We start from the raw sequence: 57,671 nt of genomic DNA on the forward strand, positions 1-57,671 counted from the left end.
TGCTGCACTCGTTGACGTTATAATGGACAAAGCGGGTCAAAAAGGCACTGGTTTATGGACTGCTGTTAGTGCTCTGCAAGTTGGCAGTCCTGCGCAAACAATTACGCAGGCAGTTTTTGCAAGAAGCTTATCTTCCTTTAAAAAAGAACGTGTCATCGCTAGCCAAAAGCTGTCCGGTCCTGACCCATCAATGACACATGTTGAGGCGAAAGAAACCGTTATAAAACAGTTGCATGACGCACTTTATTGTTCCAAAATATGTGCATACGCACAAGGCTTCCAGTTAATGAATATTGCTGCTAAAGAGCACGGTTGGAAATTAGACTTTGCTGAAATTGCTAAAATTTGGCGTGCAGGCTGCATCATACGTGCCGTTTTCTTACAATCTATTAGTAAAGCCTATGAAAATGACGAGCACTTAGAAAACTTATTGTTGGATCCGTTCTTTATTGAACAAATTAATAAATATCAAACAAATTGGCGCAGAGCGATCGCATCAGCAAGCATTGCAGGTATTCCTTGCCCCGCGATGTCTTCGGCTTTAAGTTATTACGATTCATATCGCTGCGAAGTATTGCCAGCTAACTTATTACAAGGACAACGTGACTTTTTTGGTGCTCACACTTTTTCACGTAATGATAAGCCAGAAAACAAAAAATATCACATTGAATGGAATACTCATGATAGAGCTCAAGTTACTGTTAAATAGTAACAAGTCGAAGATAAGTGGCAAATATAACTGAAATCGTATGCAAAAATTGTGAAGCGCATTTAGGTCATGTATTCGATGATGGTCCTAAGCTAAATGGACAGCAATATTGCGCAAATTCAATTGCTTTGTGCCTTGAAAATCAAGCAGATTACGTGAAATCAATTTAATTACACTTTTTTTGATGTAAGTTTGTTACATCTGAAGGTTTTGAATTGATTTGCTCTTTCTCAAGGTGTTTATTCTTCTTTGAGTGTGTTCAAATTCAACAATAGTGATTTGTAAACAGAGCGTTAGAATTATATTCACATAACTAATAGTACATTTGTAGCCTACTTTAATTTAATTTGTACTCGTTTTTGTTAGTTTGAAAACCCCATATCTCATTAATCCGATGAATCCCATTGGTTGTTTGTAGACAAATTACAAACATAAACACGTTGTTCCCGATAAATACTAAAAAAGTGAAATTTATCAACAATTTGGCATAAGCTAATGGATTGCATAGAATGCGCGCACGCAAGTCGAGCATTGCCGTTTATAACGTGCGATATTGGACAATTAAGAGCAACACTTACATTATGTTTAGAGGGCACTTTGCATGAATCAGCAGTTCGAACAGGAATTATTATCTAGTTGGCAAGAAAGACAAGAATTTGCGGAAAAAATGTTACCAATTATTGGTCGTCTTTACCGCAATCATTGTGTGGAAATTACAGTATATGGGCGCACATTGCTTAATGCTAGCGCCATTGACGTAATTAAGGCACACCGAACGGTAAGGCGTCATGAGGGCGAAAAACTGCGATTAAGAGAAAGTTGGCCTGTACTCGAAGCTGTTAGCAAAATGCAACTGGCTCCAGTTGAAATTGATATAGGTAAACTCGCGTTTGATTTCTATTATGCTGATAAAACGGGTACAGCGAATGATGGGAAAAATAGAACAAATTTACAGGCTTATCTAAATGAAGAGCTAAAAGAGGTTCATAACGCCGCCGATAATCATCCAACTACGGACGTGGTTTTATACGGATTTGGTCGTATTGGACGCTTATTAGCAAGACTCTTAATTGAGCGCCAGGGTAAAAATAATAAACTCAGACTACGTGCCATTGTCGTCCGTGGCGGCAGAGAAGGCGATTTAGAAAAGCGCGCGAGTTTGTTGCGTCGTGACTCGGTGCATGGCCTTTTCAATGGCAGTATTACGATAGATGAAGAGCGTAAAGCAATTAAAGCCAACGGCTCTTATATTCAAGTTATTTATGCGGATAGTCCTGATGAAATTGATTACACGCAGTACGGTATCGATAATGCGATCATTGTCGACAATACAGGGATGTGGCGAGATGAAGAAGGCTTGGGTTTGCATCTGAAGTCAACGGGTGCTGCTAAAGTATTGTTAACAGCACCGGGTAAGGGCGACATAAAGAATATCGTGCATGGCGTTAATCATGATGATATTTTGACTACAGACAAAATATTATCGGCAGCCAGTTGCACCACAAATGCAATCACCCCTGTTTTAAAGGCATTAGACGAGAAATACGGTATTGAAAATGGACATGTTGAAACGGTGCATTCATTTACCAATGATCAGAATTTGATCGATAACTACCACAAAGCGGATAGACGCGGGCGCAGTGCTTCATTAAATATGGTGATCACTGAAACAGGCGCAGCGAAAGCGGTTGCCAAAGCTTATCCGCAACTTGCCGGTAAGTTAACAGGTAACGCGATACGGGTTCCAACGCCGAATGTATCCTTAGCGATTTTAAACTTGAACTTAAAATCAGTAACGGATAAGGAAAGTATCAACAACTATCTGCAAAACGTCAGTTTATTCTCTGATTTACAACACCAGATCGACTTTACTGCATCAAAGGAAATAGTATCAACTGATTTGGTAGGCACCAGAGCTGCCAGTGTGGTTGATTCGCAAGCGACTATTGTCGCCGACAACCGTGCTACTTTATACATATGGTACGACAACGAGTTTGGCTATAGCTGTCAGGTTATGCGAGTGGTAAGAGACATGGCTGGGTTAAGGTATCCATTGGTCCCAAAAGTTAATATAATAGGGGCTTAATTCAAGTACGCTGAGATTTTTGATAAGGTTGCCGTATCTGCTCAGACATGGCAACTAGTCACACTGTCAAACGGTTATAAACTGCAACGACACTTGGAATAAATGTGGACATAAAATCGTTTTTTAAAAAATGCGCGTGGACTCGAGATATCCTCATCGTTGGACTCATCATTGCTGGCGTGATGGCCTATCAAAATCGCAACCTTTTAGAGGACAATGGTTCTATTCAAATTGCTGCTCAAAACTTTGTGCAACTAAATGGTGATATGTATTCTCTTGCGCCGAGTAACAAAAAAACCCTGATCTATTTTTTTGCGCCTTGGTGTAACGTTTGTAAGATGAGTATTGGAAATTTAGATGTTGTAGATACCAATGAATATAATGTAGTTAGAGTTGCCTTGGATTATCAGTCGGTAGAAGAAATAAAAGCTTTTGCGAACGACGCAGGCGTGCAGGGGATCGTTTTACTTGGTGGTGAGCCTCACAAGAAACGCTTTAATATAAGCGGATATCCTACCTATTACATATTAAATGAAAATTTACAGGTTATTAAACATGATATGGGCTACAGCACATCCTTAGGTTTGAAATTGAGAACTGTAACTCTATAAATATATAAATTAGTGAGTTTTCGATATAATATTCGACTAATGAGTTAATAAAAAGCAAGAAAAGCGCTTTACTGTATTACCGAATAAAATTGCCTATGGTAAAGTAAGAAAAAAGTAGGAATTCAGCCTAAAAATGATAATAACGAGCCAATTCGATAGCGGTAACATTCGAGTTATCCAAGCAACAGATCCGCAAAATATAAAATTGGCCATAAATCCTGATAACGGTTCAGCATTCTACCAGTGGTTTCACTTTAAATTACAGTCAAGCAGATTTGTTGAGCATAAAATTGTCATTACTGACTTAGAAAAATCTGCTTATCCTGATGGATGGCCGGGTTATCAGGCAGTTGCGTCTTACGATCGTGAAGAGTGGTTTAGAGTCGATACTGAATTCGATGGGAATAACCTAACTTTCGATTTTGTGCCTGAATATAACTCAGTTTACTTTGCGTATTTCACTCCCTACAGCTATGAGCGTCATCAAGATTTTATTTCAGCTGCACAAATGTCATTTGATTGTGAACTGAGGCATATCGGCTTTACGCTAGATAATCGTGACATGTCTTTGCTGGTAATTGGGAAGGAAGCTGAAGGTAAAAATAAAATTTGGGTGACGGCAAGACAACACCCTGGCGAGTCTATGGCTGAATGGCTAGTCGAAGGCGTGGTGCGTCGTTTATTGGATAAAGATGATGGTGTGGCGAAGCAGTTACTCGAAAACAACGTCTTTTACGTGATACCTAATATGAATCCCGATGGCTCTGCACGCGGTCACTTACGTACCAATGCTATTGGTACTAATTTGAATAGAGAGTGGCGGCAGCCTAGCGCCGAGAAAAGTCCGGAAGTCTTATACACATTGCAAGCCATGGATAAGTATGGCGTTGATATGTTTTTAGATATTCATGGCGACGAATCATTAGCCTATAACTTTGTTGCAGGATGCGAAGGTAATCCAAACTACAATGCGCGTTTAGAAGCGCTAGAAAACGGCTTCAAAGAAGCATTAATGCTGGCAACTCCTGAATTTCAAGATGTGTACGGATATGATAAGGATGCCCCTGGCACAGGCAATATAGCGATTGCTGCGAATGCAGTTGGGCATCGTTACGACTGCCTTTCATACACGCTTGAAATGCCGTTTAAAGACAATAATAATTTACCAGATACCACCTATGGATGGTCTGCACCACGCTGTCAGCAGTTAGGTGAAGATTTATTAATTGCAGTGCGGGCGGTAAGTAGCAAGTTACGCTAGTTCGCTAAGCTCGACGCTATACGATAAGATTTATAAAGACGTTTGACCGAGTCGCTAACAAATTATGCTAGTGTTATTAGCGCTTAAACAAAATTAACCGTAAAAATAAAAATAAGAATAAGAGGATGTAATTTTGGAAGGATTATTAGGTTTTTTTAATTTGCTCGATGGTTTTTTGGGAAGCGCTTTTTGGTTTCCTTATGCGCTTTTGGGTGTAGGTGCATTTTTTACTATTTATCTTAAGTTTCCGCAAATAAGATTTTTCAAGCACGCTTGGTTAGTCGTTACTGGAAAATATGATAAAGCCGATGAACCTGGCGATACATCGCATTTTAGAGCGTTAACGACTGCACTCTCTGGCACCGTTGGTACGGGTAATATTAGTGGTGTTGCCTTTGCTATTTTTCTTGGTGGCCCGGCTGCATTGTTTTGGATGTGGGCAACTGCATTTTTAGGAATGACAACTAAATTTGTAGAAGTAACATTGTCGCATAAATACCGTGTTAAAACTGAAGATGGCACAATGGCGGGTGGTCCAATGTATTACATGGACCGCAGACTAAACATGAAATGGTTAGCAGTTGCCTTTGCCATTGCTACGGTCATCAGTTCTTTCGGTACGGGCAACTTGCCACAAAGCAACGGTATTGCAACCAGCATGGAATCAACATTTGGTTTCTCACCCGTGGTTGTTGGTGGTATCTTATCTATTTTGCTTGGCCTCGTCATTCTAGGCGGTATCACACGCATTGCCGCAGTGACTAGTAGAATTGTACCGATAATGGCACTCATTTATATTATCGGTGCTTTTGCGGTTATCTTCGCTAACATCGAAAATGTAGGTCCGGCTTTTGCGTCAGTAATCGGCGATGCGTTCACGGGCTCTGCTGCTGCTGGTGGCTTTTTAGGTGCAACACTAGCGTATGCATTTAACCGTGGTGTTAACAGAGGTTTGTTTAGTAACGAAGCGGGTCAAGGTTCAGCGCCTATTGCTCACGCGGCGGCTAAAACTAAGGAACCGGTCTCGGAAGGTATGGTATCTATCCTAGAACCTTTTATCGATACGATCATTATTTGTACCCTCACGGGCTTGGTTATTCTGTCCTCTGGGGTCTGGAAAGAGAAGCATCAAAATATATTTGATCGCTCGGATATGACTTTTATGGCGGGTCAATATGACGAGTCTAATAGTGAAGATACCAATAAACTTTTCTTGCACTTAAATAATGAGGAAGGCGACGAAGTCACTAATTTCACCGGTGAGATTGAGGTTGTAAAGGGTACTGCTACAACAGGTGGTTTCACTTTAATGAACAGTCGTTCATTTGCAGAAAACGTAACTTATAGTGTTGGAGAAACAGAGTTCCCGTTTACTGGTACACTCAAAGTTGATGACGGCGCATTGGTTAAATCGAGTATTATTGTAGAAGGTAAATCACTTGTTCACTCTGCTAATCTCACTGCGATTGCGTTCACGCGCGGTTACTTTGGTGAATTTGGCAAATATATTGTTTCTATTGGTTTATTATTGTTTGCATTTTCAACGGCAATTGCTTGGTCGTATTATGGTGACAGAGCGATGACTTATTTGCTTGGCCCACGTTCAGTTATGCCATATCGTGTTATTTACTGCGCTGGTTTTTTCTGGGCCGCTATTTCAGATACGACCTTGGTTTGGGCGCTGTCTGCAGTCGCTATTGTGGTTATGACATTGCCAAACTTGTTCGGTATTATGATGCTGCGAAAAGAAATGAAAGATTCGATGAACGAATACTGGGAAAAATATAAAAAATAAAATGTGAGATAATATTGAATGAAAAGGTTATTCGAATGGTCGATTAACCTTTTTTTACGTAAAGATAACTGAAACTAGTCCTTGGGATCAAATTTAAACGGAGACACGTATGGCTATTACAGCATGCCCATCTTGTTCAAAACCTATTTCTGACAAAGCAAAGTCATGCAGTCACTGTGGGTTCAATATTGGCAGCGCAACAGCAGAAGATATAGAAAGAAAAGCTAAGTTTGCACACTATCAAGCGATGCAAAAATTACAAAATCAATCAATGCTTGCCATTTTGATGTTTATCACCGGTTTCGGTTTTATCTACTGGGGCGGCTCTGCCCCTGGTGAAATACAGTACAACCTCTCAATCGGCACGTCCGTTTTGGGTTTTATTTGGTATGCCGTAAATCGTGTTAGGCTGGTAATGGCAAAAAGGAAATAAACGTGGATATTCAGCAACTGATTCAGGCGATGACACCGCAAATTTATGAAAACTTGCGTACTGCTGTTGAAATTGGTAAATGGCCAGACGGCAATCCGTTAACCGAAGAGCAAAAAGGTAACTCATTGCGAGCGGTATTAATGTATCAGGCGACAGTGGAGCAGTCGGAGCAGCACATGACCATTGGCAGAAATGGAGAGGTAGTGCAAAAAAGTCGCTCGCAACTCAAAAAAGAATTCGATAAAGCACTCGGTAAAGACGAGACACACGATACTACACAAGAATCTGCTGAGCAAAGCAGTACTCATGACCTAAATACGATTGCGCGGTTTAAACAAGATGATATTTGATCGATTCTTTAAAGCAAAACACCTAAATTCAGATCCTCAAGTGCGCTTGGCAGCGATTGCGACTTTGTCAGTAGACAAGCCTGCAGACAAGCAAGTACTGCACGAACTTGCATTTAACGATAGTCAGGCAAGCGTGAGCTTAGCTGCCTTAGACAAGCTGAATTCATTCCCATTATGGCTGAAATCATCGGAAACAGCCGATAATGTAAGAGTAAAAAAACAAGCTCACGAAAGAGTATTGACTGAGGTTAATAATCCTAATTCAACGCTACTCAGTCAAGCTGACTTCGCTTCATTTGTGGTTGAGTCTAAAAATACTGTGTTACTTGAACAAATGTTGTTCAGCAACCAACGCTTACAAAGCAATAACGTATTAGCATTAGCGGTGTTGTTGAAAGTAAACAAACAAAATATCACTCGCCTATATTTTAAAGATCACGCTAACCAAGCTCAGCAGCAGGTCATTGTGACTCGTGCAGAGGATCTTAATGAATTGAGTAAAATGCTCAAATTCGCCAGCAACGATGTTGTGATAAGCGCCATTGATGCCAAAATAGAGCACTTGAGAGAGTTAGCTGCATTGCCGATTAAACTAAAGCAAGAGTCTACATTAGTCATTTCTAAACTGCTTGCGTTGAAAGATAGCGGGGATTACGAACGAATATACGACAATAAGCAGCAACTTTGCCAAGAGTTTGAGCAATACAAAGCACAGTTTAATGTGCTAGATGAGGAAACTGCGCTGTTGCTGGCAGAAAAGTATTTACGTGTAAATGAGTCAGTTGAGAAACGCTTAGCAGCATTGAAAGAAGACTGGAAAAGTGCTAACGAACTCAAGCTTACAACGAATGCATTATCTGAAATAGATGAGCGCTTTAAACAGGTAAAGGAGCAAATAGATGCTATTTTGGAGTCAATTGATGACCCTAGCTTACTTGCTCAATCTAAATTACTTAGCAATGCCTTAGTTGATGTTAGTTTGGATATTGACGATGCTAAAAAACGACCGCAAACAGTGGCACATAAGCGCACGATTAAGTCATTGTCGGGTAGTATAGAAACGTATCAAGGCTTTTTAAACCAACTGCCGAATGCGCGCGAAACGCGTGACAATGCTAAGGCGTTGCTTGCGCAACTACAAGCAGTGCCTGAATCGTTAACAAGCGATGAGTTAGCCGTTGTATTGAAACAGCTTAAAACTGAATGGAAGCAATTAATCACATCGGCTTCACTTCCTCTTCCTGATCTTATTTTAGGCAATTGGCGCGAGACCGAGAAAAAACACCAGAGTAAAGTTTCTGCTGTTCAGGAGGAACTTAAACAGCAAGAAAAAAAGACTTTAGGTAAGCTCAAAACTGTTCAGAGAATGGTTAACCAAGGCAGCTTCAAACCTGCGTTGGCTACCTTTAAATATGCGCAGAAAATGTATGAAGCTTTGCCTGAAAAAAGCCAAAAAGGACTTTCAAAGTTATATGCAGAATTGGGTGAAAAAGCGACTGAGTTACAAGAACTTCAGGCGTTTATTGCGGGTCCAAGAAAGCCGGCTTTGTTAGACGCAGTTAATGCGTTGGCAGCCCAACAAAATCTTGAGAGTATTGCCGACAGAGTCCAGAGCGTAAAACTGTTTAGAGCACAATGGAATGAACTTGGGAAATTAGGAACAGATGAAGATGATGCACTGAATACGGTGTTCGATGAAGCCATAGAAAAAGCGTTTTTACCCTGCAGAGAATACTATGGCGAGCAGGACAAACTTCGTGCTGATAATGCGCAATTAGCAAAAACAATCATTGATGAATTAATCGCTCTGCATACGCATGAAAATACGGCGACATTAGGACGCGCTCTGAGCGCCATGAATAAAAAATGGCGTGCGCTGGGCAATCTCGAGCAAGGGGACCGCCGTAAGTTACAAAAAGCCTACTTAAGTGCGCTAAAACCAACTCAATTGCGCCTAGACACCCTGTATTCTGAAAACCTCCAGCTAAAGCAGGTTTTGTTGAAAAAGGTGCAGCAGCTTAGTGACATTGATGATGTTAGCAGTGCGGCTGAGTTAGCAAAGCAATATCAGCAACAATGGAAAGAGATTGGTTTTTCTGGCAAACAGACGGATGATGGACTGTGGTTAGCATTTCGCAAAGCCAATGACATCGTTTTTGCAAAGGTTAATCAGAAAAGAGATGCCGATGCTACCGGTCTAGCGCAAGTAAAAACTGAATTTCATGAGCTAGCCGGCACCCTAACTGAGCAACTCAGTGCGGCGAGTGAAATAAAAGATTTGTCTGACTTCGACGCTAATGTAAATGTATTAAGCCAAAAGCTTCGAGATATCCCAAGTCGACAGGCAAAAACAGAGCAACACAAGCTGGATACAATTTTACAGCAGCATCAAGTGAAGCAAGTTGAGATAGAACAGCACAAAAATTCAGCTCAGTGGCAAGCTTTATTTGATGCTTTGGCAGCTTGGACAGACGCATCTTTGCCAGAAAATTTAGCTGACTTACCCAACAAGTACCAACAGTTGATTAAATCGTCGGCACAGAATAAAGGCGATAGCAAACGCAAAGAATTAACTATTCAAGCTGAGATTATTGCTGATTTACCGAGTAACAAAGCGGATGATGCCGAGCGCAGAAACCTTCAGTTACAGCTTATGGCATCGAGACTTGAGGGTACTGACGTACCGATTATCGCTGAATTACTGGCTGCTTGGATCGGTTGCGGGCCTTTGGAAAAAACTGACCAGGCATTGTTAAAACGATTAAAAAAAGTCATTTTGGCATAAGGCGTTATCCATGCGTAAGCATATCTATGTAGCCTATACAGGTGGAACGATTGGCATGAAGCCCTCAAAAAATGGGTTTGTGCCTGCTGCGGGTTATCTGAGTAAAACATTGCTTAATATGCCAGAGTTTCACCGTAGTGAAATGCCTGCCTTTACTATTCACGAATATGACCATCTGATTGACTCAAGCGATATGTCGCCGTCTGACTGGCAGTTTATTGCTGATGATATTGCACAGCATTATGCTGACTACGATGGTTTTATCATATTACATGGCACAGACACCATGGCTTACACATCATCTGCGCTCTCATTTATGCTTGAGGATCTAAGTAAACCGGTTATCGTGACAGGGTCTCAAATACCATTAGCCGAATTGAGATCGGATGGGCAAACTAATTTATTAAATGCGCTTTACATTGCGGCTAATTACCCCATTCCAGAAGTGACCTTATTCTTTAATAATAAGCTCTATCGTGGTAATCGGGTGCGCAAAGTAGATGCTGATGGCTTTGATGCTTTTGATTCGCCCAACTTTCCTGCATTGTTGGAGGCGGGGATTAATATCGAGGTCAATCACGACGTTGTTAGTGTGTTTGATAGCGGTATTGAAGACGGTCAAAACCAAGAAAGTAGCTCCTTGTCAGAGCAAAATGCGTCAAAATCGCAACTGCCTGACAGCTTGAAAATAAGCCCAATAACACCTCAACCCATTGGTTTAATTAGTTTGTATCCGGGGATTTCAGCCGATGTGGTTAAGAATATTATTCAGCAACCGGTTAATGCGCTTATTCTATTGAGTTACGGTGTGGGCAATGCTCCGCAAAACAAAGGATTATTAGCGCAACTGGTTCAAGCCCAAGAGAACGGTGTGATTGTGGTTAACTGCACACAGTGTTTCAGAGGTACAGTCAACATGACTGGCTATGCGAATGGTCATTTATTGCAAGATACGGGGTTAATTTCTGGCGGTGATATGACGCCCGAGGCGACGTTAGCAAAACTGCATTATCTATTAAGTAAACCTGAATTGAGTACACAGCAGCGTAAGGGCTTGATGACTCGTAACCTTCGCGGCGAGCTAACTCTTCGCTAGGCCGTTTCTGGAGGCGCTCAAAGGCTGTCTAACGCTCCCATTACATCATTAATTAAGTCGTCGTGTCGCTCACACCCTACACTGAATCTAATAACGCCTTGCGCTATTTTGTCCGTTCCCCAGCGTGCACGGCGTTCAGCCATGCTATGCACGCCACCAAAACTAGTGGCTACATAAACGAGTTGGCATGCAGCGAGGAATTTATCCGCCGCATCTTTACTTTCTAGTTCAAAACTAATAATGAAACCGAACAGTTGCTGTTGTTGTTTAGCGATAGCATGTGACGGGTCCGAGGCGAGTCCTGGAAAACGAACTGAAATAACCTTATCGTGATTGTTCAATTCATGTGCTAACAGCATCGCAGTGTCACACATGCGCTGTAATCTAACATCTAAGGTGGATAGGCTTCTGTGTACAAGCCAAGTTTCCATTGGCCCAGGAATATTACCTGACGCTTTACGCCAATCTCTGATTTTGTCATTAGTTGACTTATCTATGGTTGAGACATGACCAAATACTACATCGCTGTGCCCGTTAACCGCTTTGGTGTCTGCGCTCATGGAAATATCGGCACCCAGGGCCAATGGCTGCTGTCCTAAGAATGTTAGCGTGGTGTTGTCGATAGCCAAAAGACCACCATGTTTGTGTATTTTGGTTGCTGCTTTGTGTATATCAAAAGTGTCGAGCATCGGATTGCTCGGCGTTTCTAACAATGCTAGGGTGATTCCTTCAAAATCAAAACTGTCAATATCTTGGGTTGCAATTGTCTTTAGTTTTATGCCAAATCTAATTAAATATTGTTCGGTATAGTAACGCACCGGCGCATAGCCATCGCTGGGTAATAATACGGTATCACCAGGGTTTAAAAGGCTGGTTAATATTGCGCTAGCTGCTGACATTCCAGAGGGAAATATAACCGTGTCACCGCCTTCTAATTCGGCTAAGCCGGACTCAAGACTGGTCCAAGTTGGCTGACCAAAACGCCCATATTGATAAACTTGTGAGTCGATATCACCTGATAGGTGGAACGTGCTCGCAAACTCGGGGCCACGGCGAAAAGCATTTCCGTTCTTTGCTTCAGGGGCTCCTGCGTTAATACTTAGGGAGGCGAGGGAAGGTTTGCGAGTCATGGGTTCTTCTCAGTAATTAATGTAGTAAACCAATGTGATACCGCGACGCAAGGCGAATGCAAGCCATTTGCTCGCGGTCGGTATTGGCGGCTTTATTTGCGGCTTTTTGTTAGCTGTCTTGTAATTTTACGGCAAGATAATTGGCTATCTCTAGCATACCAAATTGGCCCACTATTTTTTCTGCATCAGCATTGTAATTTGTATTGGTGTTGACATCATAAGCATAGCTAATGCCATTTGAGTCTTGTATTGCCTCAATAGCCGCAATCTGAATGTTATTATCTTTTAGGAATCTTTCATAGCTGTCAATAAACGCTGGGCGATAATTTTCAAGGATCTCAAACTGCGCTTTTACTGATGTCTTGACATCATCGCTAGGACAAAACATATCTTCAATAGAACATGCGTCAGCAGGGCATAACTCAAACCCTTGGGATGTATCAACCTTAACGCCATATAAAAATTTACCTGCAATAAACTCATGCCTTATGATAAACGGTTGTGGTGACTCAATGTATTGCTGAATAAGAGTGATACCGTCAACTGGCGGATCAAAATTGGGACCGTCTATATAATCTTGTAGTGCCTGAACAGAGTGAAAGAGTTGCACTCCTTGACCTTTACCCGCTCGGTTATGCTTCGTAATAAAAGAAGGCATATGCAATAGGTTAGCAGCCTCAATAATTTGTTTTTTACCAACCGCAGCAAATGTTTTTGGGGTCTCAATACCACTTTTGTTAAGCGCCATATATTGATTAACTTTACTGACTTCTAGCCTAAGAGCACTAGTACCATTAATAACGATACGATCATGACGCTCCAACCAAGCAATGACTGCTTGTGTAAACTCAGGAGCGTACCGATGGTCTCTGGTGTGGGACGATGCACTGATCCTGTTGTAGAAAACCCCTTGCGGTGGCTCACTAGACAAGTCAAGGAGACCTTGATCTAGATGCCACAATTCATAAGGAAGACCTAACTCATCTAAGCGATGTTGCAAGTGGATAGTCCACTCGCTGTTCTCATGCAGTACATAAATTTTACTCATACTGATTAACTAACTTCTACACCGGCTGCTTGTCTATCAGCATGATAACTAGAACGCACCATGGGACCGCATTCAGCATGCGCGAAACCGATAGAATCAGCATATTGTCCTAAGGCATCAAACTCTGCTGGCGGGACATAACGCTTAACTGGGAAGTGATGTTTACTTGGTTGTAAATATTGTCCAAGTGTAAGCATGTTTACATTGTGTGTACGAAGGTCATCCAATACCTTTTTCATTTCGTCGGATTCTTCACCTAAACCCATCATCAATCCTGATTTCGTTGGAATAGTTGGATGTTGCTCTTTAAATTTACGCAGTAGGTCAAGCGACCACTGGTAGTTCGCACCAGGGCGACATTCTCGGTACAAGCGTGGAACCGTTTCTAGGTTATGATTAAATACGTCAGGTACGCCGTTTTTAAATATTTCTAAAGCACGGTCCATACGGCCTCTAAAGTCAGGTACTAACACTTCAATTCTGGTTCTTGGGCTGTGTTCGCGGATTGCATTAATACAATCGACAAAGTGCTGAGCGCCGCCATCTCGGAGGTCATCGCGGTCAACGGAAGTGATAACCACATAGTTTAATCCCATTTCTGCAATGGTTTTGGCTAATTTTACTGGTTCTTCAGCGCTCGGCGGTAATGGTTTACCGTGAGCTACGTCACAGAATGGACAACGACGGGTACATACATCACCTAAAATCATAAACGTGGCTGTGCCGTTATTAAAGCATTCTGCTAAATTTGGGCAGCTTGCCTCTTCACATACCGAATGTAATTTGTTTTTGCGCAGTGTCGCTTTGATGTGGTCTATGCGATCAGTCGTTCGAGGTAGTTTTATCTTAATCCACGACGGCTTGCGCAGAACCTGTTCCTTTTCAGTCGGAACAATAGTGATTGGAATATGTCTTACTTTATCATCATCGCGAAGTTTAACACCCGCTACTGGACGTGGATTATTCATCAAAACCTTCTCTATATTCTTTCTGCTTAATACCCAATAATGAACAAAAATGTTCAACTATTTTAGGACCCGCAATGGTTAATGATTCTGGACCACCTATACTGGCACAATCTACCATTTCCATGCCGGCATAGCCACACGGGTTTATTCGCCCGAACGGACTCAAATCCATATTAACGTTCAGTGCTAAACCATGAAACGAACAGCCTTTGCGGATCCTCAAGCCGACAGAACATAATTTCTGCTCGTTGACATAAACACCCGGTGCATCTTTCTTTGCATAGGCTTCAACACCGAAATCAGCCATTAGCCCCACAATACAGTTTTCTAAGCCATTAACTAGATGGCGAACACCAAGTTTAATCCGGCGCACGTCAATTAGAATGTACAACATTTGTTGACCCGGACCGTGATAGGTTACTTGTCCGCCGCGGTCCACTTGAACTACTGGAATATCTCCAGGCGCAAGAATATGTTCCGCTTTACCTGCTTGGCCCTGAGTGAAAACTGGGGTATGTTCAACTAGCCAGATCTCGTCTGCTGTTTGTGGCGTTCTCTGGTCTGTGAAATCTTGCATTCGTTGCCAAATTGGGCGATATGATCGAGTGCCTAATTGTCGAATAATGGTCGGCGGCATCAAAATTAAAGCACAAATCTAACTAGTTCAAGACTGGAAATTTCAGTGTAAATAGTTTCCATATGGACTTTGCTAGTCACTTTCACTCTCACCGAGAGTGAATGGTAATTTCCCTTACTACTTTGCTTAATACTCGGTGAATAATCACCTGGAGCATGTTGTTGTAAGCAAGAAATAACGACTTCAGAGAGGCTAGGGTCGGCAACGCCCATTACTTTAAATGTTTGAAAGCACGGGAATTCTAGGATCTCGTCAAAGTTTGTATTTAATGCCATAATTAACTTTCAAATCCTAATTTTAAAGAAATCCAATCCTTTGCTTTATCAATTAAACCACCTTCTTGCACTTCATGTAAGGTTACCAATGGATAAGTGGCAATATTCTCACCCTCTAACTGCAGAAATAATTTACCAACCACTTGCCCTTTCTCAATAGGAGCTTCAAGACTTTCGGTTAGCTCAAAATGTGCTTTTAATTTGCTTGATTGTCCGCGTGGTATTGTAATTGGAGTCGCTTGATTTAATCCTAGCTCAACTGTGTCGCGGTCGCCCATATAAATACGATGCGCAACAAAGCTATCACCCGCTTGATAGGGCGTCACTGACTCGAAAAACCTAAAACCGTAACGCAATAATTTTTTATTTTCGACTTTTCGAGAGCGTTCACTATCAGTGCCCATAACAACGGATATTAAACGCATGTCGCCTTGGGTTGATGATGTAATCAAGCTATAGCCGGCGTCTGAGGTATGGCCGGTTTTAATACCATCTACATTTAAACTCTTGTCCCACAACAGACTGTTACGATTAAATTGTTTAATACCATTGTAGGTAAACTCTTTTATGCTATACAGCGCATATGCTTCAGGTAACTCAGAGATCAACGCTGAAGACAAGGTTGCCATGTCGCGTGGTGATGTATAGTGGTCTGCGTCATGCAAACCATGGCTATTAACAAAATTACTTGCGGTCATTCCCAGATTTTGCGCATGTGCATTCATCATACTCGCAAATGCTTCCTCGCTGCCGGCAATATGCTCAGCCATGGCAACACAGGCGTCGTTGCCCGATTGCACAATAATACCTTTCAATAAATCTTCGACAGATACTTTGGTGCCGACTTCAATAAACATTTTTGATGAGTCAGGAAAGTTTTTCGCCCATGCGTTCTCAGATATTGTCACCATATCGGTTAAGCTGATATTGCCGGCTTTGATTTCTTTTCCAATAACATAGATGGTCATTATCTTGGTTAAACTTGCTGGTGCAAGTCGCATATCAATATTTTTTTCAGCGATAATATGACCCGTATTGTGGTCAACCAGCAAAAAGCCACCTGCCGCAACATTGGGTGGAGGGGGTATAACAACCGTTGCGTTTGCTAAAAAGCAACAAGCTGCAAGAACTAACGTGGAAACTATTTTTAAGCGCATTTATTCAACCATTGTCTTGAGATTTTTATCATCGTGCATTAACTTGCAAGGCATATTCTACCGAAATTCTCGGATCCCTCGGAGTGCTTTCTTAGTGAGCGTATAATCACGTGATGTATTAATTATGGATCTTATATCAATCCGCCTATGCACCGCCAGTTATTCAGCGGATTCTTTTATTTATTTGGCCCTCATTGCCCCTGACATCAAAAGTCAACAACTGAAGTCAAAAATTGTTCGTTATTTTGACTAGCTTGATGGCACTGTTACTGGAAAAGCACTGTCGAAACCGATACTTTTCAGATCTTGGATTAACTTTTCAGCCTTTTGTTCATTTATTAATGGTCCAAGTCGTAGTCTATAGATATTATCAATCATAGGAGCGTCAGACGGTACTTGATATAGTCGCGCTAAACCTTCTGACAATTCGATAACCGTTTTTTGATTAGAGAAAGCGGCCACTTGAACAAATATTTGATCTGGCTTGCTATCATTTGCTATTGCTGCAGCCAAAGTCCTAGAAATTGGTGGTGCTGCAGATTCGACTTCTACTCGGTCTTCTAAGGTCGTTTTGGTATTCAGCCTAGCTACCATTACTGGTGAATTCTCGCCTTGCTCTAAAGATGGTGGTACGTCCGGTTGCTGAGGTTTACCGGCGCCAACAGTCATTACACCAGCTTCATCGACATGCACTACCTGAACTTTGACATTAGCAACACCCGTCGACAAAACATCTAATTTTTTTGCTGCTGCGTAGGATAAATCGATGACTCTACCTGGATGAAAAGGACCTCTGTCGTTAACCCTAACAATAGTGACTCTTTGGTTATCCAGATTAGTGATCTTAACAAACGAAGGAAGAGGTAGGGTTTTATGTGCCGCCGTCATGGAAAACATATCGTATATTTCGCCATTGGAAGTCAGATGACCATGAAACTTCTGTCCATACCAAGAAGCCTGTCCATATTCTTCAAAACCCTTGGCTGTGCGCATTGGCGTATAATATTTGCCAAGCACAGTATACGGACGAAAATTAGCCGGCGCGTACTCTTCATATCTTGGCGTAGCATCAACAAGCGCCAGTTCAGCATAATGAAATTCAGGCACACTGTCCTGTTTTTGTGAATATCGACTATTGCTTACACTACAAGCACTTAAACCCGAAACAGCAAATATCAATATTGTGTAATTTTTTAGCGCATTCATTCCATGGATACTTTTATTAGGGTTATTAATCTATCGCGACATTAATCGCTTTTGCGTGCTAATTGACATTAGAATACCAAAACCGGCTAACAACGTCACCATTGAAGTTCCGCCATAACTGATAAGTGGCAGGGGAACACCAACAACGGGCAATAAACCAGAAACCATGCCCATATTAACGAACACATAAACAAAAAAAGTCAGTGTTATGCTGCCAGCGAGCAATTTACTAAACGCATCTTGGGCATGATTTGCGATCATTAATCCGCGAATAATGATGCACATATAAATAAATAATAGTCCTATAACGCCAATTAGACCAAACTCTTCACTAAAAACCGCGAAGATAAAGTCAGTGTGTCTTTCAGGCAAAAATTCAAGCTGTGATTGAGTGCCTTGCAGCCAGCCTTTGCCACTCACTCCACCTGAGCCGATGGCAATTTTTGATTGGATAATATGATAGCCAGCACCCAGTGGGTCACTTTCTGGGTTCAAAAAGGTGAGAACACGTTGTTTTTGATAACCCTGCATCAAGAAAAACCACATTATTGGTGCAAAAGCGCCGCCCAACGCACTAATGAAAAAGATTAAACGCCATGTCATACCTGACAGAAAGAGTGCAAATATACCGGAACTAGCAACCAATAGACTGGTGCCTAAATCAGGTTGTTTCGCAATTAGAATAGTGGGAATAAAAACAATTATAAAACCAATTGCGATGTTACGAGAACGCGGTGGCATATTAAATTTACTGATATACCAAGCGACCATAAGTGGCACGGCTAGTTTCATTACTTCAGATGGTTGAAAACGAATCACACCTAAGTCTAACCATCGCTGCGCACCCTTACCTATCACTCCTACTAGTAGCACTAGGATGAGCATAATAAGCCCAAAGCTATAAAAGTACACCGCCAAACGTCGGTAAGCCATCGGTGGAATTTGGGCAAGAATAAACATCACGATCAGGGCAATTCCCAAACGAGTTAGCTGCCTGTTTACTAAGTTCCAATCTTGTCCTCCGGAGCTATAAATGGTCACAAGGCCAATACCCATGAGGCACATAAGTGCAAACAATAAAAAGCCATCAACATGCAGACGTTCCAACATCGTCGTTTTTATAGTTGTAAATTTAGCTTCAGCCACCGCTTGTCTCCGTCGTAATTATGGCAGCAGTATTGGCTGATACACGTGCTTGACTGATACTATCTGACGCATTCTTTTTGGTTTTCAAAGCAATACCGTTTGGCTTTACTTCACTAAAGTAGTAATCCATTACGACCCTTGCTGCCGGTGCAGCATTTGAACTACCGCCGCCAGCATTTTCGATAATTACCGAAATGCTAATTTCAGGGTCGACATAAGGTGCGTAGCCAATATACATTGCATTATCTTTTAATCTGGCCGACACATTTTCTTCGTCATATTCAGCGTCTTGAGCAACTGAAAAAAGTTGCGCAGTTCCGGTTTTCCCCGCTGACACATAATCGGTATCTTTAAACGCACCACGCGCAGTTCCATGGCTACGATTTACGGTACCATATAGCGCATCTAGCACGATATCCCAATTGTATTCATCCACGATGGGTATAGGCGACTGTATTTCAACGGGCAACACATCTACGGCTCCCTCAACCATGTAACCTTTGATCAGGCGAGGAGTGTGGCGCTGCCCTTTATTAATCAGGAAGTTTAGCGCTTGTGCTAATTGCAATGGGGTTGCGTTCCAGTAACTTTGACCAATCCCGACTGGGATCGTATCACCAATATACCAGGGTTCATTAAATCGAGCTCTTTTCCAACCTCGGCTAGGCATATTAGCGCTGGACTCTTCTAGTAAGTCGATGCCAGTGTGTCTACCAAAGCCAAATAACTGCATAGATTCGCTAATCCGATCTATACCTAACTTATAGGCTAAGTCGTAATAAAAAATATCACAGGACACTTCAATCGATTTTGTGACGTTAACCGTGCCATGCCCATACTTCTTCCAATCGCGCCAAACATGATCTACGTTTTTCAATCGATAGGTACCGCGATCATTTATTTCGGTGGTCTCGTCAATCACCCCCTCTTCAAGCCCGACAAGTGCTAAAAAAGGCTTAATAGTCGATGCTGGAGGATAGCGTCCTTGCGTCGCTCTATTTAGCAAAGGACTGTCTTTGGACGCCAGAAGCTTATTATATTCTTTTTGACTGATGCCATGCACGAACAAATTGGGATCATAGCTTGGACTGCTATACAACGCCAAAACGCCACCATCATTTGGATCTGTAATAACCACTGAACCTCTTCTTCCAGCGAGCACTTCCTGTGCTTTTTTCTGTAAATTAATATCGATATTTAGCACAATATCTCGACCAGGCAAAGGAGGTTCAAAACTCAGGACACGAATAACTCGGCCTTGATTATTAACTTCAACCTGTTGATAGCCAACTTTACCGTGAAGTGTTTTTTCGTGAAACTTTTCGACACCCTGTTTACCCATATCGTGCGTAGCAGCATAGTTTGCAAGTTGATCATCTTCATCAAGTCTGACTAGCTCTTTCTTATTTATTTTTGCTACGTAGCCAAGCATGTGGGTTAACGAGTCTTTGAAGGGATAATAACGCGATAATCTTGCCTCGATACTGACACCCGGAAATTGGTGTTGTTTGGCGGAGAAAAGAGCCACTTCGTCATGTGATAGTTGTTGCCTAACAGAGACAGGTTTAAAGCGTCGTTGGCGTCTAATATTACTTTTAAATTCTTTGACTTCGCTATCAGTTAATGACATCAGTGCTGACAGTTGCTTGATTGTTGCGTCCAGATCGCCAACCTCTTCGGGCGTTATCTCTAGGCTAAATACCGGTTTGTTTTCCGCTAGGATCTCGCCATTTCGATCGTATATAAGGCCACGATTCGGTGCAACCGGCACCACTTTAATGCGATTACCATTGGAGCGTGTTTGATAGTCTTCATACTGGACAACTTGCAACTGGTATAAGTTTATAATAATAATCGACATAAGAACGCAAACAAATACGATAGAGACAACGGTGCGTCTGGCAACCAGATTAGCTTCTGCTGTGTGATCTCTAATTATTTGACGCTTTGGTGGCATATAATACTCTTGGCTCTACAACCTACTTTATTCTCGGTGGTATGGATGATTTTGAGTCACTGACCAAGCGCGATAAATGCTTTCAGCTACAATGACTCTTACCATAGGATGAGGTAAGGTCAATTTTGACAGTGACCATTTTTGCTCTGACGCATGTTGGCATTCTTGTGATAGTCCTTCTGGACCGCCAATCAAGAGGCTGATATCGCGCCCATCCATTTTCCATTTTTCTAACTGTTCAGCGAGCTTTGGCGTACTCCAGCTTTGCCCCAGCACTTCAAGTGTGACAATTTTGTTTCCTTTAGGAACTTGTTGTAAACACCGTTGACCCTCATCAATAAGAATGCGCTTTACGTCAGCGTTTTTGCCTCTTTTACCTGGCGCTACTTCCGTAAAATACAATTGGCAGTCAGCCGGAAATCGTCGAACGTACTCCTGAGTGCCTTCGACAACCCATTTAGGCATTTTGTTCCCGACAGCGATAACTTGTATGCGCATCTTTTATGACACCAAAATTGCAGTGTTTATTTTTAGGCTACTGCCAAAGCTTCTCTAACTGATAGAAGTCGCGGCTTTCGTCTCGCATTACATGCACTACAATGTTGCCTAAATCGACTAATACCCATTCACCTGTTTGTTTACCTTCAACGCTTAATGGAGGAATGTCTGCAGATTTCATTTCAACGACAAGATTTTCAGCTATAGATGAAACATGCTTTTTAGAGTTTCCTGAGCACACTATTAGCGTATCGGTCACGGTAGATTTACCTTCAACATTTATTTGTACAATATCTCTGGCTTTCATGTCTTCAAGTTTGTCTATGACAAATTGAACGAATTCACTTTGATTCAATGTTATTCCTATGATTGGTTCTGTTCGTATAATTGATGTTGTTTTATATATCTAAACACCTCTAAAGGCAATATTTCGCCCGTTTCCAACTGTCGATAGTCCTTCTTTTCGATTTTTTCTCGAATTAGAGTTGAAGACACCGCAACTGATGGAAAATGGCAAGACACAACAATTCCGCTCTTTGTCGATAATGCCTGCTTATCTGTTAAGGATACCGCATGATGGGGCCCACATGAAATATATTGCGTCACTTCCGGTAATCTTTTTAACGGCTGGTTGTTTCTGTTCAATACTATAATATTACAAAGCTGCAATATTTCCTGCCAACGATGCCAAGTTTCAAGCGATTGAAAGGAGTCTGTACCCATCACGAAATAGGGCGTTTGTTGATTATTTTTTTTAAGTTTTTGTAAGGTGTTAACGGTAAAACTCATCTCACTTTTTTCTAGTTCCATATGCTCTACATACAGCGATGGTTCTAGCTTACAAACAATCTCTAACATTGCTAATCGGTGCTGGTTACTAATTTTTAGGGCTTTTTTATGCGGCGGAATATTACACGGCAGCAAGCCTACTTTGAGAATATCAAGTGCCTGCATAGCCTGTTTTAAGGGCTTAATATGACCCCAATGCGGCGGATTAAATGTGCCACCAAAAAGTGTCATATTCTGAGGATTAGTCATTGTTTAATTTAACGGCATATTTTGCAGTGGTGCTGGTAAAAACAACAATGCCAAATGACTTAACAGTATATATGGCCTTGCAGTTGTTTCACTTTTTAAAATAAGGTCTGCTTGTTGTAAGTGAGTGTTCAATAAGCTGATGTGACTAGGTGTGAGTCGTCGCAACGCATTTTGATATAAGGCTTGTTTATTTTGCCATATACGTAGCTTCATAAAGTTAATATTACCTTCCAGACTCTGCATTGCTTGGCATTCAGCCAATGTTTGAGCTTCTTTTATCAAATTCCATAGGATAATGTTAGGCTCGACGCCTTCGCTTTCTAAGCGATATAAAATTTTAATTGCTTTTTGAATGTCACCAGTGAGTAAATCGTCAACAAATTGAAATACAGTGAATCGAGATTGATCAACCATGCATGCTGCGAGTACTTTTTCATCCACTTGTTGCCCACTGTCAGCATATATCAGTGCCAGTTTTTCAATTTCTTGTTTTGCAGCAAGTAAGTTGCCTTCACTAAAATCGGCTAAAAGGTTCACCCCTGCTGGGCTGATATTTACCTGTGATGCGCGGCAACGTTGTTCAATCCATTGCACTAATTGTTTTCCTTCAAGGGGATAACAAATTGAAAAGATACCCTGCGAATCCAGTGCTTTAAACCATTTTGCTTTTTGTACATCTTTGGCAATCTTAGGGCCTTGAATTAATATCAAGATGTCAGGCGACGGGTTTTCAGCAATTGCGGTAAGTACTTTGCTGCCCTCTGCTCCCGGTTTACCATTTGGTAGCGTCAATTCAATATACTGTTTGTCAGAAAACAATGACATTGTTTGGGTCGCTTCGATGAGTTGAGACCACGAAAAATCAGTATCAGCAATCAATGTTTGACGTTCGTCGAAGCCTTGCGACTTAGCCACAGCACGAATGCTATCAATCATGTCTAGTTTCTGTTGAGGTTCGTCACCAAACACTAGCATAAATGGTGCCAAGCCTTGCTGTTCAATATGTTGCTTAAATCGATTCGGATAAACTTGCATCAGGGCTTGTTTACCTTAATTTTTGCCGCTTCTCTGGTTTTTCTAGCTTCAATAGAGACCAACGCTTGCGTATATTGACTCGAGAGTAATCGGATCATTCGGTCAGCTGACTCGGTTCGCATTTCATTGAGCACCAATTCTAGTTCTCGTGACTTGGCGAGTACTTGGTCTGGATCGTCTTGATATTCTCTGGCCACAGTCATGAAAGCATCAATGGGTTCGGCAAAAGGGAAGATAACTTCATAACTCACAGAATAAATCAGCTCGTATTCAGCCACTTGGCCACTTGCAAATACAGACAGTAAACGGCGTTCAAGTGCCTCAGGCTGTAATTTTATTATCACCACGGTCGTTGGCTCAATACCTAGTGGAATTGTTTTTTCGCCAACAATACTTTCCAACTGATAGACTGGAAGTCTTTTGTCCAGCGCTCTGGATAGCGGTAAATAATCAAATTGAGAAAGTATAACCACGTTAGTCAAATAACTTGGTAATGCCTGGGAACCACGTAACTTAAAACCACATCCTTGCAGAACAACGGCCACTATTACACTGATAAAAGCCAATTTTGACTTTTTAATCATTGCGCAAACAATGCTCACCCATTTAGGTCGACTCGCGAAAACTTGGCTCAATCGGCTTATCAAGATCCTACTCCATTAATATTACCTAAAACGTTTTGGTTTTAGGCTTTTTCATTAGTACTTTAGGGTTAACGACTTCAGAAAATCGTATTAACAATACCGTATTAACAATATCACTATCCGTCGCTATTTAAATACCAAAGCTCAGTCCATAATATTGCTAAATAACTAGTTAGCGACAATATTCACCAATTTACCTGCAATATAGATGACTTTTCGTATGCTCTTCCCTGCAATGAACGGTTGTACATTTTCTTGCGCTAACGCTTCGTGTTTTGCTTGTTCACTGCTGATGTCAGTTGCGACCGTCATTTTCGCGCGCACTTTACCGTTAACTTGAACAACAATCAGTTTTTCATCTTCTACTAACGCAGAGGCATCGACGAGAGGCCACGGTGAGGTTTGTAATTCGCCTTTGCCGCCAAGTAACGACCAAAGGTGTTCGCAAATGTGCGGTGTAATTGGGTTAAGTAACTTAACCATTGCCATCAATCCTTCGTGCAGAAGCGCAATATCATTGTTATCCTTTATCTCAGCTTTCTGTAAGCTATTTAATAATTCCATGACCTTGGCTACTGCCGTGTTAAAAGTTTGTCTGCGACCTAAATCGTCAGTGACTTTTTCAATCGTTTGATGAATTTCTCGACGCAACGTTTTCTGCGACTTATGTAGCGAAGTGATATCTAATGCTGGCACTGCGCTTTTAGTCTCGCATAATTGCGCATGTTCATTAGCCAAGCGCCAAAAACGTTTCAAGAAACGGTTTGAACCCTCAACGCCTGAATCAATCCACTCAAGGGTTTGCTCAGGTGGCGCGGCAAACATAGTGAATAATCTCACCGTGTCAGCGCCATAAATGTCGATAACTGCTTGGGGGTCAATACCGTTATTTTTTGACTTGCCCATTTTGATCATACCCGCGTGCTGAACTTCAGTACCGTCAGCTAAAGTTGCCTTGGCAATCCGACCCTTGTCGTCTTTTTCAACAGTAACGTTGGTTGGTGCATGCCAGATTTCTTTACCTTTTTCGTCCTTAGTAAAAAATGCATCAGCTAATACCATGCCTTGGCATAAGAGTTTTTTGAATGGCTCGTCGCTATTAACCAGTCCTTCATCACGCAACAGTTTGTGAAAAAAGCGGGCGTATAATAAATGCAAAATAGCATGTTCAATACCGCCAATATATTGATCAACAGGAAGCCAGTAATTGGCTTCTTTGGGATCAAGCATTGCGTCAGATGGGGCTGAGGCATAACGAGCGTAATACCATGAAGACTCCATGAAGGTATCAAATGTATCCGTTTCCCGTGTGACTGGCTGACCATTGTGTGTTGCTTTTGCCCATTCTGGATCGGCTTTGATTGGCGATTTTACGCCGTCCATTATAACGTCTTCAGGCAATACAACCGGCAAGTCTTGTGCATTGACAGCATAAGACTTACCTTTTTCATCAGTAACAACAGGGATCGGCGCTCCCCAATAACGTTGACGTGATACACCCCAGTCGCGCAGACGATAATTAATCGACTTCTTTCCTTTACCCAATGACGCTAGTTTATCAGCAATGGCATCAAAACCATCTTGGAACGATAAACCACTGTATTGAGCTGAATTCATTAATGTGTTTTTTTCGGTGTAAGCTGCGTTATCGATATTAGCAGTGTCGGCATCGTGGGCCTTAAACACGACGACTTGTAAAATAGGTAATTGGTATTTAGTCGCGAACTCCCAATCTCGCTGATCGTGAGCAGGTACTGACATTACAGCACCTGATCCATAACTCATCAGCACAAAATTGGCTATCCAGATGGGTATTGTGTCACCAGTTAATGGATGAATAGCAGTCAAACCTGTCGACATACCTTGCTTTTCCATTGTTGCCATGTCGGCTTCAGTGGTTTTAGTATTTTTGCAATCGTCAATAAATGCGGTCATATCTGAGTTTGCCTTTGCCATTTCTAAGGCAAGAGGATGTTGTGCTGCAACCGCAAGATAAGTTGCGCCATAAAGTGTATCTGGTCGAGTGGTGTAGACTTCAATCTGACTAATGCCGGCCGTTTCAGTTGTTAAGTCAAATGTAACGTCGACACCTTCAGAGCGACCAATCCAATTTCGTTGAGCGGTAACGACTTGTTGCGGCCAATCGCTTAGCTTGTCCAAATCGGCCAATAGTTGCTCAGCATAATGCGTGATCTTAATAAACCACTGCGGGATCTCTTTTTGTTCAACCAGTGCACCAGAACGCCAACCACGGCCATCAATGACTTGTTCGTTTGCCAATACAGTTTGATCAATTGGGTCCCAGTTCACGGTGGCGTTTTTCTTGTATACCAAGCCTTTGTCAAATAAACGAGTAAAAAACCATTGTTCCCAGCGGTAGTAATCCTGTTTGCAAGTGGCTAGCTCGCGACTCCAATCATAGCCAAATCCGAGTGAATTTAGTTGGGTTTTCATATAATCAATATTTTGATAAGTCCATTTGGCCGGTGCTGATTTGTTGTTAATAGCCGCATTTTCTGCCGGTAAACCAAATGCATCCCAACCCATCGGCTGCAGAACATTTTTTCCCTGCATACGATGAAAACGACTAACAACGTCACCAATAGTATAATTCCGAACGTGCCCCATGTGCAGACGCCCACTTGGGTAGGGGAACATCGACAAACAATAGAATTTTTCTCTACTATCATCTTGCTTAGCAGCAAAAATTTGGGTTTCATCCCAATGCGTCTGTGCTGCTTTTTCAACGGCTTGCGGATTATATTGATCTTCGTGTTGGTCTGTATTGGCCATTTAAGTGTGTATCTCTGGGCATTTTATTATTTTATTCTGTATAGAATACCTTGTTGGAGGGGCATGCGACAATAGACGAAATGGATAAAGGACGTCAAAAGCGGATCATCTGGCGTTATTTTTAGGATTTCGTATAGCTGATGATTTGAGCTGTTGTTAAAATATACAACGATATGCTCAGAAAATGCTTAAAACGATAAATCGACACAAAATTACAGCAATCTGCTAGCACATCAATTACCATGCAAATAGAAAAGCAAAAAGCGCAAACTCACAGCTCAACAAAATAATCATCACAATATTTATAAACTGAAAAGAAAGAAGAAAAAAACAGATATGGTTGCGAAACTCACTTCAGTTCAAAACATCACTCATAAGCTGAGCATTGCAGCAGCTGATCTTAGCGCTGGTGTCGACAACGATATGTTCAATAAAGCGATGCAAAGCCAAGCTGGTGAAACCGCATTAATTGGACAAAATCGAGCCAAAGAGGCCTTGGGTTTTGGTTTAGGCGTGAACTCTACAGGTTATAATCTGTATGTAATGGGAGAGCAGGCGACTGGCCGATACACCTTGGTGCATAACTTCATTAATCAGCGGGCACATCAGCAACCAACACCTAATGATTGGTGTTATTTGAATAACTTTGATGATGAACGCCAACCTATTGCGCTACAACTGCCAACAAGCCAAAGTAAAGGCTTTGTTGAAGACATCGAGAGCTTACTTGATGAATTAATGGATACCTTTCCAGCGGTTTTTGAAAATCCAAGTTATCAGCGGCGCAAAGCAGCTATTACGCGGGCGAACGAACAACGCTATGATAAAGCTATTGATGAAGTTGAAAAAGTTGCCCTGAGTAGAGGCGTAGCGCTAATTGAAAGTGATGGCAGTATCAGCTTTTCACCCATCGTTGATGGAAAACCAATTACTGACGCCGACTTTGCACAACATGGTGATGATGAAAGACAGCTTTATTACGACCTCATTGATGAACTTGAGGACTGTTTAAGCGAAGCACTCATTGAGGTGCCATTATGGCAGCGCAAAAGTGCTGAACAATTGCGCAAACTAAAGCGTGAAACTGCAGAGCAGGGCATTCGCCCATTGCTAAAAGAACTAGAACACAAACATGCAGCAGATATTGCAATATTAAAGCATTTAAAGCAGCTAAAACCGCACTTGATTGACACGGTAACGGAGCTGTTAGTACCAGAAAGTAAAGAAGATAAGTCGGACAATTTTGATAAACGAGCTATTTTGGTCGATACCTATGTACCAAATGTACTCATAAGACATGCAATTGACGCGGGTGCGCCGATTATTTATGAAGCCAATCCAACACATCAAAATTTGTTTGGTAAAATTGAATACACCAGTGTTCAAGGTAGTGTTTATACCAATTATAGAATGATAACCCCGGGCGCTTTGCATAAAGCGAATGGGGGTTATTTGCTGCTTGATGCCGACAAACTGGTTGATCAGCCCTATGTATGGGAATCATTGAAACTGGCGTTAAAGTTCGGTCAGTTAAAAATGGAATTGCCACAACAAGACGTGGGAATGGTTAATTCAATCACGCAAACCCCACAAGTCATTCCCCTTAAAGTAAAAATCATACTATTGGGTTCTCGAGAGCTCTACTATGCATTGCAAGATTACGATGATGAATTCAAAGAGTTGTTTAGAGTTTTAGTCGACTTTGATCATGAAATTCCACTTAACCAGCAAAACTTAAATGACTTTGTTGCACGCGTAAAAGCACATGTACAACATATTGGTTTACAAAGCATTGATGCTGACGCGATGCGCAGGCTCTTGGAACACAGTTTACGCCTTGCTGAACATCAATCAAAGCTCAGCGCAAGATTTGCTGATGTGATTGAGTTGATTAATGAAGCACATTATTTTTGTCTTCAGCAGCTGCAGGGCCAACTTCAAGCGATCCATATTGAAGCTGCGTTAGCGGCTAAGAAAAATCGCACAGGACGCGTCAGTGAGTCATTGCTAGAAGATATTAAAGAAGGACATGTCCTGATTAATACCGATGGACAAGCTGTTGGCAAAGTAAATGGTTTGACCGTACTTGAAGTTGGGGATACGGCTTTTGGTACTCCTGCTCGCATAACTTCAACGGTATATGCTGGTTCTAGCGGTGTAGTCGATATTGAACGTGAAGTGGAATTAGGCCAGTCGATACATTCCAAAGGCGTCATGCTACTCACCGGTTTCCTTGGCCATAAATACGCACAATTTTTTCCACTGACGTTGTCTGCTAATATCGCATTGGAACAATCATACGGCTACATTGATGGCGACAGTGCATCGTTAGGCGAATTAGTGGCTTTGATTTCGGCCTTAACTGAATTGCCTGTCGAGCAAGGGTTAGCGGTAACTGGTTCAATTAACCAGTATGGTGAAGTACAAGCAATTGGCGGTGTAAACGAAAAAATTGAAGGCTTTTTTTCATTGTGTTTACAGCGCGGATTGAATGGTAACCAAGGTGTTATTATTCCAAAATCAAACGCCTTAAATTTGGTCTTGGATAATGAAATTATTGAGGCTGTTAACCAGGGACTGTTCCACGTTTATGCGGTCAGTTCGGTTGATGAAACCTTGTGTTTATTGATGAAAAAAGAAGCGGGAGAGCTAAACGTGAAAGGACGCTATCCCAAGAACAGTATTCACTACCAAGCGGTTAATCGTCTATATAACATTGCTAACATTGTTAACGGTGGGCAAGACGAATAGCTCATATACTGTGTTATTTGGGTGGCATTCTTAAGGCGCCGTCTAAGCGCACCGTTTCGCCATTTAAATACGCATTTTCAGCCATATGCAATACCAATTTGCCGAATTCTTCTGGCAAACCCAAGCGTTTCGGAAATTGTACGTTGTGCACTAATGCGTCCTGAACTTTTTCAGGCATAGCAAGTAGCATAGGCGTACCCATTACACCCGGTGCGATAGTATTAACGCGAATGCCTAACGGGGCTAAATCCCTTGCCATGGGCAAACATAAAGCAATAATGCCCCCTTTACTCGCGGCATAAGCAGTTTGTCCTATTTGACCTTCATAACCAGCAACTGACGCTGTGTTAACAATCAAACCACGTTCGTTAGCTTCGCCTAGTGGCGCGTTTTTGGCCATCGCACCTGCCGCAACACGAGAAACATTAAACGTACCGATCAAATTAATATCAATCACCGACCTAAAGTTTGCTAATGGCATTGCTTCGCCTTCGCGATCAAGTATCCGTTTGGCGGGCGCCACACCAGCACAATTGACGCATAGCCGGATCTCTAATTCGCCTCTCGCAACTTCAGCCACCGCATTCTCAACGCTAACATCATTGCTTACGTCTACTTTATAAAAGTGACAAAACGCAGTGCCAAACTCCTCAACTCGTTGTTGACCCATCTCCTCATTTAAATCAAAAATGGCGAGGTGATAGCCAGCCTCACGCAAAACAGCAGCGGTAGCATATCCAAGTCCCGAGCAACCGCCGGTTACAATGGCAATACTGTTTGTGTTTTTGGTCGTCATATAAACCTCATATTGTTAATTTTGGGTGAGTTTAACCACTCAAGCGTTTTCGCCTGAGTGGTTAAACTGATGATGAGTTAACGGCAGAACAAGGCGATTATCGCTTAGGAATACTGATTTTTCTCTCGTCGCTTTGACGATACATTACCAGTACATGTCCAATCGCTTGTACTTGTATTGCTTTTGTTTCGCCAATTATAGCGTTCATGATGAGTTGTTTTTCTTCTTTATCATCACTTGGTACTTTTACTTTAATTAATTCGTGAAAACCAAGTGCGTTTTCAATTTCGGCTAAAACGCCCTCAGTCAACCCGTTATTTCCTAATTGGACAACTGGTTTCAATGGGTGGGCAAGGCCTTTTAAATACTGTATTTGTTTATTTGATAAATTCATTTGTTGTCTTTTGTAACGATTAGTTTGTGGTAAACACCTTGAAAAAACATATTCTACCTTTATATATACAACAATCCAAATCAGATTCGTCATTGTTGATAAAAAAGAAGCGCAGTGCGAGTCGCGGATGACAGTAAAAAGTGGTTTTTGGGCGTATTTTTGACTGTAAGAAGGAACAAAATACTAAACCTTATGCAGCGTACGCTAAATAACGCTGTATGACTAAGAACAGATATTGAATTCACTGTTGGCAATAACGTCATTGTTTCGCTTTTATCGCGTAGTGTGTCAAATGCGAGTAATAATTCAACAGTAAATCAAGGTGGCTATATTGCTTGATGTGAACTAGCATTAAGTATGTGGTAACGACTGTTATAGCCCAGTGGATGCTTTGCAACGAAAACAGAGTCATTCTAAGTGCAGTAATGTGCAGCGTGATTGTAGCGAAGGGTTTTAAATTATAGTAATCTCGGTGTCATCTATTTTTTCGTGATCCACGTATAGATGTTTTACGGGCAATTCCAGATTCATTTTATTAGAGGTAAGTAGCGTTGAGCGACATGGCAAAGAATCTCATTTTATGGCTCGTCATAGCAGTAGTGCTAATGATGGTGTTTCAAAATATATCTGGCTCAGAGAATACGACAAATAAGCTTGCTTATTCATCATTCTTAGAGCAAGTCAAACGTGGTGACATAAAAGAAGTTACGATTGACCAATCTACTAATGAAATACGTGGCGTGCGTACTAATAACGATACATTCGTTACGCAAATTCCATACTTAGATATGAAGTTAATGGATGAGTTGCTATCCGACGGTAATGTGATCGTCTCTGGTAAGAAACCAGAAGAACAATCACTGTTTGCATCAATTTTAATTAATTGGTTCCCAATGTTGCTACTGATAGGCGTTTGGATATTTTTCATGCGAAAAATGCAAGGCGGTGGTGGCGGCGGTGCAATGTCATTCGGTAAAAGCAAAGCAAAATTGCTCGGTGAAGACCAAATCAAAACAACGTTTGCAGATGTTGCGGGCTGTGACGAAGCAAAAGAAGATGTCTCTGAACTGGTCGAGTTTTTGCGTGACCCATCTAAGTTCCAAAAGCTGGGAGGTAAAATACCTAAAGGCGTTCTCATGGTAGGACCCCCAGGAACAGGTAAAACGCTGTTAGCCAAAGCGATTGCCGGTGAAGCGAAAGTGCCGTTTTTTAGTATTTCAGGGTCAGATTTCGTTGAAATGTTTGTTGGTGTTGGTGCTTCGCGAGTACGCGATATGTTTGAGCAAGCAAAGAAAGCATCACCTTGCATCATCTTCATTGACGAAATTGATGCTGTCGGCCGTAAACGTGGCGCAGGTATCGGTGGTGGTAACGATGAGCGTGAGCAAACGTTGAACCAAATGCTGGTTGAAATGGACGGCTTTGAAGGTAATGAAGGTATCATTGTGATTGCGGCAACTAACCGTCCTGACGTGTTAGACCCTGCATTATTGCGACCAGGACGGTTTGACCGTCAAGTAATGGTAGGACTGCCTGATATTCGTGGTCGTGAACAAATTCTAAAAGTACACATGCGTAAGGTCCCTCTGGGTGACAATGTGGAAGCATCCTTAATTGCTCGTGGTACGCCTGGTTTTTCTGGTGCGGATCTAGCAAACTTGGTAAACGAAGCTGCTCTTTTTGCCGCTCGTACCAACAAGCGTGTGGTCAACATGGAAGAGTTTGACAAGGCTAAAGATAAGATAATGATGGGCTCTGAGCGTAAGAGCATGGTTATGTCTGAAGAGGAAAAAACCAATACGGCATATCATGAAGCAGGTCACGCGATTGTAGGTCGTTTGGTTCCAAAACATGATCCAGTATACAAAGTATCGATAATTCCTCGTGGTAATGCACTAGGGGTAACGATGTACCTTCCTGAACAGGATAAGTACAGCAATTCGAGAGAAGAGTTAGAGTCGCGTATTGCCACTTTGTTCGGCGGTCGTATTGCTGAGGAAATCACCTTAGGTGCAGCAGGCGTAACAACTGGCGCATCGAACGACATAGAACGAGCAACTCAAATCGCGCGTAAGATGGTTACTTCTTGGGGTTTATCATCCAAAATGGGGCCCATTAATTACGAAGACGATGAAAATGAAAGGTACATGGGTGGCGGCAATCCAAAATCTGCAGAGACTGTTCGCGATATTGATGTTGAGATGCGATTACTTATTGACCGCAACTATGCGTTAGCTGAACAAATTCTGAAAGATAACATGGATATACTCGAAGCAATGAAAGATGCATTGATGAAGTACGAAACGATTGATGCCAAACAAATTGACGATTTAATGAATCGCGTTGAAGTCCGTCCTCCTGCTGATTGGGAAAAAGATGTCAAGCCAGATTCAAACAGACCATCGGGCGGTGCAACAATTAACGCCGGTGGCGAGTCAAAGGATGCACCATCCAGCGACCCGAGTGACGTAACACACTAGCTGCAGTGATTGATGAAGTAAAAAACGCTGGTTTATACCGGCGTTTTTTTATTTCTAAATTTATTGATATAAAAATTAACATGAATAACTTCTATTTAATCAACTTTAGAGGCGATATGAATCTTGACTCGTAAACATATGATCACATTTAGGCAACGCGAGATTAAATTTGATGTGCCTAAAGTAATGGGTATTTTGAATGTGACACCGGATTCATTTTCGGATGGAGGTCATTTTAGTACAGTCGAGACTGCTATGCGACAAGCTGAGTTAATGGTAAATGCAGGAGCTACATTTATTGATGTTGGCGGAGAGTCTACGCGCCCTGGAGCGGTGGCAGTTGCATTGCAAGAGGAGCTCGATCGGGTTATTCCTATAATCGAAAGCATTAGTAAACAGCTTGATGTCGTGGTGTCAGTTGATACCAGCAAGGCGCAAGTAATGATTCAAGCGGTGGAGAGCGGTGCGGGACTTATCAACGACGTAAGAGCACTGAGAAACGAAGGTGCGTTGAATGCAGCTATACACGCTGCTAATCATTTTAACGTCCCCAGTTGTTTAATGCATATGCAAGGTAAACCTCAAAATATGCAACATAAGCCACACTATGGCGGCGTTGTTGAAGATGTGCTTGGTTTTTTTGAGCAGCGTATACAAGAGTGCACTGATGCGGGACTCAATTATCAACATATCTTGATTGATCCTGGTTTTGGCTTTGGCAAAACATTGGATCACAATTATCAAATTCTGAAAAATTTACAAAAATTCAATAAATTTGAGGTGCCTTTATTAGTGGGTATGTCGCGAAAATCGATGATTGGGAATTTATTACAAAAAGATGTTAATCAAAGGTTGGCAGGAAATATTGCCACTGCTACTATTGCCGCCCTTGCGGGAGTTGAGATTATCAGAGTACACGATGTTGATGAGACAATGGACGCTATCAAAATCGTGAATAAACTACACAGCGTGGAATAAAGGAAGCAAGTTGTATGACCGAACGAAAATATTTTGGTACCGATGGCATTAGAGGTAAGGTTGGTGAAAGTCCAATTAATCCGGAATTTGTCATCAAGTTGGGTTACGCCGCTGGTAAAGTACTCGCAGGGCAAGGCACCAACAAGGTACTTATCGGTAAAGACACGCGAATTTCTGGTTATATGCTTGAATCTGCATTGGAGGCTGGTCTTTCAGCCGCGGGTATTAATATTGGTTTGTTGGGTCCTATGCCGACACCAGCAGTTGCTTATTTAACCAAAACCTTTCGTTCCGAGGCTGGTATCGTGATAAGTGCCTCGCACAATCCTTATTATGATAACGGCATAAAGTTTTTCTCTTCGACGGGGCAAAAATTGGACGACACAATAGAGTTGGCAATTGAAGCTCAGCTTGAAAAGCCTATTGTTTGTGTTGAATCAGACAAGTTGGGTAAAGCGACCCGAATTAACGATGCCGCGGGACGTTATATCGAATATTGTAAAGGCACATTTCCCTCAGACTTGTCACTCAAAGGTCTGAAAATTGTGGTCGACTGCGCGCATGGTGCAACTTACCATATTGCGCCTGATGTATTATCAGAGCTCGGTGCTGATGTAATTGAGATAGGAACTACACCGAACGGCACAAACATTAACCATAAAGTAGGCGCAACGTCTATGCGTGCTTCTGTTGAGGCGGTTAAAGAGCATAAAGCAGACCTTGGGTTTGCCTTGGATGGTGACGGTGACCGCATCATGATGGTAGACGAGAATGGCAAGGTCATTGATGGCGACGAAATAATTTTCATTATCGCTCGTGAAGCAATGAAAAATGGTCAATTACAAGGCGGCGTCGTGGGCACTAAAATGTCTAATTTAGGCATGGAAGTGGCATTAGAAAAATTAGGTATTCCGTTTGCTCGCGCCGACGTAGGTGACCGCTATGTAATGGAAATGCTACTCGCTAAAAATTGGAAAATTGGCGGTGAGAATTCAGGTCATGTGCTCAATTTGAATCTAGCTTCTACTGGTGATGGCATTGTTGCTGGACTTCAGGTCATTGCTGCTATGTTGCGATCACATATGAAATTGAGTGTATTAAATTCAGGATTTATCCGATTTCCACAGCGACTTATTAACGTCAAATTTGCTGATCCAAGCAAAAATCCTCTTGAATCTGACGAAGTTACCGCCATCGTTAAAAAAGCAGAAGAGGAAATGGGTGAAAATGGACGTGTTTTGCTGCGAAAAAGTGGAACAGAGCCATTAATAAGAGTCATGGTTGAAGCGATCGATAAGGGCCTAAGTGACCTTTGGGCTGAAAAAATTGCCGATGTGGTGAAAAAAGCATCATAAAAACCTAACTTACTACCTATTTATCACACTGATACTTGTATAATTGTGAGTGGTTAGTTAATATCACGCCCGCTTTGCAGTGGGCTCGGGAGAAAACATGACAGGTTCTCAAAGAAAACCTTTTGTAGCAGGAAATTGGAAAATGAATGGAAGCAACGAGTTAGTTGAATCCTTCTGTTCAAAATTAGCCTCAAACCCAGCAGTTGATATTGTTATATGTCCTCCTGCGGTTTATTTATCAAAATTCAATCAGGCTGAATTTGCAATTGGTGCGCAAAATGCGAGTGAATTTGCTTCCGGTGCACATACCGGTGAAGTCTCACTGACTATGATCGCCGAAGCGGGCTGTAAGTACGTTATTGTAGGCCACTCTGAGCGTAGAGAAGCGTATTACGAGTCAAATGAAGTAGTCGCAAGAAAGGTTAAAGCAACAATAGCAGCGGGCCTTACGCCGATACTCTGTATTGGTGAGCGGTTAGAAGTAAGAGAAAGCGGTAAAGTATTTGATTTTGTAAAAGCACAATTAGATGCAGTTGCACATGAGTGTGGCGCCCACTATATAAAAAATACAGTCATTGCCTATGAACCTATATGGGCAATTGGAACGGGCAAGACAGCAAGCCCAGATCAAGCGCAAGAAATTCATGCGTTTATTCGAAAAGAATTAGCAGCCCTAGATGCCAGTGCTGCGGCAAGCGTCAGAATTTTGTACGGTGGCAGTGTTAATGCCGCAAATGCAAATGAGTTGTTTGCAAAGACAGATATAGACGGTGGTCTTATTGGTGGCGCCAGTCTAAAAATAGAAGATTTTACAACAATTTGCCAAGCAGCAAGTTAATGAGGAAAGAATGTTAGAACAAGTATTAAGCGTTGGTTATTTGGTTGTTGCACTATTGTTGATTGGATTTGTATTAATCCAACAGGGTAAGGGAGCTGGTATGGGAGCATCATTCGGTGCTGGCGGTTCTAACACCGTATTTGGTTCATCAGGTTCAGGTAATTTCATGACTAAAATAACGGCTATTTTAGCGACCTGTTTTTTCGTGATTAGCTTACTTTTAGGCACCATCGCTGCTAATAAGCATGAAAACGTAGATGAGTTCGATAACCTTGAAGTGCCAGTTGTTGAAGAACCTGTAAGTACAGAAATTCCAACATTAGCTACTGAGTTACCGGTTGCATCTGATTTACCAGCGCCAGTGGTAAACGAAGAAGAAGTTAAAGAAGACGACGTTCCAAACTAGTTGAACGTGTAGTAAGCAAAATGCGGAAGTGGTGGAATTGGTAGACACGCCACCTTGAGGGGGTGGTGGCTTAGGCCGTGAGAGTTCGAGTCTCTTCTTCCGCACCATATAATGGAAAGACCAGCAATTGACATTGTTGGTCTTTTTTTTTGCCTAATGTTAATAAGCTCATGTTAATAAGCTCATGTTAATAAGCTCATATTTATTCCTCATCACTTATTTCAACAACGAGCCCTTGCAGTAAAGACAAATATAAAATGGATAATGGAAATTCAAGTAATCCCGAAAATCTTGCTCATTGAAAAACTTTTTTTCTATCCATAACTGTCTGCAACCGTCGGCTATTAATGCCGCAAAGGTACGTCTTGACTCTATATCGATGTCTTCACGCGGTTGAGTTAACTGTTGAGTATTCAATTTGGTTCACCAGAAATTACGCTTAATCTGTGATTGATAAGCCTGATTACAAATCACATTTATTAAAATCCCACATAAAAAATGGGCGCTTAGACGTCTAGGTGTCTATATTAAATTAATATCATCAGAATGCAAGCTAGCTATGTAATTAAAACTTACAAAAAAATAGTTGTTATAATTTGTCTGAAAAGCTAGTTTGCATTCCGAAAAGTAAGCACAAAAAAACTGAAGCTTGTTTTAGTAAAAAGAAAACACATAAAAAATAACTAAAATAAAAAGGAAAAAATATGAAAAAGTGGATTTTCGGTGCAGCTGCACTGATGCTTGGTATACCATTCAGTGCTGCCTTGGCCGATGAAGGCATGTGGCAGCCGCATCAACTCCCCGATATAAAAGAACAACTCGTCGCAGCAGGGTTAACCTTAAACCCAGATGATATGTCTGACTTATCAAAGTTTCCAATGAACGCTATTATTAGCTTGGGCGGATGTACGGCAAGTTTTATTTCGGATCAAGGTTTAGTGGTGACAAATCATCACTGTGCTTATCGTTCAATTCAGCATAATAGCTCAGAAAACAATAATTTACTTGCTAACGGGTTTGTGGCGAAAACGAAGCAGGAAGAGTTGGCGGCAGCGCCTGGTAGTCGCGTGTATATAACTGAATCGTTAACGGATGTGACCGCTAAAGTCACTGATGGGATTTCAGCAGAATTAACGGGTAGTGAGTATTATCAAGCAATAGAAAATAAGCGTAAGGTATTAGTTGCCCAATGTGAAACTGACGATGACTATCGCTGTTCGGTTTCTAGCTTTCATGGTGGTGTTAGCTATGTATTAATCAAATTATTGACTATAAGAGATGTACGCTTAGCTTATGCGCCGCCCTCTAGTATCGGTAAATTTGGTGGTGATACAGATAACTGGCAGTGGCCTCGTCAAACGGGTGATTGGGCATTCTATCGCGCTTACGTTGGCAAAGATGGCAAACCAGCAGATTACAGCGAAGACAATATTCCCTTTAGCAATAAAGCCTTTTTAAAAGTAAACGCCAAGGGGGTTGATGAGGGTGACTATGTCATGGTGTTAGGCTATCCGGGCAGCACCAATCGCTATCGTACTGCAGTCGAAGTCAAAAACACCTTTACCTACAGCTATCCAACAGCCAGATCGTACCGTCAAGAATATATTGATGTAATAAAGCAAAACTCAGCGCCGGATAGTGATGAGCGTATTAAATATGCCAGTAATATTGCGGGTTTAGCTAATTATGCTAAAAACTATGGCTCAATGGTAGAGAGCTATAATAAAAGCGATATGTTAATTAGAAAACAAAGCTTAGAAACAGATTTAGTAAATTGGTTAGCTAAAGACACTCAGATGAATACTAAATACGGTGCGAGTTTAGTGACGCTGAATAAGTTGATTGAGCAATCTGATGCGACTAAAGAACGTGATTTGTTGATGGCTTACATTGGCAGAACAACCATGATGTCAGTCTCCAAAGGCCTCCTTCGTCTATCTCATGAACGAGCAAAGCCAGATGCTGAGCGCGAACGAGGTTATCAAAAACGTGATTTAAAGCGCTATGAGCAATCATTGGCATCCATAAATTCACGTTATGTTGCCGATATCGACAAGGTTCTTTTTAAGCATTTTTTAGCTAAGTATGTTCATTTACCGGCTGATCAACGCGTTACCACTTTTGATCAATTTTTTGATATTAAAGACACAGACTTAACTAAAGCTTACGCCAAAGTTGACAAAATGTATGCTGATACTAAGTTAGGCGAACTAGACACACGGCTCGCGATGATGAAGATGTCAGAAAAAGAGATGCGTGCAAGCGCTGACCCTTTCATTCAATTCGCAGTAAGCCAATTTGACTATAATATGGCACAAGAAAAGCTAAGTAATTCATTGTCAGGCAAATTACAACGAGTGCGTCCTGAGTATATGAAAGCCTTACTTGCATTCAAAAAATCACGCAAAGAAGCAGTTTATGCGGATGCCAATAGTACTTTACGGATCACCTTTGGTAATGTTAAAGGGTATAGTCCACAAGATGGGCTAAGGGCAACACCTTTCACAACCACTGAGGGCATGTTGGCCAAGTATATTGCGGGTGATGATGAATTTGATTTGCCGGTAAAGTTGCGTGAAGCGATACAAGCAAAACGATATGGCATCTACGCTGACGCCAAGTTGAATTCTGTGCCCGTAAACTATTTAAGTACCTTAGATATCACTGGTGGTAACTCAGGCTCGCCAACACTAAACGCCAAAGGCGAATTTGTCGGGCTCGTGTTTGATGGTGTTTACGAGTCTATTATCGGGGGTTGGGATTACGACCCAACATATAACCGAGCTATTCATGTCAGCAGCCCATTCATGCTGTGGGTTATGGAGGAGGTTGATGGTGCCGAAAACCTAATAGAAGAAATGGAAATTGTAAGGTAGGTTTAGCTAAAATAGCGTATTAAGTGGCCAAATACGTCGGCCACTTAATATATTTTTAATATTATAAATTTAGCGTTATAAAGATTTATCCTAAGTAATATTTACATCGCTTAAGTCGGCTGTTATTTGTTGATGGTGTACGTTGGACTAAACTGTCTTTTGCTGCTGCGACGTTGTCGGTCTAATTGACGCTTTGCTCTGCTAATAGAATTATAAAATGCATCCTCAATTGTGATGGCTGTATTTGATGTTGTGGTAGATCCATCAGGTAATAGGTCAATCACCACCGAACATTGAATAATTTTTTGACCAAACTGATCAATGTCATTTTTAAAAGAAGTATTAACAATTTCAATGATTTGCGTGTATCTTCCCAATTGCATGCTCAGTGTTTCGTTCAAGCGTTTTACTTGATCTTCACTTATTTGGACATCAAATTGCACAATTTTGAGTTGCATGACTACACTTATGAAAGATTTTCCTGTCTATGAGGCAAGGTTATCAACTTAAAGTGAACGAATATATTCGTTTAAATGTATAAAAAAGGTTCGAAAAAACTGACGTACTTTTATGCCTAGGAATAAAACACCCAATGTCTGAAAATTTAAATTATAAACACCTCCATTACTTTTGGGTTGTTGCAACCGAAGGTAGTATTGCAAAGGCGGCCGAAAAACTTTTTATTACGCCACAAACAATTAGTGGGCAATTGAGTATGCTGGAGGAAAGAATAGGTCAGCCACTATTCGACCGCGTGGGCCGCCGGTTACGATTAACCGAAACGGGGCGTTTAGTTTTACGTTATTCCGATGAAATATTTGAATTAGGCAAAGAACTAAGTGATGTATTGCGCGGGGCACCATTAGTGGGCACCTCCGAATTTATTATTAGTGCAGCCAGTGCGTTACCCAAAACTATCGTTTATAAAATTATCGAGCCAGCACTTAACTTATCAAAAGAAGTCAGCTTAGTATGCAAGGAAGGGCCTGTTGCAACTATTCTTGCAGAGTTAGCCATTCACGAAGTTGATATGGTATTAACTGACACGCCATTGTCCAGCAATTTCAGTGTGCGAGCTTATAATCACTATCTAGGGCAGTCAGGATTAACCTTTTTTGCTGTGAAAAAAGTCAAACAACAGCTCAGCGGTGAATTCCCACAATGTCTTCATCAAGCACCCATTTTATTGCCAACCAAGCAATATGCTATTCGACAATTATTTGATAAATGGTCTAATGATAATGGCATATTCCCAGTAATAAGAGGGCAGTATGACGACAGTGCCTTAATGAAATCTTTTGGCCAAGCTGGTTTTGGCGTATTTTTTATGCCCACTATCATTGAACAAGAAGTCTGCGAAAGCTACAAAGTAGAAGTTGTTGGACGGATGCGTGACATTAAACAAAAGTTTTACGCAATATCGGCTGAAAGAAAAGTCACTCATCCCGCAGTTGCCGCTGTATGTAATTCAGCAAGAGATGTAATTTTTAAATAGCAATCAATGCGTTTCGCCGCTATACTATGCACCGCATTAATAAGCATAAAATACAAATAAACTAAAGGATAGAGTGTGACTCCTATTACTAAAACATTTCAGTATGGTCAGCATACTGTCACCCTAGAAACGGGTGTAATCGCAAGACAAGCAACTGCAGCAGTAATGGCAAGCATGGATGACACGTGTGTGTTAGTTTCAGTTGTTGGTAAAAAAGAAGCTAAAGCAGACCAAGGCTTCTTTCCATTAACCGTTAATTATCAAGAAAAAGCGTACGCAGCGGGTAAAATTCCTGGTGGCTTTTTCAAACGTGAGGGCCGCCCTTCAGAGAGCGAGACCTTAATTGCACGTTTAATTGACCGTCCAATTCGTCCGTTATTCCCAAATGGGTTTAAAAACGAAGTTCAGATTATTATTACTGTGGTTTCTGCAAATCCAGAAATTCCAACAGATATCATCTCATTAATCGGCACATCTGCTGCTCTAGCTATTTCTGGTATGCCATTCAATGGTCCAATCGGTGCAGCACGTGTTGGTTATAAAGACGGCGGTTATATTTTAAATACACGGTCTTCTGAACAAGAAGAAAGCGAACTTAACCTGGTTGTTGCTGGCACCAAAAGTGCCGTATTAATGGTTGAGTCTGAAGCTGATATCTTATCTGAAGATGTTATGCTGGGTGCTGTTGTATATGGCCATGAACAATCACAAACAGTTATTAGCGCGATCAGTGAGTTTGCTGCTGAGGTTGATACAGAATCCTGGAATTGGGAAGCAGAACCAGAAAATACTGGCTTAAAAGCGCAAGTTAAAGAACTAGCCGAAGCAGGTATGACTGAAGCTTATCAAATTTCTGACAAAATGCTTCGTAAAGATGCTATTACCGCAGTGACAGAAAAAGCGATTGCGGCTATTGTTGCAGCAAATCCAGCGCAAGACCGCAAAGAAGCTAGCGATTTATTGCACCATTTAGAAAGTGACGTTGTACGTTCACGAATTCTAGCGGGTGAAAAACGTATTGATGGTCGTGATCCAGATACAATACGCGCGCTTAATGTTGCAACAGGTTTGTTACCAAGAACACATGGTTCTGCATTATTTACACGTGGTGAAACTCAGGCAATTGTAGCTGCTACATTAGGTACAGAGCGCGATGCACAGATGATTGATGAGCTAGGTGGCATGGCGAGCAGTCGCTTCATGTTGCATTATAACTTTCCTCCATATTGTGTTGGTGAAACTGGCTTTGTCGGTTCACCTAAGAGACGTGAAATTGGCCATGGTCGTTTGGCTAAGCGCGGTATGCAAGCGGTTATGCCTTCTGCTGAAGAATTCCCATATGTGGTTCGTGTGGTTTCTGAAATCACCGAGTCGAATGGTTCTTCTTCAATGGCATCAGTTTGTGGTACATCATTAGCACTTATGGATGCAGGTGTTCCCATCAAAGCTTCTGTTGCTGGTATTGCAATGGGCTTAGTAAAATCAGATGATAACTTCGTTATTCTATCTGACATCTTAGGTGATGAAGACCACCTTGGTGACATGGACTTTAAGGTTGCGGGTACTACTAACGGTATTACTGCACTTCAAATGGACATTAAAATTGAAGGTATTACACAAGAAATTATGCAGTTAGCATTGAAGCAAGCAAAGGAAGCTCGCTTACATATTCTTGAAGTAATGGATTCTGCAATTGCGGGTCCACGTGAAGAAATGTCTGAGTATGCCCCGCGTATTTACAAGATGAAAGTTGATCAAGATAAAATCCGTGATGTTATTGGTAAAGGCGGCGCTATGATCAGAGCGATCACTGAAGCATCTGATACCAACATTGAGATTGAAGACGACGGTACTATCAAAATCTTTGCAACTGAAAAAGCCAAGGCAGATATAGCTATCGATCGTATCAAAGCGGTAACAGCTAATATCGAAGTAGGCACAGTCTACAACGGTAAAGTGATGCGTATTGTCGACTTCGGTGCGTTTGTTGAAGTGTTACCAGGCAAGGAAGGCCTTGTTCACATCAGTCAAATTGCTCACGACCGTGTAGCTAAAGTCACTGACTTCTTAAAAGAAGGGCAAATGGTTGACGTAAAGGTCATGGAAATTGATCGTCAAAATCGTGTCCGTCTGAGTATTAAAGAGTTGTTAGAAAAACCAGCTACTTCAAGCGAAGGCGAATAATTCAACTTGAATTCTATGGTTTAGGCCATATTCATTATTGATAAGTAAAAAAGGAGCTTCGGCTCCTTTTTTGTTAATTTATAGAGGAAAAATAGAATGAACGAAAAGCAAACAACCGAAGTCGAAGCAGCAGCATTTAGACGGCTGATTAAGCACTTAGATAACAACAAACAAGTCCAGAATATTGACTTAATGTTGTTGGCTGACTTCTGTAGAAACTGTTTGTCTAAATGGTATTTAGCAGCGGCGCAAGAACGCGATCTTGCATTAACAGACGACGAAGCTCGCGAAGCAATTTATAAAATGTCGTATAGCGAATGGAAAGCGAATCATCAACTTCCTGCGACCGAGGAGCAAATGGCCGCATCCGATGCTAAAAGAGTAGCTAAGCAGCAAAAATAAGTGCGTGCTATACTTCATAACATTTGCAGTCGATGAGATGAGTTGATGTGAAAACGATAAGGATTACACTTTGGTAAATAAGGAATCTTTTAAAAGTGAATAAAACACGCTTAGGTATTTGTGCCGCGATAGGCCTACTTCTTCTATTATCCGGCTGTTCAACGCAAAGTAATAACGCTTATGGGCCAATGGGTAATTTGCTCTTGGCCGAGCCAGAGCCGGTCAATACCCGCTCACAAATGGCGATTGCACGCTACAACCATATTCTCACACAAGCTCCATTGAAGGACGAAGAGCGAGCTGAGCTTCTATTTCAGCGCGGCATGCTTTATGACAGCGTGGGTTTGTCTGGTTTAGCACGATACGATTTCATACAGGCATTACAATTGAAGCCTGATATGGCAGAGGCACATAATTCAATTGGTATTCATTATATCCAACAAATGGATTTCATAATGGCTTACGAATCCTTTGACTCGACATTAGATATCAATCCTGACTATGATTTCGCGATCCTTAACAGAGGTATTGCTCTCTATTACGGTGGAAGAGCCGAACTGGCCCTTTCAGACATGAATCGTTTTTACGAAAAAGACAAACATGATCCATATCGTGTTCTTTGGTCATTTATTGTTGAGCAGAATGTTGATAGGGAGAAAGCGTTAGCTAACCTCGCCATCCATAGAAAAGAATTAGACGATGAAAATTGGGCAACTAGTATTGTCGATTTTTACTTAGGTAGGGTTGATGAAACGGCGGTTATTGCTGATCTAGTCGATGACGTTAAAAGTCAAAAACAATTAAATGATCGCTTATGTGAGGCCTATTTTTATTTAGGTAAGTACCATAGCGACCTAGGCAATAAAATCAAAGCCGCAAATTACTTTAAGCTGTCACTGAGTACCAATGTATTTGAATATGTTGAATATCGATTTTCTAGGGTAGAGTTGGCCAGATTGCGAGAGAAAAGGAAAGAGGACACTATTGATTCAGATAGTAAAAGTAGTGAGCTTACTCAATAGCTGAATAACGTAAACTTTTTACTTAAGATTATGCAATAGCTCATACAAAATGACCGCTAATGGATGCAACACAGGATAGTGAACGAGTGAATTTAGCCATTAAATACCACAAAATATTACTTGGTGTGTGTGGCATCTGCTTCTTCCTACAAGCAGATAATTGTCATTCACCCAAGAGGGTATTGCTACAACATCTAGAACTTCAAAACCCTCAATCCGGGTATCTGCTTTATCCATTGGTTAAACGGGGAAACACTGACGCTTTGTCGGCACTAACTAAGTTAGCAATTGATGCAGATGACCAATATTGGTTAGTGTTATCAGGTAAGCTCGGCAGTAGTGCTGCTCTTTATTATTCAGCGATGCGCAGTCAAAATCCCGCGGAAATAAGGGCATGGTTAAAGACGTCTGCTGAGTTAGGACACACGCAAAGCCAGTTTGAGTATGCATTGTTACAAATTTCAAAAGATGAAAAACGCCGCTGGATGCAGCTATCTGCTGAGGCTGGCTACGAGCCTGCAATCATATCAATGGCAAAGTTTATTTTCGAATCTGAGGACAACTCACAAGCACTGATATGGCTAAAAAAAGCCGCGGAGTTTGATGCATCAAGTGCATTTAAGTTAGCCAACTTGTTGTGGAAAAAGGGTAACACAGAAAAAGCCAAAACATATTTTGATAAAGCGGCTGAGCAAGACTTTGGGTTAGCTAAGACGGCAATTCGGGTTATTAAACAGCATAAAATCGAACCGCTACGGTCATTATTAAGTGTTCCTGTGCAAGGTCCAAATTGTGCTCAAACAATCCAATTTGTTGCCACAACACTGGTTTCATTTATTCAAGCTACCTCGTTTCAAGAACAATTTGAAAAAGACAAGAGATTAGCCGACTTACCAATCTGCGTTTTGCCTCCTATTTGGCTGCAAAAGGACAGTTTGGTGTGCAGTAATAATTTTGATAATGAGGCTAGATTAGGTTGTGATCTCTATCCCTTGAGTCAATTAAAAACGCCACTAAGCTTTACTCATATGATTGTTTTTGCAGAGCAGGGTAAAGCGAATGTTAATAACGGTGTCATGTTTCTGGATCAATCCGATGCGTATTCCGTTTTCGTGCATGAGCTGGCTCACTTTGCGGGTTTTGTTGATGAATATGCGTTGCCTGACGATTTAGCTAATTACCATTGTAGCAAAAATATAGCCCCCAATTTATTGCTATCACCATTGCCGCAAGAAGTGGTCAAATCTCGCTATCTGCCTGCATCAAGGGAAAATAATTGGCAAAGAGCACTAGATGCGCACAATGAGTTACAAATATTGGAAAGCAATAATCCAGTCTTGCATCATATTGCGCGCTCTAGAACATGCAGAAACACCCAATATGAATCGTTTAAACCAACTCAGCAAATGACATTTTTGGAGTACCACGACGTGCCAAATATCCCTAAGGTGTATCGGACACTGTGGCGTCAAGCATTGCTCAGACGAGCAAACTATTCAGCGATCAATGACAATTTAGCTATTTCTGCATTTGCAAACAACGATGACATAGCTGGCCTGTTTTGGTCTACGTTATAAGATTTTTTCAGTAAACTCGTCAACCCACAGAGACGTTGCACCGCAAATAGCAACAGGCACTACTAAGAAGTTCACGATCGGGATGAGTGAGAAAATACTCACCATTATACCAAAACTAAAGCATTTACCTTTTCGTTGGTTTAAGTCATCTCGCATTTGCTTAAAGGCAATTTTATGATTGTCGAAAGGATAGTCGCAATACTGTATCGCCATCATCCACGCGGTAAATAAAAACCATAAAATTTGACCTATTATAGGTAATAAGAAAAATAATATTAAGAAACCTGCAGCGCGAGGAATAAAGTATAAGACTTTGGAAAGTTCGCGATCTAACGTGCGTGGTACATCTTTTATTGCACTTAATAATCCTTCGTTGCCCATATCTTGCCCAGTTAAGTAGCGTTCCACTTTTTCACTCAATAAACCATTAAATGGGGCGGCGATCCAGTTAGCTAAAGTACCAAAAATAAGCCCAAAAATGAGTAGTACAGTGATAACCGCAATTGGCCAAAGTAGGTAGTAGATGGCTGCTTTTAACCAACCTAGAAAGTCAGGGATAAAGTTGATTACGTAATTTATGGCTAGTTCTAATTGCGACCACAGAAAATAAAACGCTAAGGAAAATAACAGTAAATTAATGAATAGGGGAACAAAAACGAAGCGCTTAAGTCCCTTTGTTTTAATTAGTGAAAATCCTTCAAAAAAATAACTAGCGCCGCTTCTATCACTCATGTTTTCTCTTTATTTTTTATGTAGTTCTTGCTATCAGCAATGACTAGTATATCTTGCTAATGAGAAGGATGTAATGCGCAATTGTTACCAAGTTTTACTTTTGTTACATTTGCATTCGTCTTAGCTATCGTTTTTTGGAGTGTCGTTGTCACATAAAATACACATAGATAAACACAAAAGATAAAAAAATAACTAGATGTAGTCTTACGGTAATAATTGGAATACTTTTTTTGCTTCAAACATTTATTCACATTACATGCGCTTAAAAAAAATTAAATTAGCAGGATTTAAGTCATTCGTAGACCCTACCACAATCCCATTTCCGGGTGAAATGACAGCAGTGGTGGGGCCAAACGGCTGCGGGAAATCTAATGTTATTGACGCTGTGCGTTGGGTGCTGGGTGAAAGCTCGGCTAAAAACTTGCGTGGGGATGCGATGACAGATGTGATTTTTAACGGCTCTACTGCGCGCAAAGCGCTTTCACAATGCTCCGTTGAACTGATCTTTGACAATTCGTCGGGGCGAGTTGGTGGCGAATACGCAAACTATAATGAGTTGTCAGTAAAGCGTACTGTGACCAAACAAGCTATTTCTAGTTATTTACTTAATGGCACCAAATGCCGAAAGCGAGACATTACTGACTTATTTTTAGGAACCGGATTAGGCCCACGCAGCTATGCCATTATTGAACAAGGCATGATTTCTAAGCTCATAGAGAGCCGGCCTCAAGAATTACGTGTGTTTGTGGAAGAAGCAGCGGGTATTTCGAAATATAAAGAACGTCGCCGCGAAACCGAAAATAGAATAAAGCACACAAAAGAAAATCTAGAACGCCTAGATGACGTGCGAAATGAATTGGGGGAGCAGTTAAGTAAACTTCAACGGCAATCTGTGGCAGCAATAAGGTATAAAGAGCTGAAGGCGTCTGAACGAGAGCTTAAAGCTCAACTTGCTGTTTTCCGATGGTTAAAACAAATTAATTTGATTAATCAAGTTGAAGCTAATATTTCAGAAAAAGAAATTGAGTTAGAAAAAATAATTGCTCAAAAACGCGGTGACGAAAGCAGCATTATTCAGTATCGTGAAGAACAAGAAAGCTGCAAGTTTGAAATAAATGACATCCAACAAGAAATCTTCAAGGTTAGCACTAACATAACCCAAATTGAACAATCACAATTATTTTCTAAAAAGCGAAAGCACCAAATTCAGCTGGAATTACAGCAACTGCAAACTCAAGCTCAGCACACCGAAGCGTTATTTGCAGACACGGCGCAAGAATTGGTCATCGTGCAAGATGAACTGGTTGATTTAGAACCGAAAAAAATGATTTTGGAAGAAGCGGTCGAGAATGCTCAGGCTGCACGTCGTGAATCGGAGAAGGTACTTCTTCAGTTTAATGAAAAAAATAGAGAGGGAGAAATTCAATATCACGCCCTTAAACAAGAATTGCAGAGTTGCCATAGCCAAATTCAAAACACCATGAGTATGCAACTTCGTACTGACTCTCGAATTCAAGAACTCAAGCAAGAATTGGCCGAATTCGATGACGAATATATAAAACAACAAACTGAAGATATTCAAACCGATTTGCTGCTAGTGAATGAAGGGCTAGAGCAAGCAAAAAAAGACGTATTATTTATCCAACAACGTCAGCACAAGGCGGCACTTGAGCAAGGAGCAACAAGAGCAGAAGTAGAAAAGCAAAACGGATTGATGATTAACTTGCAAGCAAGCAAGGATGCGCTGCAAAATATTCAGAAAAAAAGTATGACCGATGCAAGGCTATGGCCTGTGACTAACGAGCAATATGAGTTCGAAACTCAGTTACTCGAATTGTCTGCGTTTTTAGAGGTTACGCCAGGATACGAAGGACTATGTGAAATTGTATTTTCACATATTGCGAGTCCAAAAGTGATACCAACATTGTCTAGCGAGTTATTAGAATCAACATTTTTTGATAACAAACATGGTCAAGCTTTGTTGTTTGAAAAGCACATGACAGGAGACAAAGTGTCGGGAAGCTTAGCTGAAAAAATTAATAACCCGAGTGTGCCTCAGTTTCTTAATCTGATCAGCTTGGTGGACGATGTCGGAGCGGCATTAACTTTGCAAAAGTACCTTCGTCCCGGTCATTCTGTGCTTACGCCCTGTGGACTGTGGTTGTTCAGCGATATGTTAATTAACGGCGCTGGCGAGCAGGTTGACGCGAGTATTAGTCGCGCCGCAGAAGTAGGGTCGTTAAAAATTCAAATAGAAGTACAAAGACAAAATCTCAATATGGCCGAAAAAGGCCTCAAACTGGCAAGCTCATCGCTGGATGGTGTGTTGGCACTTGTAGATGATGCAAAATCAATTTGTACTGATTACACAGAACAAGCTTTTAAATTGAGCACTCAATTAAGCCAATTTCAGCAGCAAATAGCACAACAAGTCAGTCGTCACGAACGCTTTTATCAAGAACTAGAGCGCCAGCAAATAAACGCGCAAGAAGAATTAGAAAGACTTGAAGAGCTAAATGAGCAGGTCGAAATACATGCCATGGATTTGGCTCAGATTGAAACGTTTATTGACGAGCAAGTTACCCATACTGAGGTATTGCAGGCGAATGTGCAATTGGCTCGCACGCAAGTAGAGCAATTAGTCACACGAACTCATGAATTAGCCATGCAAGTTCAGCAGACCAAAAATAAATACAATTTATTAAAAGATAAACAGATTACTCGTGAAGAACAGATTAGTGAAAATAAAGAAAAGATAGCTATATTGCAAGAAGAGGCTCAAGAGTTGTCCATGCCTTTTGAAGATCAGCAAGTGAGATTGCAGGTGTTGTTGGAAAATAAGTCCTTATTGCAAACTCGTCAGCAACAGATACACTTAACGTTAACGCGAGTTGATGAAAAACTATTAGAGGCCGAAAAAGGACAATCAGGTATCAATCAGGCTGCCGAGAATACCAAAGCTGAGATTGACAGTATGAAGTTGCAAGCGGAAGGCAGTAAGGTTCGAGCCCAGTCATATTTAGAGCAATTGCAAGAGATGGAACAAGCATTGAAACCCTTGCTCGAAAGCTTACCTGATGACATTGAAGAGGAGCAATGGCAGCAAAACCTTGAGAAAACGGCGTCGTCATTAACACGCTTGGGCGCCGTTAACTTGGCTGCAGTTGAAGAGTTTGAATCGCAATCGATCAGAAAACGTTATTTAGACGAACAAAATGACGATTTGACACAGGCCTTAGAAACGCTAGGAGCAGCAATTAAAAAAATTGATAAAGAGACCCGAACACGCTTTAAAGCTACATTTGATCAAATTAATAGTGACTTAAAAATATTATTCCCTAAAGTGTTTGGTGGCGGTAGTGCTCACCTTGCGTTAACAGAAGATGATATGCTCGACACAGGAGTGACTATTATGGCGCGACCGCCGGGTAAGAAAAATAGTACAATCCACCTTCTTTCTGGTGGAGAAAAAGCGCTAACCGCATTATCATTAGTGTTTGCTATATTTAGATTAAATCCGGCACCGTTTTGTTTACTCGACGAAGTAGATGCGCCGTTAGATGATGCAAATGTAGGACGTTTTTGTAAATTAGTCTCAGAAATGTCAAAAACTGTACAATTTATCTATATTACGCACAACAAAGTCGCTATGGAGATGGCGAGTCATTTAACGGGTGTTACAATGTCTGAACCAGGTGTGTCGAGAATGGTCGCAGTTGATGTAGAAGAAGCTTTAGCTATCGCAGAATAATAATAAGTAGAGTAGTTTAAAATGGAAGATTTGCGCTTAACATTTTTGATTTTTGGTATTGTTGCCATTGTTGCCATCCTCGTTCACGGTCTGTGGACTATCAGGAAAAACGCCAAAGGCAATGCAAAAGCAAAATTTGAATCTAAAAACTGGCAGAATAAAAGTGACCCTTCGTTAAACGATGAAGATCAATTCGATGCTAATGGTGTTGGCAACGCTAGAGTGGTTTCTCAAAGCAAAACAATGATTAATGACACCGATGAGCAAGATGAAGAGGAAGACGATCTAGAGCCACGCGCTGCTTTACATTCTCAAACGCGGACTAGAAAACACGTTGGATCTCAGGACGACACTTATGGTGCTCATGAAATTAAAGTGACTGATGATATTGAGACTGACTTTTATGCTCAAGGTGACGTTAAGGCTAAACCAAGTGTGTCAGAAGAAGACACTACTGAAATGAACAAGAAGGCGAAGAGCGACAATACCGAAAAGGAAAGCAAAGACGGTTTGGAGTTAGATGATGAGCTTTCATTAGAGCGCACCGAAATGGATTTTGCAAAGCTGGCAGAAGAACATGAACAAGTTGCGCCCAAACTTTATGGCAGTGTGGTAACCCAACCTAAGCCGGGGTTTCAGCGCTCGACTAGAGTAACTGAAACTTCACATCGGCAATCACAGAATCAAGATAATTCCCAAATTCCGGAACCGCCACCGTTTTTGTTAAAGTCTGCAGCAGCAGTTCCTGAAGTGAATCCTGTAGCAAACGAAATTGCTGAATTTGAACCTGAGATCGAGCACTCAATAAGCACTGATCCTAGAGGTAGAGTTGAACCAGAATTTAAACTTGATGCCGTAGAGGCTCCAGTTGAACCAGCACAACCGATTAGTTTGGCCGCGCAGGCAAGAAAGCTAGTTTCGCGTCGTAAAAAGAGTGTAGCAGATGTTATTCGCAAAGAGCCTCAGTTACAAGCGGCTAACAAGCTCAATGAAGAACAAATGCGTATCGATTTTTCGAACGAAGAGCCCTCAGCGAAAGAGCCCTCAGCGGATAGAGAGCCCTCAGCGGATAGAGAGCCCTCAGCGGATAGAGAGCCCTCAGCGCATAAAGAGCCCTCAGCGCATAAAGAGCCCTCAGCGCATAAAGAGCCCTCAGCGCATAAAGAACCGACAACGACTCAACAACCTACATCGAGTCAGCAAACAACTAGTGAGCAACCAACGGATGTACTTGTGCTCAATATACGAGCCCCTGAGGGTCGCGAAATAACGGGTGCAGCGCTGTTACCAATGCTACTAACCCTAGGCTTAAAATTTGGAGAACAGGATATTTTTCATCGCCATGTGAATACAAATGGCAAAGGTCCGGTGCTATTTTCACTAGCCAACTTGTTTAAGCCTGGTGTTTTTGATATTGATAATATAGAAACCTTCAGTACTCGAGGTTTATCGTTGTTTATGATGTTACCCATTGAAGGCGAGCCTCAGCAAGTCTTTAATATGATGCACAACGCAGCTCGAAAACTAGCAGATGAGTTTAGCTGCCAGATCCTCGATGGTAGCCGCGGTGTTCTTACCAAACAAGGTCTGCAAAAATATTCAGAGCGTATTCGAGAATTCGAACGAAAACGTATTAACCGATAGTAAAAATGACTGAAATAAATCAAGAAAAAGCGCACATTGATGCGCTTAAATCGCAGCTAGAAGAACATAACTACCAGTATTACGTGATGGATGCCCCAAGTATTCCTGATGCACAATATGATCGTTTACTGGTTGAGTTAATTGCCTTAGAAAAAAAACATCCAGAACTAGTGAACTCGGATTCACCAAGTCAAAAAGTCGGTGGAATATCGTTGTCGAAGTGTGATGCTGTTGTGCATGAAGTTGCGATGCTATCACTCGACAACGGCTTTGCAGAAGCTGATCTCATTGCATTTGGAAAGCGTTTACAAGACAGGCTAATGCCAGTCACTTACATGCAATTTAGTTGTGAATCGAAACTTGACGGTTTAGCCCCATCAATTCTTTATGAAAACAGTGATCTGACAAGAGCAGCCACCAGAAGTAATGGAAAAGCTTTTACCTGATCCACACAAAACTACCTTTTTATTGTCAATGAGCCTTGTAATGAGCAAACATTGGCAAATAGTACGACAAACTTTAACTTTAGGTTAACTCATTAATAAGTACTCTTTATGTTAAATATAAAATTCAATAAAGAGCAATTACTAATTATTGAGAAACTAAATCTTCTATCTTGGATAAAACGAATATGTTAAACGAAATACAAAAAGAAATATTTAGTAAGAAGCACGAAAAGCTTCATCTATCTTTGTTAATGGAAGTGTTGGAAGGCATTGTTGAGTTTAAGTCTTTGACTGAAGAATACCAATTAGATGTTCTTGAAATCACTAATGCATGCTACAGAGTAAAAAACGAACTTATCAACGACCGTGTCTATGATGGATTTCTGGAAATATTTAAAGAGAATAATGAATTAGGTGAATACCACCCTTATTTGACTAATGTAGAATCAGAAGATGTTCTTGAAGGCAAAACAATTGAATTACCACAAAGAATGTTATCAACACAAAAAGCTTACACGTTTAAAGTGATTGATAAGTGGTTAGATAATGTAATAAAAACTGGCAATATGGTTGACATTGGTGAGCGAGATATCGAAATTAGAATTACTCCAAAACTAGATGGTTATGCTGGGTACGATGATGGAAGCACTTTATATACAAGAGGTAATGGAGTTAGAGGAAGAGATATCTCATTTGCATTTGAAAGGGGATTACAGGTTGCAAAAAGTGGTCAAAGGGGTCTCGGTGCGGGTGAAATTGTTATTTCAAAGGATTACTTTGAATCCAATTTATCAAATTACTTTGAAAACTCAAGAAACATTCAAGCATCGATAATAGCAGAAAAGAACATAGATAAAAGAGTCCAGAAAGCTATGGATGAGGGCGCTGCCGTATTTTATCCTTTCTCAATGTTAGAAAATTGGGAAGGCAAAATATCAGATCTTCGTAGTGATTTTGATGCAATTACTCAAAATATATTAGTAAGTTGTGATTACGATGTAGATGGTGTTGTTTTAGAGTGTAAAAATCAAAAAATCAAAGAAAAAATGGGTGCCACTAGGAAGCACCATCGTTGGCAAATAGCGCTTAAGTCTAATGATGAGAAAGCTCAGGTAGAAGTATTGGAAGTGATACCTAATACTTCAAGGAATGGGAAGTTGACACCAGTTGTTCGAATCAAACCAACCAAATTATCAGGTGCAGATATAAGTAGAGTTACAGCGCATCATTATGGAATGGTTAGAGACAAAAAAATAGGGAAAGGCGCTATTCTTGAAATAGTCAGATCAGGCTTAGTAATCCCTAAAATAGAGAAAGTAATTGAACCCGCTAATGCTGATATTCCAGACGTATGCCCATGCTGTTATGAAGATTTAAAATGGGTTGATGATAGCCTCTTCTGTCTTAATGCCTTAGCCTGTAAAGACCAAATAGAAAAGAGTATCATTCATTTCTTTGATACTTTGGGTAACAATGATGGTTTTGGAACAGCAACAATATCTAATTTGAATAAGCACGGTGTATCAACAATTTATGATATTTATTTATTAGAAAATAACGCTTTTAAACTTTCTGCATTAGGTTACAAAGAAAAAACAGTTAAAAATTTACAGGATGCTCTGACGAGAAGCCGAACAGTTGAAATAGAAGATTGGAGATTCTTAGCCGCTTTTGGATTGAATCGCTTGGGTCTTGGAGTAGCGGAAAATTTACTCGAACATCATTCAATTGAAAGTATCTTTGATTTGGACACGGAAGAATTAATGAAGATAGATGGTTTTGCGAAGAAAACTGCAGTCCAACTTGTTAAAGGCTTGTCGTCAATTAAGGATGTTTTTCAAAAGATATATGCACTAGGTTTTAATTTAACTGTAACTCCAAAGAAATCAGAGCAGCCAGATAATAACTCACCAATAGCAGGCAAGATTGTTGTCTTTACTGGGGCGATGACTCAAGGGGCAAGAGGGAATATGGAGAAACAAGCTAAATTACTTGGGGCAAAGGTTGGAAAATCAGTTTCAGGTAAAACAGACATCCTGGTAACAGGTGAAAAGGTGGGTGAAAATAAGTTAAATGCAGCTAGGGATAAAGGCGTTAAGGTTATTTCTGAAGAAGCGTATCTATTATTAATAAAAGATTAATTAACTCAAACTGATGTTTAACGTAATTAACAATTCATAACAGAAACCGAAGTAAGGTAAAAAATGTTATGAATAAAAAGAGCCTAGATAAAGCTGTTGTAGATTCAAGTGCTCATTGCAACATTTTACTCGAGGGTGTAACAGATTTTGTGTGACGGCTTATCATGAATTACGCTATAAAGAGTTAAAAGGATAAGCAAATGCAATTTAACAGAAAAGAACTTGAAGCTTTCGCGAAGGAAGCTGCCAAAAGCATTAAAACGCTAAAAGGCCTGATGGGCATGTGAATCGCCGAGAGCGAAAGTGCTAAGAAAATGGTGTATTTAGCAATAACCTAGGTATCTAAGAAGTAGACGATGCCCATCCATAACTGCCGTCGGGCGATAGATCGGTTTATTATCGAATCCGGAGACCGGCTCGAGACGCATATTAACTAATGGCAGTGACACAGATTTTGTTACAGCCTATCTATTGTCAGTGAATGCAACATTTCTCATTACTCCCATTCATCTTCGAATTCATTTTCCATATGTTGCAAATGACGGTCAAGCTTATTCAATAGATGGTGTAACGCTGATAATTCTTCGTGTGTGAAACAGCTGTCAATCATTTGTCCAGTTTCAATACGCTTCGGGGTTATTTTATCGTAAAGTTTAGCACCAGATTCTGTCAGGTAAATTAACACTTTACGTCTATCTTTTTTTGAATTTAGTGTATCTATTAAAAGTAATTTTTTTAAGACCTTGACTGCACGAGATACTGTGGCTGAATCGGTTTTCAGTGCGTTAGCAACATTACCATTAGTTAACCCGCCATATGCTCCTAAAATTGAAATAACACGCCATTCTCTCTCGCGAATGATGATGTCAGTATCGTTTAATAACTCAGGTAAATCATTACCAGCATGAGACATTTGCATAGCTAAACAATACATTCTATAAGGTAAAAATGTCTGTAAATCTAAGTTTGAATTAACTTTGCCTGCAGGTAGTTTGCCTTGCTTGCTGAGGCTTGCATTATTTTTTGTCACTACTGATCTGTCAGGCATGGGCTAGCTTCATTTTTACAATTATCAAATCACCACAACATAATAACGTTCTTTATATTGTAATGAAAGATCAACTTTTTTATTGCTGTAAATGAATTTATTTTGATTTTCAAAAGTGCTGTTTGTTGTAATTACAACTATATAGTTGTATTCTCATTTAAAGTTTGTAATGCCATATTTGATTAGATGATGTATCAGCTAAAGTGGCATGGGTTCCAAAATCTTCAAGGAATACCAGAATGAGTATAACTGCAACATCCAACGATCAGTTCACCGACCAAAACACTATTAGTGATAGAGATATCTTTAAACGACCAGCTCTTGATTGGCATAAGATAAGTTATTTACTATTATTATCCCGCGCAATGGACGATGTGGAAGAACAAGAACTAGTGCCAGCCAAGTTGGTTTTTAATCAATTTTCAGCTCGTGGTCATGATTTTGCTCAGATATTACTGGGGACTCAATTAACACATCCTCATGATGGTGCTACCGGCTATTATCGTTCTCGTCCATTCGTATTATCCCTTGGTTTAGATATTGATGAAGCAGTTGCCTCGCCGATGGCTAAATCAGGTGGTTATAGTGATGGTCGTGATATTGGTGTGGTTTGTAACTACCCCAATATTGAACGTAAAGGCGCGATGTTATTTCCTATGTGTGGTGGTGTTGGCGCGCAGTATTCTCCCATTGCGGGCTGGGCTCAATCTATTGTTTATCATCGAGATGAACTTAAAGATGAATCATATCGAGGCGCATTAGGTTTATCGATGGGTGGTGATTCATCTATGTCTACGAGTGGTTTCTGGGCTTCATTAAATATATCAACGACGAATAATTTACCGCATTTATTTTATATAGAAGACAATGGCTATGGTATTTCAGTACCACAAAAAGCGCAAACTCCTGGTGGCGATCAAGTAGCAAACCTCAGTGCTTACAAAAATTTAAAAATTATTGACGGCGACGGCACCGACCCCGTGCTCACACCACAATTAGTACAAGAAGCAGTTGATTATGTACGTGCGGGTAAAGGTACCTGTTTATTACGTTTAAAAGTACCTCGTTTATGTGGTCATACATTTCAAGATACGCAAACATACAAACCTAAAGCAATGGTAGCAGAAGAGCAAAAAAATGACCCTTTACCAAAGCTTAAAAGCTATTTAGCACAAGAAAATATCATTAGTGCTAATGAGTGGCAAACGTTAGAAGAAAAAGCATACACCGAAATTCGTGCCAGTGTTGAGCGCGCTAAAAAACGCCCAGAGCCTGATACCAGTAAATTGACTCGTTATGTTTATGCAGAAAAAGACGAGAATGGCGACGCGGAAGTGCAACTGCGTGGCGGTTTACATGGCGACCACTATCAATTTCCAGCGATAAGTGAAACGGCTAAACCTGAAGGGCAACGTTTGAATATGCAAACGGCCATTCGAAAGGTGTTGGATCACGAACTTGCAACCAATCCAAAAGTGTTAGTTTTTGGTCAAGATGTTGGTCCTAAAGGCGGTGTGCATGGAGCAACTTTAGGCCTAAATGAAAAGTTTGGAGATCACCGTGTATTTGATACAAGTCTTTCTGAAGAAGGTATTATTGGTCGTGCTGTTGGTATGGCGCTTTCTGGTTTGATGCCAGTACCTGAAATTCAATTTAGAAAATATGCCGAGCCTGCAGCAGAGCAAATTACCGATACT

General features: G+C 41.1%; 47 protein-coding genes and 1 tRNA gene (2 of these 48 cut by a window edge). 28 read left to right on the forward strand and 20 right to left on the reverse strand.

Annotated features, from left to right (window positions below):
* The 10 genes from gndA to CXF81_RS17645 form a co-directional block, all read left to right on the forward strand.
* Positions 1-709, forward strand: partial view of an NADP-dependent phosphogluconate dehydrogenase gene (gene gndA / locus CXF81_RS17600; protein WP_101182684.1) — the 3' portion only. It extends 848 nt beyond the left edge of the window; the window shows 709 of its 1,557 coding nt (coding positions 849-1,557); its start codon lies off the left edge, out of view; the stop codon is at positions 707-709.
* Between the two features lie 17 nt (positions 710-726).
* Positions 727-879, forward strand: a complete 153-nt coding sequence (locus tag CXF81_RS17605; RefSeq protein ID WP_101182686.1) for a peptide-methionine (R)-S-oxide reductase — start codon at positions 727-729, stop codon at positions 877-879.
* Positions 880-1,310: 431 nt separating this feature from the next.
* Positions 1,311-2,795 (forward strand): glyceraldehyde-3-phosphate dehydrogenase, encoded by a 1,485-nt coding sequence (locus CXF81_RS17610; RefSeq protein WP_101182688.1) that lies wholly within the window; start codon positions 1,311-1,313, stop codon positions 2,793-2,795.
* Between the two features lie 104 nt (positions 2,796-2,899).
* Positions 2,900-3,406 carry a thioredoxin domain-containing protein gene (locus CXF81_RS17615; protein WP_101182690.1) on the forward strand — a complete coding sequence of 169 codons (507 nt, stop codon included), beginning with the start codon at positions 2,900-2,902 and terminating at the stop codon, positions 3,404-3,406.
* 133 nt (positions 3,407-3,539) lie between these two features.
* Entirely contained in the window at positions 3,540-4,667 is a 1,128-nt protein-coding gene (locus tag CXF81_RS17620; protein WP_101182691.1) for a M14-type cytosolic carboxypeptidase, read from the forward strand.
* A gap of 133 nt (positions 4,668-4,800) precedes the next feature.
* On the forward strand, positions 4,801-6,462 hold the full coding sequence (locus tag CXF81_RS17625) for a sodium:alanine symporter family protein (RefSeq protein ID WP_101182693.1): 1,662 nt from the start codon (positions 4,801-4,803) through the stop codon (positions 6,460-6,462).
* Positions 6,463-6,571: 109 nt separating this feature from the next.
* Positions 6,572-6,895: a zinc-ribbon domain-containing protein gene (locus CXF81_RS17630; RefSeq protein WP_101182694.1), complete on the forward strand. Its 324-nt coding sequence runs from the start codon at positions 6,572-6,574 to the stop codon at positions 6,893-6,895.
* A gap of 2 nt (positions 6,896-6,897) precedes the next feature.
* Positions 6,898-7,245 (forward strand): YeaC family protein, encoded by a 348-nt coding sequence (locus tag CXF81_RS17635; protein ID WP_101182696.1) that lies wholly within the window; start codon positions 6,898-6,900, stop codon positions 7,243-7,245.
* A complete protein-coding gene (locus CXF81_RS17640) occupies positions 7,235-10,030 on the forward strand; it encodes a DUF349 domain-containing protein (protein ID WP_101182698.1) in 2,796 nt (931 codons plus the stop codon). The genes CXF81_RS17635 and CXF81_RS17640 overlap by 11 nt, the downstream gene beginning before the upstream one ends.
* 10 nt (positions 10,031-10,040) lie before the next feature.
* Entirely contained in the window at positions 10,041-11,126 is a 1,086-nt protein-coding gene (locus CXF81_RS17645) for an asparaginase (RefSeq protein WP_101182700.1), read from the forward strand.
* 17 nt (positions 11,127-11,143) lie between these two features.
* Here CXF81_RS17645 and CXF81_RS17650 read toward each other — a convergent pair whose 3' ends face one another.
* From CXF81_RS17650 to leuS, 15 genes are all read right to left on the reverse strand, one after another.
* The gene (locus CXF81_RS17650) at positions 11,144-12,256 is read right to left on the reverse strand and encodes a cystathionine gamma-lyase (RefSeq protein ID WP_101182702.1); all 1,113 of its coding nucleotides are present in this window, start codon (positions 12,254-12,256) and stop codon (positions 11,144-11,146) included.
* Positions 12,257-12,365: 109 nt separating this feature from the next.
* Positions 12,366-13,304 (reverse strand): RimK family alpha-L-glutamate ligase, encoded by a 939-nt coding sequence (locus CXF81_RS17655; protein WP_101182704.1) that lies wholly within the window; start codon positions 13,302-13,304, stop codon positions 12,366-12,368.
* Positions 13,305-13,309: 5 nt separating this feature from the next.
* Positions 13,310-14,272 carry a lipoyl synthase gene (lipA, locus tag CXF81_RS17660; protein WP_101182706.1) on the reverse strand — a complete coding sequence of 321 codons (963 nt, stop codon included), beginning with the start codon at positions 14,270-14,272 and terminating at the stop codon, positions 13,310-13,312.
* Positions 14,265-14,909, reverse strand: a complete 645-nt coding sequence (gene lipB, locus CXF81_RS17665) for a lipoyl(octanoyl) transferase LipB (RefSeq protein WP_101182708.1) — start codon at positions 14,907-14,909, stop codon at positions 14,265-14,267. Before lipB ends, lipA begins: the two co-directional genes overlap by 8 nt.
* A 5-nt stretch (positions 14,910-14,914) precedes the next feature.
* Positions 14,915-15,184, reverse strand: a complete 270-nt coding sequence (gene ybeD, locus CXF81_RS17670) for a DUF493 family protein YbeD (RefSeq protein WP_101182710.1) — start codon at positions 15,182-15,184, stop codon at positions 14,915-14,917.
* Between the two features lie 2 nt (positions 15,185-15,186).
* Positions 15,187-16,341: a D-alanyl-D-alanine carboxypeptidase family protein gene (locus tag CXF81_RS17675; protein ID WP_101182712.1), complete on the reverse strand. Its 1,155-nt coding sequence runs from the start codon at positions 16,339-16,341 to the stop codon at positions 15,187-15,189.
* A gap of 249 nt (positions 16,342-16,590) precedes the next feature.
* On the reverse strand, positions 16,591-17,547 hold the full coding sequence (locus tag CXF81_RS17680) for a septal ring lytic transglycosylase RlpA family protein (protein WP_101182714.1): 957 nt from the start codon (positions 17,545-17,547) through the stop codon (positions 16,591-16,593).
* Between the two features lie 30 nt (positions 17,548-17,577).
* Positions 17,578-18,657: a rod shape-determining protein RodA gene (gene rodA, locus CXF81_RS17685; protein ID WP_198556439.1), complete on the reverse strand. Its 1,080-nt coding sequence runs from the start codon at positions 18,655-18,657 to the stop codon at positions 17,578-17,580.
* Positions 18,658-18,685: 28 nt separating this feature from the next.
* Positions 18,686-20,650: a penicillin-binding protein 2 gene (gene mrdA, locus CXF81_RS17690; RefSeq protein WP_101182718.1), complete on the reverse strand. Its 1,965-nt coding sequence runs from the start codon at positions 20,648-20,650 to the stop codon at positions 18,686-18,688.
* 27 nt (positions 20,651-20,677) lie between these two features.
* Positions 20,678-21,148 (reverse strand): 23S rRNA (pseudouridine(1915)-N(3))-methyltransferase RlmH, encoded by a 471-nt coding sequence (gene rlmH, locus CXF81_RS17695; protein WP_101182720.1) that lies wholly within the window; start codon positions 21,146-21,148, stop codon positions 20,678-20,680.
* A gap of 37 nt (positions 21,149-21,185) precedes the next feature.
* Positions 21,186-21,503: a ribosome silencing factor gene (gene rsfS, locus CXF81_RS17700; RefSeq protein ID WP_101182722.1), complete on the reverse strand. Its 318-nt coding sequence runs from the start codon at positions 21,501-21,503 to the stop codon at positions 21,186-21,188.
* 8 nt (positions 21,504-21,511) lie between these two features.
* Complete coding sequence (nadD, locus tag CXF81_RS17705; protein WP_101182724.1) at positions 21,512-22,186, reverse strand: nicotinate (nicotinamide) nucleotide adenylyltransferase; 675 nt, start codon at positions 22,184-22,186, stop codon at positions 21,512-21,514.
* Positions 22,187-22,189: 3 nt separating this feature from the next.
* A complete protein-coding gene (gene holA / locus CXF81_RS17710; protein ID WP_101182726.1) occupies positions 22,190-23,221 on the reverse strand; it encodes a DNA polymerase III subunit delta in 1,032 nt (343 codons plus the stop codon).
* Positions 23,221-23,868 (reverse strand): LPS assembly lipoprotein LptE, encoded by a 648-nt coding sequence (gene lptE, locus CXF81_RS17715; protein ID WP_101182728.1) that lies wholly within the window; start codon positions 23,866-23,868, stop codon positions 23,221-23,223. Before lptE ends, holA begins: the two co-directional genes overlap by 1 nt.
* A gap of 165 nt (positions 23,869-24,033) precedes the next feature.
* Positions 24,034-26,658 (reverse strand): leucine--tRNA ligase, encoded by a 2,625-nt coding sequence (gene leuS / locus CXF81_RS17720; protein WP_101182729.1) that lies wholly within the window; start codon positions 26,656-26,658, stop codon positions 24,034-24,036.
* Positions 26,659-26,994: 336 nt separating this feature from the next.
* Here leuS and CXF81_RS17725 point away from each other — a divergent pair, with 336 nt between their 5' ends.
* The gene (locus CXF81_RS17725; RefSeq protein WP_198556425.1) at positions 26,995-29,409 is read left to right on the forward strand and encodes a Lon protease family protein; all 2,415 of its coding nucleotides are present in this window, start codon (positions 26,995-26,997) and stop codon (positions 29,407-29,409) included.
* 13 nt (positions 29,410-29,422) lie between these two features.
* Here CXF81_RS17725 and CXF81_RS17730 read toward each other — a convergent pair whose 3' ends face one another.
* Positions 29,423-30,205: an SDR family oxidoreductase gene (locus CXF81_RS17730; RefSeq protein ID WP_101182730.1), complete on the reverse strand. Its 783-nt coding sequence runs from the start codon at positions 30,203-30,205 to the stop codon at positions 29,423-29,425.
* 97 nt (positions 30,206-30,302) lie between these two features.
* A complete protein-coding gene (gene yhbY / locus CXF81_RS17735; protein WP_101182731.1) occupies positions 30,303-30,599 on the reverse strand; it encodes a ribosome assembly RNA-binding protein YhbY in 297 nt (98 codons plus the stop codon).
* A 551-nt stretch (positions 30,600-31,150) separates the two neighbouring features.
* Here yhbY and ftsH point away from each other — a divergent pair.
* The 7 genes from ftsH (at position 31,151) to CXF81_RS17770 (ending at position 39,532) form a co-directional block, all read left to right on the forward strand.
* The gene (gene ftsH, locus CXF81_RS17740; protein ID WP_101182732.1) at positions 31,151-33,079 is read left to right on the forward strand and encodes an ATP-dependent zinc metalloprotease FtsH; all 1,929 of its coding nucleotides are present in this window, start codon (positions 31,151-31,153) and stop codon (positions 33,077-33,079) included.
* 141 nt (positions 33,080-33,220) lie between these two features.
* Positions 33,221-34,057: a dihydropteroate synthase gene (gene folP / locus CXF81_RS17745; protein ID WP_369828737.1), complete on the forward strand. Its 837-nt coding sequence runs from the start codon at positions 33,221-33,223 to the stop codon at positions 34,055-34,057.
* A gap of 14 nt (positions 34,058-34,071) precedes the next feature.
* Positions 34,072-35,412, forward strand: a complete 1,341-nt coding sequence (gene glmM / locus CXF81_RS17750) for a phosphoglucosamine mutase (protein ID WP_101182734.1) — start codon at positions 34,072-34,074, stop codon at positions 35,410-35,412.
* 97 nt (positions 35,413-35,509) lie between these two features.
* Positions 35,510-36,250 (forward strand): triose-phosphate isomerase, encoded by a 741-nt coding sequence (tpiA, locus tag CXF81_RS17755; protein WP_101182735.1) that lies wholly within the window; start codon positions 35,510-35,512, stop codon positions 36,248-36,250.
* A 10-nt stretch (positions 36,251-36,260) separates the two neighbouring features.
* Positions 36,261-36,656, forward strand: a complete 396-nt coding sequence (gene secG, locus CXF81_RS17760; protein WP_101182736.1) for a preprotein translocase subunit SecG — start codon at positions 36,261-36,263, stop codon at positions 36,654-36,656.
* A 22-nt stretch (positions 36,657-36,678) separates the two neighbouring features.
* Positions 36,679-36,763, forward strand: a tRNA-Leu gene (locus CXF81_RS17765).
* A gap of 597 nt (positions 36,764-37,360) precedes the next feature.
* Entirely contained in the window at positions 37,361-39,532 is a 2,172-nt protein-coding gene (locus CXF81_RS17770; RefSeq protein WP_101182737.1) for a S46 family peptidase, read from the forward strand.
* A 122-nt stretch (positions 39,533-39,654) separates the two neighbouring features.
* Here CXF81_RS17770 and CXF81_RS17775 read toward each other — a convergent pair whose 3' ends face one another.
* Positions 39,655-39,990: a hypothetical protein gene (locus CXF81_RS17775; RefSeq protein WP_101182738.1), complete on the reverse strand. Its 336-nt coding sequence runs from the start codon at positions 39,988-39,990 to the stop codon at positions 39,655-39,657.
* A 134-nt stretch (positions 39,991-40,124) separates the two neighbouring features.
* Between CXF81_RS17775 and nhaR the strand changes: the two genes are divergently transcribed.
* From nhaR to CXF81_RS17800, 5 genes are all read left to right on the forward strand, one after another.
* Positions 40,125-41,027, forward strand: a complete 903-nt coding sequence (gene nhaR, locus CXF81_RS17780) for a transcriptional activator NhaR (RefSeq protein ID WP_101182739.1) — start codon at positions 40,125-40,127, stop codon at positions 41,025-41,027.
* Between the two features lie 75 nt (positions 41,028-41,102).
* Positions 41,103-43,211, forward strand: a complete 2,109-nt coding sequence (gene pnp, locus CXF81_RS17785) for a polyribonucleotide nucleotidyltransferase (RefSeq protein WP_101182740.1) — start codon at positions 41,103-41,105, stop codon at positions 43,209-43,211.
* Between the two features lie 96 nt (positions 43,212-43,307).
* Entirely contained in the window at positions 43,308-43,613 is a 306-nt protein-coding gene (locus CXF81_RS17790; RefSeq protein WP_101182741.1) for a DUF1244 domain-containing protein, read from the forward strand.
* A gap of 95 nt (positions 43,614-43,708) precedes the next feature.
* Positions 43,709-44,635 (forward strand): lipoprotein NlpI, encoded by a 927-nt coding sequence (gene nlpI / locus CXF81_RS17795; RefSeq protein WP_101182742.1) that lies wholly within the window; start codon positions 43,709-43,711, stop codon positions 44,633-44,635.
* A gap of 59 nt (positions 44,636-44,694) precedes the next feature.
* Positions 44,695-46,212, forward strand: a complete 1,518-nt coding sequence (locus tag CXF81_RS17800) for a tetratricopeptide repeat protein (protein ID WP_101182743.1) — start codon at positions 44,695-44,697, stop codon at positions 46,210-46,212.
* Here CXF81_RS17800 and cysZ read toward each other — a convergent pair.
* The gene (gene cysZ / locus CXF81_RS17805) at positions 46,207-46,944 is read right to left on the reverse strand and encodes a sulfate transporter CysZ (protein WP_101182744.1); all 738 of its coding nucleotides are present in this window, start codon (positions 46,942-46,944) and stop codon (positions 46,207-46,209) included. The two genes, CXF81_RS17800 and cysZ, sit on opposite strands and share 6 nt — an antisense overlap.
* A 256-nt stretch (positions 46,945-47,200) precedes the next feature.
* Here cysZ and smc point away from each other — a divergent pair, with 256 nt between their 5' ends.
* The 4 genes from smc (at position 47,201) to CXF81_RS17825 (ending at position 54,926) form a co-directional block, all read left to right on the forward strand.
* A complete protein-coding gene (gene smc / locus CXF81_RS17810; RefSeq protein ID WP_101182745.1) occupies positions 47,201-50,695 on the forward strand; it encodes a chromosome segregation protein SMC in 3,495 nt (1,164 codons plus the stop codon).
* Between the two features lie 21 nt (positions 50,696-50,716).
* Positions 50,717-52,339 (forward strand): cell division protein ZipA, encoded by a 1,623-nt coding sequence (zipA, locus tag CXF81_RS17815; RefSeq protein WP_101182746.1) that lies wholly within the window; start codon positions 50,717-50,719, stop codon positions 52,337-52,339.
* Between the two features lie 5 nt (positions 52,340-52,344).
* The gene (locus CXF81_RS17820) at positions 52,345-52,785 is read left to right on the forward strand and encodes a hypothetical protein (protein ID WP_232771982.1); all 441 of its coding nucleotides are present in this window, start codon (positions 52,345-52,347) and stop codon (positions 52,783-52,785) included.
* 185 nt (positions 52,786-52,970) lie between these two features.
* Positions 52,971-54,926: a helix-hairpin-helix domain-containing protein gene (locus CXF81_RS17825; protein WP_101182747.1), complete on the forward strand. Its 1,956-nt coding sequence runs from the start codon at positions 52,971-52,973 to the stop codon at positions 54,924-54,926.
* Positions 54,927-55,422: 496 nt separating this feature from the next.
* Here the strand turns inward: CXF81_RS17825 and CXF81_RS17835 are convergent, their stop codons facing one another.
* The gene (locus CXF81_RS17835; protein WP_157825583.1) at positions 55,423-55,956 is read right to left on the reverse strand and encodes a MarR family winged helix-turn-helix transcriptional regulator; all 534 of its coding nucleotides are present in this window, start codon (positions 55,954-55,956) and stop codon (positions 55,423-55,425) included.
* Between the two features lie 257 nt (positions 55,957-56,213).
* On the opposite strand from CXF81_RS17835, the gene CXF81_RS17840 reads away from it, so the two are divergent.
* Positions 56,214-57,671: the 5' portion of a transketolase C-terminal domain-containing protein gene (locus tag CXF81_RS17840; RefSeq protein WP_101182749.1), read on the forward strand. It continues 699 nt past the right edge of the window; the window shows 1,458 of its 2,157 coding nt (coding positions 1-1,458); it begins with the start codon at positions 56,214-56,216; the stop codon falls past the right edge of the window.

This window comes from Glaciecola sp. 33A (assembly GCF_002836745.1).
In the GTDB taxonomy this organism is placed as follows: domain Bacteria; phylum Pseudomonadota; class Gammaproteobacteria; order Enterobacterales; family Alteromonadaceae; genus Glaciecola.

Coding starts and splice junctions, on each gene's coding strand:
- CXF81_RS17610 (WP_101182688.1), top strand. CDS start 1,311: ATGAATCAGCAGTTCGAACAGGAATTATTATCTAGTTGGCAAGAAAGA.
- CXF81_RS17620 (WP_101182691.1), top strand. CDS start 3,540: ATGATAATAACGAGCCAATTCGATAGCGGTAACATTCGAGTTATCCAA.
- CXF81_RS17630 (WP_101182694.1), top strand. CDS start 6,572: ATGGCTATTACAGCATGCCCATCTTGTTCAAAACCTATTTCTGACAAA.
- CXF81_RS17640 (WP_101182698.1), top strand. CDS start 7,235: ATGATATTTGATCGATTCTTTAAAGCAAAACACCTAAATTCAGATCCT.
- CXF81_RS17645 (WP_101182700.1), top strand. CDS start 10,041: ATGCGTAAGCATATCTATGTAGCCTATACAGGTGGAACGATTGGCATG.
- CXF81_RS17650 (WP_101182702.1), bottom strand. CDS start 12,256: ATGACTCGCAAACCTTCCCTCGCCTCCCTAAGTATTAACGCAGGAGCC.
- CXF81_RS17655 (WP_101182704.1), bottom strand. CDS start 13,304: ATGAGTAAAATTTATGTACTGCATGAGAACAGCGAGTGGACTATCCAC.
- lipA (WP_101182706.1), bottom strand. CDS start 14,272: ATGAATAATCCACGTCCAGTAGCGGGTGTTAAACTTCGCGATGATGAT.
- lipB (WP_101182708.1), bottom strand. CDS start 14,909: ATGCCGCCGACCATTATTCGACAATTAGGCACTCGATCATATCGCCCA.
- ybeD (WP_101182710.1), bottom strand. CDS start 15,184: ATGGCATTAAATACAAACTTTGACGAGATCCTAGAATTCCCGTGCTTT.
- CXF81_RS17675 (WP_101182712.1), bottom strand. CDS start 16,341: ATGCGCTTAAAAATAGTTTCCACGTTAGTTCTTGCAGCTTGTTGCTTT.
- CXF81_RS17680 (WP_101182714.1), bottom strand. CDS start 17,547: ATGAATGCGCTAAAAAATTACACAATATTGATATTTGCTGTTTCGGGT.
- rodA (WP_198556439.1), bottom strand. CDS start 18,657: ATGTTGGAACGTCTGCATGTTGATGGCTTTTTATTGTTTGCACTTATG.
- mrdA (WP_101182718.1), bottom strand. CDS start 20,650: ATGCCACCAAAGCGTCAAATAATTAGAGATCACACAGCAGAAGCTAAT.
- rlmH (WP_101182720.1), bottom strand. CDS start 21,148: ATGCGCATACAAGTTATCGCTGTCGGGAACAAAATGCCTAAATGGGTT.
- nadD (WP_101182724.1), bottom strand. CDS start 22,186: ATGACTAATCCTCAGAATATGACACTTTTTGGTGGCACATTTAATCCG.
- holA (WP_101182726.1), bottom strand. CDS start 23,221: ATGCAAGTTTATCCGAATCGATTTAAGCAACATATTGAACAGCAAGGC.
- leuS (WP_101182729.1), bottom strand. CDS start 26,658: ATGGCCAATACAGACCAACACGAAGATCAATATAATCCGCAAGCCGTT.
- CXF81_RS17725 (WP_198556425.1), top strand. CDS start 26,995: ATGGTTGCGAAACTCACTTCAGTTCAAAACATCACTCATAAGCTGAGC.
- CXF81_RS17730 (WP_101182730.1), bottom strand. CDS start 30,205: ATGACGACCAAAAACACAAACAGTATTGCCATTGTAACCGGCGGTTGC.
- yhbY (WP_101182731.1), bottom strand. CDS start 30,599: ATGAATTTATCAAATAAACAAATACAGTATTTAAAAGGCCTTGCCCAC.
- glmM (WP_101182734.1), top strand. CDS start 34,072: ATGACCGAACGAAAATATTTTGGTACCGATGGCATTAGAGGTAAGGTT.
- tpiA (WP_101182735.1), top strand. CDS start 35,510: ATGACAGGTTCTCAAAGAAAACCTTTTGTAGCAGGAAATTGGAAAATG.
- secG (WP_101182736.1), top strand. CDS start 36,261: ATGTTAGAACAAGTATTAAGCGTTGGTTATTTGGTTGTTGCACTATTG.
- CXF81_RS17770 (WP_101182737.1), top strand. CDS start 37,361: ATGAAAAAGTGGATTTTCGGTGCAGCTGCACTGATGCTTGGTATACCA.
- CXF81_RS17775 (WP_101182738.1), bottom strand. CDS start 39,990: ATGCAACTCAAAATTGTGCAATTTGATGTCCAAATAAGTGAAGATCAA.
- nhaR (WP_101182739.1), top strand. CDS start 40,125: ATGTCTGAAAATTTAAATTATAAACACCTCCATTACTTTTGGGTTGTT.
- CXF81_RS17790 (WP_101182741.1), top strand. CDS start 43,308: ATGAACGAAAAGCAAACAACCGAAGTCGAAGCAGCAGCATTTAGACGG.
- CXF81_RS17800 (WP_101182743.1), top strand. CDS start 44,695: ATGGATGCAACACAGGATAGTGAACGAGTGAATTTAGCCATTAAATAC.
- cysZ (WP_101182744.1), bottom strand. CDS start 46,944: ATGAGTGATAGAAGCGGCGCTAGTTATTTTTTTGAAGGATTTTCACTA.
- smc (WP_101182745.1), top strand. CDS start 47,201: ATGCGCTTAAAAAAAATTAAATTAGCAGGATTTAAGTCATTCGTAGAC.
- zipA (WP_101182746.1), top strand. CDS start 50,717: ATGGAAGATTTGCGCTTAACATTTTTGATTTTTGGTATTGTTGCCATT.
- CXF81_RS17820 (WP_232771982.1), top strand. CDS start 52,345: ATGACTGAAATAAATCAAGAAAAAGCGCACATTGATGCGCTTAAATCG.
- CXF81_RS17825 (WP_101182747.1), top strand. CDS start 52,971: ATGTTAAACGAAATACAAAAAGAAATATTTAGTAAGAAGCACGAAAAG.